Raw genomic sequence first — 56,539 nt, forward strand, 5'->3', positions numbered from 1 at the left:
TCGACGCGTCCGGGCACCGGCGTGACCTCCACCTGAAGGGCTCGGGCCGGACGCCGTTCGCCCACGGCGATCGCCGGCTGCGCCCGCGTGCGGCAGCTGCGCGAGGGCCTCGACGACGTCCTCGTGCGCGCCGCGGGCGGCGGCGAGCTCCGCGCGACCGAGCTGGACGTCGGCGACGTGGTTCTCGAAGACGGCCTCGGGGACGGACAGGCGGTCCGCGGCGTCGAAGTCGCCGCGCAGGGCCGCGACGCTCACGGCCGCGAGGTACGCGGGCGCCTGTGCGGCGAGCTCGTCGGACTCGAGCGCGAACGCGTGCGCGCGGGCGGCGAGCACCGCGGCGTCGTCCCAGCTCCCGGCGGCGAGCGCGGCCCTCGAGCGCGTCGCGTGCAAGCGGGCCGCCACCACGAGCGACCCGCCGGCCGGGCCGCCCACCGTCGCCTGCGCCGCCTGGGGCTCGTCGTCCGCGAGCAGGATCGTCGCACGGTGCGAGACGAGCACCCCCTCGCTCCGCGCGGCGAGCGCGCGCGCCTCGTCGCGCCGCCCACTCCAGTACAGCCCGAGCATGAGCCAGCCGGCCGCGGGTCCGGGCGACGCCTCGAGCGCGATCGCCCGCTCGGCCCAGTCGATCGCGTCCTGCGCCCGCAGCCGCAGCACGGCGAGGAACGCGGTCCGCTCGGCGACCCGCGCCGCGAGCACGCGGTCAGCGCCCTCTTCGCCCGTCAGCGCCGACCAGGCGCGGCGCAGGCGGCGCTCCGCCTCTTCGCCGTGGCCCGTGCCGAGTGCGACGTAGGCCAGCGCGTTGTCGAGCGCCGGGCCTGGTGCGAAGCCGTCCGTCGTGGTCGCGAGGGCGCGGGCGCGCGGGCTGTCGCCGGCGTACATCGCCGCTTCGATCGCGCCGAGCACGCGGTGTTCGCGCGACGCGCGGTTCGCGCTCAGCTTCGCCGCCGCCTCCAGGGCCCAGACGGCGGGGCGCCACTGGCGGGCGGCGCCGCAGCGCGCGGCGTACGATTCCAGGTCGGCGGCGAGCGGCTCGTCCGGGCCCGGCTCGGCGGCCACGCGGTGGCGCAGCGCGCCCTCTTCGTCGCCGATCGCCGCGGCCGCCGCGGTGTGCAGTCGCGCGCGCCGGCCCGGGGCGAGGTCCTGGTAGACGGCGGCGCGGATCAGCGGGTGCACGAAGCGGACCTCGGCCTCGCCGCCCAGCTCGAGCAGGTGCTCGGCCACGGGCACGTCGAGCGCGTCGAACGGCGCGTCCACCGCGGCCACGCGCGCGACGAGACCCAGAGGCGCCCGCAAGCCGAGCACGGCCGCGGCCTCGACCAGGCCGCGCGCGCCCTCTGGCAACGAGCGCAGCTGCGCGGTGACCACCTCCGCGAACGAGTGCGGGGCGGGCAACGTCGTGTAGGGGTCGCCCCAGGCGCCGGGCGGAACCTCGCGCAGCAGCGCCCGCGCGTGGAGCGGGTTGCCCGCGCTGTGCTCACGGAGCCGCCGGGCGCCGCGCGCCGACAGGACCACGCCGGTGCCGTGCGCGAGCTCGCCCACGTCGTCGGCGGTCAGCGGCTCGAGCAGCACGCCGCGCGCGGTCTTGCGGAGCCCGTCCGGCAGCCGCGCCGTCTCGCCGGCGCGCACGACCAGCACCACGAGCACGGCGTCGTGGACGAGCCGGCGCACGGTGAACAGCAGGGCGCGCAACGACTCCGCGTCCGCCCACTGCGTGTCGTCGACGACCACCACCGCCGGCTGCAGCGTCCCGAGCACGTCGAGCAGCAGCGAGCCGGCCTCGACGTGCCCGCCGGCGTCGGTCCTCCGCCCCGCGTGCCGCAGCAGCTGATCGGCGACCCCGAGCGCCACGCCGGTCTCGGACTCGTCCCCGCTGGCACGGAGCACGGCCACGTCGACCGACGCCAGGAAGCGCTCGACGAGCGCCGTCTTGCCGATCCCGGGCTCCCCCTCGACCAGCACGGCACGCGGTGAACCCTCGCGCGCGACGGCCCACTCGTCGGCGAGCACGTCCAGGTCGCGCCGGCGGCCGACGAACGGTGCGAGGTCGTTCCCGGTGGTTCGTGCGCGAGTCAGACCTACACCCTCGCCGGAACGGGCACGGGTTGTCAACGCGCCCGTAGACGAGCCGCCGCCGACCCGCAGACGAAGCGCGTCAGGTCGAGGGCAACCCCGGTAGCGAACGCAGCGCGTGCGTTGGCACGCTCTCGTGGTCTGGTGCGGTCGGTTGTGGTCGAACCGTGCACCGGAGGAGTGGTACACGCACTAGGAGGAGAGCATGAGAGGCAACACACGCCGGCGCGTCACGCTGACGGCCGCGTTGGTGCTGGTGACGGGCGGTGTGGCCGCCTTCAGCGTACTGCCGAGCCAGGCCGCGGACGACGCGACCGCCCAGGTCAACTACTGGCGGGGCCTGAACCCCGTCACGGCGCTCACGAGCGACACGTTCAAGACGCCACCGGCCACCGATCACCCGTGGGTGCGCTGGAACTGGCCGCCCGCCGCGGTGACGATCCCGCAGCTGGAGGCCGAGCTCGAGCAGCTGCACGCCGCCGGCATCCGCGGCGTCGAGATCGGCCAGGGCGGCAACCCCACCAACGAGCAGCTCACCGCGATCCTCAAGAAGGCGAACGCGCTCGGCATCACGGTCGGGGTCAAGTACGCCGGCGGCGCGCCCGCGACCGGCAGCTGGGTCAACACCAACGACTACACGCGCAAGACGCTCAACAACAGCCGGACCACGGTCAACGGCGGTGAGACGTTCACGGGCGCGTTGCCCGGCACCGGCACGATCGTCGCCGTCCAGGCCTTCCGCTGCACCGCCACCCCGTGCCCGACGACCGGCGCGCGTGAGCTCGACCGCACCAGCCAGATCGACCTCACCTCCCAGCTCACCGGCACCAACACGGACGGCTTCTTCAAGGGCACGACCGCGGGCAGCCTGACGTGGACCGCCCCCGCCGGCGGCCAGTGGCTGATCGTCACCTTCCGCGCCGCCGCGCTGCAGGTCGCCCCCGAGGTGCTGAGCAAGGAGGGCACCGACGCCCTCATCGCCGGCTACGAGGCGCTGTGGACGCCGGAGCTCAAACAGCTCCTCAAGCAGAACCGCTCCGACCTGTTCGTCGACTCGCACGTGACCGACCCGTGGGGCACCGCGACCGACCTCTGGAGCTCGAATATCGAAGCGGACTTCCAGACCCGCGCCGGCTACGCCCTCAAGCCCGACCTCGCCGCGCTCTTCTACACCGACTTCAGCTACGCCGACAAGACGGACGAGCGCATCCGCACCGACTTCTACCAGGTGCGCAACGACCTCTTCATCGAGAACCGGATCACCCGCTTCCAGGACTGGGCGGCGAGCAACGGGCTCGCGCTCAGACTCCAGAACGAGGACCCCGTGGTCGGCGGCGCGGAGCCGCCCTACCAGGACCAGATCGACGTCGCCTACCACCAGCAGCGGCCCGAGTTCGAGTCGCTCTCCGGCGCCGACCAGATCGACATCTACCGGCCGTTCGCGTCCGCCAACCACTGGAACGGCAACCCCTGGTACAGCACCGAGTGCTGCGCGGTCAGCGGCGGCAACTACCTCGAGACGCTGCAGGACGTGCAGGTGCGGATGAACAAGGAGTTCGCCGCCGGCATCACCAAGCTCGTCTACCACATCTACCCCACCGACTACGCGACCACGAGCACGTACCCGGGCTACTCGAACTTCGGCCCGACGAGCTTCTCCGGCAGCTGGGGTCCGCGCAACCCGAACTGGACCGCGGACGCGCCCGCCGTCAACACGTGGATGGCCCGCAACCAGCAGGTGCTCACGCAGGGCAAGGCGGACATGGACGTCGCCGTCTACCTGCACTCGTTCGAGTATCCGAACCTCACCAACGTCAACACCGACGGCTCCTACTACGGCAACAAGCAGTGGGACGACACGGGCCTCGAGCGCGCGGGCTACACGTGGGACTACCTGAACCCGCGGCTGCTCTCCACCCCGGAGGCGAAGGTCCGCGATGGCATCCTCGCGCCCGACGGTCCCTCCTACGGCGCGCTCCTGATCAACAGCGAGATCAACACGCCGAGCCATCCGGTGAAGACGTCGATGCCGATCGCCACCGCCCAGCGCATTTTCGCCCTCGCGAAGGACGGGCTGAAGGTCGTGATCGTCGGCAAGGCGCCCGACCGGGTCGAGGGCAAGGTCGGCTCGGACGCGGCCCTGCGCGCGATCATCACCGAGCTGCTCGCCCAGCCGACCGTCTCGCAGGTGGCGAACGAGGCGGCCGTGCCCGCCAAGCTGGCGCAGCTCGGCGTCCGCCCGGACGCGCAAGCCGCGCAGGCGTCCAACCTCGTCAGCGTCCACCGCGCCGACGACAGCACCGCCACGGACTACTACTTCCTCTACAACCAGGGCGCCGACGTGATCGACACGGCGACCTCGCGCAACAACGTGTTCGAGGACCCGGCGACCTGCCGCGTGCTCACGACCGTCGTCAACCGCTGCGTCGGGTCCGGCGCCGCGTTCGACCAGAGCGTGACCCTGAAGGGCACGGGCACGCCCTACCTGCTGGACACCGACTCGGGCGAGATCACGCCGATCGCGCAGTACACCACGGGCACCGGAACCGTCACCGTGCGCGTGAAGCTCGCGCGCGACGAGTCGACCGTGATCGCCCTCACCCGCCAGGCCGGCCGCTTCGGGGCCGCGCCCTCGCTGCACATCGTCGACACCAGCGCGAAGGACGCCGCGGTCGTCGGCGGCAGCCTCGTCGTTCGCGACACCAAGCCCGGCACCTACACCGCGACGCTGTCCGACGGTCGCACCGGCACCGGCACGATCGGCGCCGTGCCCGCCGCGATCGACCTCACGGGCGCCACCTGGCAGCTCGCCGCGGAGGACTGGAAGCCGGCGAACCCGCTCGGCACCACGGGCCAGGCCGGCTCGGCGGTCACGAAGGACGTCGTGAACGTGACGCTGAACGGGCTGAAGGCGTGGCCGGACATCCCGCAGCTCACCAGCGCGTCCGGCGTCGGCACCTACACCACGACCGTGAACCTGCCGGCCGCCGTGCCGAGCGCGATCCTCAGCCTCGGCCAAGCCGTGGACACGATCAAGGTCACGGTCAACGGCACCGAGGTCGCGGTCGACCAGATCAGCGCGACCGCGGACATCGGCCCGGCGCTGAAGGCGGGCGCGAACACGCTGGTCGTCCGCGTCGCGACCACGCTCAACAACCGGCTCGCGCAGCTGTTCCCGGCGTCGGCCAACCGCGGCCACACGCAGAACTCCGGGCTGGTCGGGCCGGTCACGCTCACCCCGTACGGTGAGGCCGCCGTCTACTCGCGCACGGACGTCCCCGGCACCGTGGGCGGCACCGTCCCGGCCACGCTCGCGCTCTCGCTGAAGGGCCCGGCGACGTTCGGCACGTTCACGCCGGGCGTCGAGAAGGAGTACACGGCGACCACCAGCGCCACCGTCATCTCCACCGCGGGCGACGCGACGCTGAGCGTCTCCGATCCCGGCCACCTCACCAATGGCGCGTTCACGCTCCCGGAGCCGCTGCGCGTGGAGCTCGCCAAGACCACGTGGACCGCGCCCGTGTCCAACGAGGAGGTGGGCATCACGTTCAAGCAGCTGGTGAAGCGCACCGATCCGCTGCGAACGGGCAGCTACAGCAGGACGGTCACGTTCACGCTGTCCACCACGACCCCGTAAGCACGCAGCCGTCGGCAGTCGCGGTCAGCCGCGGCTGCCGACGCGCTCGGGCCGGTTGAGCGTCTCGGGCGGCGGGACGCCCTCGCCCAGCTCCTTCTCGCGCTCGACCTCGGCGTTGATCTCGGCGCCGAACAGCAGCGCGACGTTCGTCAGCCAGAGCCAGAACACGAGCACGATCGCGCCGGCGAAGGCGCCGTAGATCGCGCCCGCGTTCGCGACCCGCGTGATGTAGAGCGAGAAGCCGTAGGACGCCAGCACCCACAGCAGCACGGCGATCGCGGCACCGGGCGTGACCCAGCGGAACGAGCGGTGCTGCACGTCCGGCGTGACGTAGTACAGGAACGAGAACACGAGGGTCGCGACCAGCGCGGCGCCCGGCCAGCGCGCGATGTTCCAGACGCGGGCGACGTCCTCGCCGAACCCCGCGAACCCGAGCAGGTCCTGAGCGAAGCCGCCGCCGACGAAGACGAGCACCAGGCTGACGAGGATCAGCGCCATCAGCACGACGGTCGAGAGCACGTCGACGGTCTTGCGACGCAGGAAGCTGCGGCCGTTGGAGACGTCGAAGACGACGTTCAACGCGCGGCGCGCGGCTTCGAGCACCCCGGTGGTGCCGTACAGGGCGAGCACGGCGCTCACCACGAGCGTCGTGACGGCGGTGCCCTTGGCCTGCAGCGCCTGGCGCAGCGAGCTGTCGAGCGGCTGCAGCAGCGAGGACGGCACGACGTCGCGCAGGTAGCCGAGGATCGCGTCGTAGGTCGCCGGGTACTGCCCGACCAGGCCGAGCAGCGACAGCGCCAGCAGCAGCGCCGGGAACAGCGACATCAGCGAGTAGTACGTCAACGCTGCCGCGTGATGCGTCATCTGGTCGTCGTAGAACGACTTGAGCGTCCGCTTGGTGATGGACCAGATGCGCATATGCGAGTGCGGCGAGCCTAGACGGCCCGCCGCATCGATGTTCTACTTGCGGGAGTCGTCCACGTCGACGCGCTCGGAGCGGACCGTGTCGGACACGGTCTTCTCCTCCGTCGTGACGTCCTTGTCGAGGCGCACGCGCTCCTTGGCGACGGCCTGCTTGTCGACGACGACCTCCTCCTCGTGGAGCACGACCTCGTGCTCCTCCTCGGAGATGGCCGGGCCGGCGTTGGCGTCGCCGCGGTTGGCGTCGGTGATCGGCTCGCGCTCGAGGCGGACCTCTTCGCGACGGACGGGGACGGTCTTCGTGACCTCTTCCTCGACCACGTACTTCTTCAGGCGCACCTTGCCGGCTTCGCGCTCGGTGGTGCCGACGCGCAGCTCCTCCTCGGAGCGGGTCATCGCCTCGTCGGTGTTCGGGCCGCTCGTGTCCTGGCCCGGGCCGCCGCGCTCGTCGGTCGTCGTCGAGCGTCCGCTGCCGGAGGTGCTCACGCCCGCATCGCCGTCGTTGCCGCCGCGACCGTAGTGGCGGTAGAGCGCGTCCTCCTCCTGCGAGGAGAGCGCGCCGTCGGGATCGACCTTCGGGGCATCCTTGACGGTGGCCTTCTCGAACGGGACGCTGACGCCGTTCTCGTTGGCCGTGGCGTCCTGGATCGGGACGAAGGACTGCTTGGTGCCGAACATGCCGGTGGTCACGAGGGCCCACTCGGGCGCGTCGCTGTCGGTGTCGAGGTAGATCTCCTCGATCTTGCCGATCTTGTCGCCGCTCGAGTCGAGCAGATCCTGGCCGCGCCAGCTGAGGATGTCCTGGGTGGTGGTGGCCATGGTGGCCTCCTCTGTGTTGTGGGTCACGCCAGGCCGACCTTGTCGACCTTGCGATGGAAATGGGTGCCGGCCTTGCCGCCGGCGAACGCGGCCAGCAACGTGCCCAGCAGGACCGCGGCGAGCGCGATCAAACCGGCGGTGGTCAGGGAGCCCTCGCCTACGGGGATGCGCGGGAGGTTGAGGTCCGAGAGCACGTTGTACTCGGCGCCGAAGAGCGCGCCGGCGACCGCCAGCGCGACCGTGACGACAAGACCGATGAGCCACACGCCGAGTCCCTGGCGCGGGCCGTTGAAACGGGCCATGCGGCCGGCGACATAGCCGCCGCAGTAGTACGCGGCCAGCAGGATCACGAGCAGCAGCACGCCACCGACGATCCCGATCGTGGTCGCGTTGTCGGACGCGTCGGCGGTGTCCGCCGACGTGAGGCCGACGGCCGCGCCGGTCGCCGCGACCAGGGCGAGCAGCAACGTGGCGAAGCCGACCGCGACGAGCCAGCCGAAGCAGTCCGCGCCCCACGAGAAGCCGCCGAACTCCTCACGCTGCTGCTGGACGACGTTCTTGCGCGTCGGCCGGGCGTTGGGCGTGTCGCTCTCGGCGACGGCGCCCTTGCGGGTGTCGATCGAAGCCATGGTCAGACCGCCGGCGCGACGGCCGCGGGGCCGTTGCCGTCGGCGCGACGAGCGGCTTCGTCCTTGACGCGGCTCGCGTCGTCCTGGGCGCGCTCCTTGCCCACGCGCATGTCGTGCTTGACCTGGCCGCGCTGCTCCTGGCCCTTGTCGTAGGCGTCGGCGAGCATGCGGCCGGCAACCTCGCGGCCGCCGAGGCCGAACGCGAGCGCCATCGCGAGGAAGACGCCGCCGATGAGCGCGGCGTAGGTGATCGTGACGATCTCCGACGCGATCTCGAGCTGGTTGAGGATCATGAACGTGGCGATCGCCATGACCAGCACGGGGACGACCGACCCGACGACCTTGCCGGTGGGCGTGTCGCCCATCGTGCGGGCGACGAGCCCGCCGACGGCCGCGGCGATGACGCCGGCCACGACGAAGATCAGGATCGCGGCGACGACGTTCGGCAGGTACGCCGCGATCGTGGCGACGAAGTCCGTCAACGCGCCGATCCCGAGCTGCGATACCGCGATCGAGATGACGCCGAGGAAGATGAACCAGAACGCGATCGCGGCGATCACGCGGCTCGGCTTCAGGTCAGGTGCGACCTTGTTCACGTACTGCCCGGTTGAACCGTTGTGCAGGGCGCGGTCGAGGCCGACGCTGTCCAGGACCTTGGTCAGAAGGCCCTTGACGACGCGGGCGACGATGAAGCCGATGCCGAGGATCAGCAGGAAGCCGAGCAGCCGCGGCAGAAAGCCGACGAGGCTGTCGAGGCCCTGCTGGATCGAGTCGCTGACCTGAACGGCAGCGGTGAGCGTGGACATGAAGTCCCTCTCTGGAAGAAGTGCGAGGTGCAGCACGCCGGGGCGAACGCTGCTCTCGAACTTTCTCCTTTGCCGTCGCAAGTGAAACAGCGCCTGCGGCAAATCTGACACCAGAAGCAGCATCTGCAACAACGCGTCACGTTTAGTCGCAGCTCTCCCGGGAGAGAATGCTGAGGAGATGCGCACCGATGCCGCCAACAACGCGGAGCGGGTCCTGCAGAGCACGATCACGCTGCTGCGGACCGAGCCCGAGGCCAGCCTGGAGGAGATCGCGGCCGCCGCGGGGGTCTCGCGCGCCACGGTCTACCGCCGCTTCGGGTCCCGCGCGGAGCTGGTCGACACGGCACGCCGCCGCGCGGCCGAGAGCGCCGACGCCAACCAGACCGACGCGCTGCGCCCGCCTGGGGAGCTCGCCGGCGGCCCCACCCCGCTCGACGTCACCGAGGTCCTCAACAAGGTCCCGCCACACTTGCTCGGCGACCAGATCGTCTCGGAGGCCCAGCGGCTCGCGGGCGTCACGTCCGTCGCCCTGTACCTGATCGACCTCGAAGGCACGCACCTGCTGCGGCTGGCGGGCTCGGAGGAGTTCCCGGAGACGCTCGGCCTGCCACTCGCGGTCGGTCCGGAGCTCCCACGCGAAGGGTTGCTGGCGCTGCGCCGGCGGATCGCGGACGAGCTGCCGGGCAGCGTGCTGGCCCCGCTGTCCCTGCGCGGCCGGACGCTCGGGATCCTGCTCGCCGTCGACGCGCCCGAGCACGCGCTCGTCGCGCTCGCGCGCCAGGCCGCGGCGTCGCTGGCGCTGGCCGACGACTACACGGACGTGTTCGACATCGCGCGTCGGCGCAAAGAGACCAGCCCGGCCGCGGAGGTCCAGCAGAACCTGCTGCCGCCCCGGATCGCGCGCATCACGGGCGCGCTGGTCGTCGGCAACGTGCTTCCCGGCTACGAGATCGGCGGCGACTGGTTCGACTACGTCGAGAACCGCGACGGCGCCTGGCTCGGCGTGGCCGACAGCATGGGCTCGGGCACGACCGCGGCCGCCCTCGGCGCCGTGGCGCTCGGCGCGTTCCGGGCCAAGCGCAAGGTCACCGGCGACCTGGAGGCCGCCGTGCTCGCCATCCACGAGACCATCCGCGAGGTCGCCATCGAGGGCGCGTTCGTGAACGCCACGATCGCTCGCTGGCACGCGCCGTCGAGCGCGTTCACCTGGATCACGTGCGGCGAGCAGCGGCCGTTGCTCATCACCGAGCGGGGCGAGCTGCGCGCGATGGAGAGCGAGACCTACGAGAGCCTCGGGCTAGGCCCGGCCAAGCGCTCGTTCGCGGTGTCACGCCGCCGCCTCGCTCCCGGCGAGCGGCTGCTGCTCGTCTCCGACGGCGTGCTCGACCGGCGCACCCGCGACGGCGGCACGTTCGGCACCGACGGCGTGCGCGCGGCCATCCGCGGCGTCGCCGACGCCGCGCCGGCGGAGACCGTCCGCGCGCTCGAGGACGCGATCACGGCCGCCTCGGCCGACCGCCTCGAGGACGACGCGACGATCGTGGTCCTTGCCCCCACGAGCCGCAGGTGATGCGGCGCATGCGCTTCCCCTGGCGCCGCCGGCCGCCCGTGCCGGTGGCCACGCCGGTCCCGGCCGCCGCGAAGCCGCGGCCCGTCCCCGCGGCACCCGCCGACTTCGGCGACCTCGAAGCTCAGGCGCGTTACCACCGCGACCGGCTCGGCCTCTACCGCGCCCGTATGCACGGCCCGCACGCCACGAGCGTGGGGCGCCTGGAGGAGCTCGAGCGGGCGTCCGCCCAGGCCGACGAGCGGCTCAAGACCGCCCGGCGGCTCGGCCACCCCTAGCTCCCGTACCGCTGCTCCTGGCGCTCGCGCGAGATCCGCTGCACGTCCCACGCGAGGCCCGTGGCCTCGAGTGCGCGGATCAGCAGCGCCGACGGGTCGACCTCCCAGACGCGCAGCCCGTGCGCGGCGGAGGTCGGGAACGCGTGGTGGTTGTTGTGCCACGCCTCCCCCATCGACGGCAGCGCGAGCCAGGCGAGGTTGCGCGACTCGTCGCTGGTGGCGAACCGGCGGCGCCCGAACGTGTGGCAGAGCGAGTTGATCGAGAACGTGACGTGGTGCAGCACCGCCATCCGCACCGCGCCGCCCCACAGCAGCCCGCTCAGGCCGGCGGCGAGCGTCCCGCCGAGCGCGAAGCCGAGCGCGAACGGCAGCGCGAAGCCCAGGATCACCCACAGCAGGAACGTGCGGTCGACGAAGCGCAGCGCGGGATCGGCGAGCAGGTCGGGCGCGTAGCGCGAGCGCTTGCCGCGCTGGTCGTGCACGAACAGCCAGCCCATGTGCGCGTGCACCAGGCCGGCGAGCGTGCCGCGCCAGCCGCCGCCGTGGCCGACGTGCGGGCTGTGCGGGTCGCCCTCCTGGTCGCTGAAGGCGTGGTGCTTGCGGTGGTCGGCGACCCACGAGATCACGGGACCTTCGACGGCGCCGGACCCGCACACGGAGAGCGTCACCCGGACCCAGCGCTTGGTCTTGAAGCTGCGGTGCGTGAGGTGGCGGTGGTACCCGACGGTGACGCCGAGCGCCGTGGCGACGTAGAACACGACGAACAGCACGACGTCGAGGACGCTGAGCATGCTGCCCCACGACTGCCAGACGGCGACGCCCAGCGCCACGAACGGCAGCACCGTGGCGCTCCCGGTGACGATCCGGTCGACCGTCTCGTGCTTGACGGGCTCGACGTCGTCGCGGGGCGGGCTGATGGTTACGCCGGACATCCGGCACCTCCGAGAACGAGAATCTACGGTTCTTCGGAAGTCAGACGGCGCAGTCTGGCGACGTCGTCGCGCGATGCCCTCCACCGTCGAGTCTAGACCTCATGCCGGGTCAGCGATCCTCCGGCGACGGTTACTCGTGCAGGGCGCGGGTAGGAACACCCGCGCGGGGTTGGCGCGACCCCGCGATTCGCCACTTCCAGGCCTATAGATCGGAGCCTCGTCTGAGGCCTTCTCCCGGCGGCGTGCTCATCCGCGCCGAGCACGCCGCAATCGAGCACGACCTCGACCGGCTGCCGTCCCCCCAGGCGACGGTCGACGGCATGGCCTTGACGCGGTTGACCCGGCTGGCCGGGAACCTGCTCGGCGTTCCGGTGCAGCTCGTGTCGCGGCTCGTGACCGTCGACACCGCCGAGCCGACGTACTCGAGCCATCTGTGCGCCCACGTGGTCGAGTCCGGTGCGCCGCTGATCGTCGAGGACAGCCGCCGCTCGCCGCTCGCCGCGATCCGGGCGGCCAAGCCCAACGCGTACGCCGGGCTGCCGCTGACGCTGCGCGACGGGCACACGGTCGGCGCGCTGTGCGCGAGCGACAGCACCCCGCGGGCCTGGTCGTCCGCCGACCTGGAGGTGCTGGGCGACCTCGCGGCCGTCGCGGTCGACATGCTGCAGACCCGCCACGCCGACCGCGCCCGCGAGGGACGCGACGCCCTGACCGGCCTGCCCAGCCGGTCGCTGTTCGCCGAGCTCACGCGGAACGCGCTGGCCGAGACCGCGCGCACGCACGTCACGGGCGCGATGCTGGCCGTGGGGCTCGACGGCTTCCGGCTCGTCAACGACGCGTTCGGGCACGACACCGGCGACGCCGTGCTGGTCGCCGTCGCCCAGCGCCTGGCCGCCGGGCTGCGCGGCGAGGGCGCCGTGTGCCGTGTCGGCGGCGACGAGTTCCTGCTGCTGTGCGAAGGCCTGGACGACGATGCCGACGGCGCCCGGCTTGCAGAGCGCGTGCACCACGAGCTCACCAGCGTCCCGATCGCGGCCGGCGGGGACGCGATCCTGATCCGCGCGACGGTCGGCGTCGCGCTCGCCGACACGCCCATCCCCGCCGAGCAGCTGATCGACGCCGCGCTCGAGGCGCTCATCCGCCGCAAGGCCGGAGCCCTCACCGCGACCGGCGCTCCCGACCCCGAGCGGCGCGGGCGCGCCGCGGCGCGGCTGCGGGTCCACCACGCGCTGGCCGGCGCCCACGAGCGCGGCGAGTTCCACCTCGCCTACCAGCCGCTGTTCGACATCCGCACCGGCGAGCTCGCCAGCCTCGAGGCGCTGCTGCGCTGGACGCACCCGGACCTGGGCCGGATCGCCCCCGACGACTTCGTCCCCGCCGCCGAGCGCTCCGGCGCGATCGTGGCGATCGGCGAGTGGACGATCGCCCAGGCCGCCCGCGACCTCGCCCGCTGGCGCGCGAACCCGGCGACGCGTGAGCTGACCGTCGCGGTCAACCTCGCCCCCACCCAGCTGCGCACCGCCGGCCTGCCCGGCGTCGTGCGCGAGGCGCTGGAGGACAACGGGCTGCCCGGCGGCGCGCTCACCCTCGAGATCACCGAGCGCGTCCTGCTCGACGACCGCTCCGGCTACGCCCGCGCGATGCACCGGCTGCGTGACCTCGGCGCCCGGATCGCGCTCGACGACTTCGGCACCGGCTACTCCGCGCTCGGCTACCTCACGAGCTTCCCGTTCGACACGATCAAGCTCGACCGCTCGTTCGTGGCGGCCCTCGACGGCGATCCGCGCGCGGAGGCGCTCGTCGAGGCGATCACGACGATGGCCACCAAGCTCGGCCTGAGCACCGTCGCCGAAGGCGTCGAGACCGCCGCGCAGCTCGAGTGCGTCGCGCAGCTCGGCTGCGACCTCGCGCAGGGCTATCACCTCGCCCGCCCGCTCACGGCGACCGCCCTCGACGAGCGCGCGAGCTTCCGGCCCGGCGCGACCCGCTGAAAAGAGGCTCGCGCGCCGGCCGAAAAGCCCTTAGCATTCGGGACGGAGGGAAGTCGCGCGGGCCAGGACGCGCTCCATGACAATCATCTGGAGGACTGATCTATGCGATCAGTGGGGTGGGCAGCCACAGGCTGTCTGGTGCTCGCGTTCGGCGTCGCGGCGTGCGGCGAGGACGACAACGGGGGTGGCGAAGCCACGCCGGCCGGCGGCGGGGAGGCCGCGGGCAAGAGCCTGACGATCTACTCGTCGGTACCGCTGCAGGGCGCGTCGCGGGTGCAGAGCGAGGCGCTCGTGAACGGCGCCAAGCTGGCGCTCGAGCAGGTGGGCGGCAAGGCCGGCCCGCACACGATCAAGTACGAGTCGCTGGACGACTCGACGGCGCAGGCGGGCTCGTGGACGCCGGAGGCCGAGTCCGGCAACGCGCTCAAGGCCTCGCAGGACGACTCGACCGCGCTCTACATCGGCACGTTGAACTCGGGCGCGGCGAAGGTGTCGATCCCGATCCTCAACGAGGCGCAGATCCCGATGATCTCGCCCGCGAACACGTACGTGGGCCTGACCACCGACGACCCGGGCTCCGAGCCCGGCGAGCCGGACAAGTACTACCCGACGGGCGAGCGGACCTATACCCGCATCGTCCCGAAGGACACGATCCAGGCGGCGGCGCTCGTGACGCTGATGAAGACCGAGGGCTGCACCAAGGTCGCGATGACCAACGACAAGGAGGTCTACGGCGCCGGCCTCGCGCGCGTGGTCGAGCTGTCCGCGAAGGAGCAGGGCCTGACGCTCACGGCCAATGACGCGATCGACAAGAACGCGTCCAACTACCGCTCGCTGGCGCAGAAGGCCAAGAAGGACGGCGCGGACTGCTTCCTGTACTCCGGGATCACGGCCAACAACGCGGTCCAGCAGTTCAAGGACTTCGCGTCGGCGCTGGGCCCGGACGCCAAGCTCTACGGGCCGGACGGCGTCGCCGAGACGGGCTTCGTGTCCGAGAAGGACGGCGGCATCCCGGCCGAGCTCAACGCGCAGGTCAAGGTCACGATCGCCACGCTCTCGCCGGACCAGTACCCGCCCGAGGGCCAGGCGTTCTTCAAGGACTTCACGACCAAGTACGGGGTCGACAACCCGGACCCGTACGCGATCTACGGCTACGAGGCGATGAAGCTGGCGCTCGACGCGATCGAGCGCTCGGAGACCGGCGAGCGGCCCGACATCACGAAGGCGCTGTTCGCGACCAAGGAGCGCTCGTCGGTGCTCGGCACCTACTCGATCGACGAGAACGGTGACACCACGCTCACCGACTACGGCGTCTACGGCGTCGAGGACGGCGAGCTCAAGTTCGACCAGACGATCAAGGCGGCGGCTCAGGGCTAGCCGCTTCGCGCAGCGCGGTCTCCGCGCGGATCATCGAACGCAACTCGGCATAGTGGTCGAGCTGATCGTCGCGCTCCTGAGTCGGCGCGGAGTTGATCAGCTCGGCCATGAGCCGCACGACGGAGCGGTCCAGCGCGCGCAGCAGGTGCAGCACCAGGTCTGTATCGATCGCGTCGAGCAACAGCTCGCCGGTGCCCAACGCGTCGTCGAGCGCGTCCGGATCATCATCGAGGTAGGCCTGCGCGCCGCGCAGGACGTCGCGGTACGGGCCATCGGTGCTGTACCAGATGACGTCGCGCGAGAACTCGATCAGGCCGGCCATGCGCCCGGCAGCTTGCCGGAATCCGGCCGACGTCGCGCGTAGGGTCCATCGCCCCGTGCGCGCGACCACCCACCAGATCGCCGGCGTCGGCCTCGCCGTCGTCGCCGCCGCGGCGCTCGAGGCGAGCACCGCGGACGCGGCCGTGCTCGTGGCCGGCGCGTGGCTTGGCTCTTTGCTCCCCGACGCCGACCGCGCGGGGAGCCGCATCTACCGCACGCGCCGCTTCGAGCGCCGCGCGTGGCCGCTGCGCATCCTCGGCTGGTTCGCGCGGCTGCCGCTGCGCGCGCTCATCCTGCTCGGCCATCGCGGGCTCACGCATTCGCTGCTCGCGGTGGCGGCCGGCGCGGCGGCGGCGTTCGCGCTCGCCTCGCTGCTCGTCCCGTCGGTGGCGAGCGCGGCGGCCGCCGGAGTCGGGATCGGCTACCTCGCGCACGTCGCCGCGGACGCGTGCACGCCGAGCGGCGTCCCGCTGCTCGCGCCGCTCTCGCGCCACCGCCACCACCTCCTCCCCCGCTCCGCCCGGATCCCGACGGGCAGCCTGCGCGAGCTTGCCGTCGCCGCCGTCCTCACCGCCGGCGCGGTCGCGGCGACGTTGCTGCTGACCGGCTGACTATCGTGATCCGTGCATGGATCGCACGCGCGCGTCGGACAATGAGCGTGAGCGTGCCGTCGACCTGCTGCGCGACGCGGCAGCCCACGGACGGATCACGATCGAGGAGCTCGACGAGCGCTGCGCGGCGGCTTACGGCGCGGTGACGCGCAGCGAGCTCGCGGTGCTGGTCGACGATCTGCCGAAGCCGCCCCCTCCGCCTCCCTCAGCCGTTCCGCGGCCCGCCCCGGCCCAGCCCGAGGCACAGGCGCCCGAGCGCAAGCGCCACGAGCCGTTCCCCAGATATCGCGCGCCCGCGCCTCCGCCGTGGGTCAAGCCGTGGCCCGACCTGCGCCCGTGGCTGCCGGGCTGGCAGATGTTCTCCGTGCTCTGGCACACGCCGGCCGATCCGCGCGATGCCGGCCGGTTGATCCACGCTCACGTCGTCCCGCTGTTCACGGAGGTCGGGTTCGTGATGGTGCACCGCGGCGAGGACAAGACGATGCTGCAGAACGACCGCGGCGACGTCGTCTGGATCGAGCTGGCCGTCCACGACGCCCACACCGAGACCCACGTGTGGGGCGTCGCACCCCGCGACGTGCGCCAGGGCTTGAAGCGGCTTGCTGCATAGAACCTTTCGCGGGATGGCTCGAACCCTTTCGTTTCGTCAGCGCGCCGACCATTCTCGGCGCGCCCGCTCAAGTTCCGGTGCGGCGCTGCCGATACTGCGCCCCGCATGCAGCAGACGACCACGCCGGACCCGAGCCTCGAGCTCATCGGTCTTGTTCAGCGGCTCTCGTTGGCCCGCTCGCTCGCAGAGATCCAGTCGATCGTGCGCAGCGGCGCACGCCGGCTCACGGGTGCCGACGGCGCGACGTTCGTGCTCCGCGACGGCGACAAGTGCTTCTACGCGGACGAGGACGCGATCGAACCGTTGTGGAAAGGCCAGCGGTTCCCGCTCGGCCAGTGCATCTCCGGCTGGGCGATGAACAACCGCCGGTCGGTGGCGATCGAGGACATCTACGTCGACGACCGGATCCCGCACGCCGCGTATCGGCCGACGTTCGTCAAGAGCCTGGCGATGGTCCCGATCCGCACGCTCGAACCGGTCGGCGCGATCGGCAACTACTGGGCCCACCAGCGCCAGCCGAGCGACCACGAGCTCGATCTGCTGCAGGCGCTCGCCGACTCCACCGCGGTCGCGATCGAGAACGTCCAGGTCTATGACCAGCTCGACGCCGCGCGCACCGAGACCCTGCAGTGCCTGGCCCGCGCCGCCGAGTACCGCGACGGCGCGACCCACGAGCACACCGAGCGCGTCGCCGGCCTCGCCGCCCAGCTGGCCACGGAGCTCGGCTGGACCGCCGAGCGCGTGGAGCTGCTGCGGCTCGCCGCGCCCCTGCACGACATCGGCAAGCTCGCCGTCGCGGACGCCGTGCTGCTGAAGGCCGGCAAGCTCACCGACGAGGAGTTCGACCAGGTCAAGGAGCACGCCGAGGCCGGCGCCTCGATCCTCTCCGGCACGCACTCCGACGTGCTCCAGATGGGCCGCGAGATCGCCCGCACCCACCACGAGTGGTGGGACGGCAGCGGCTACCCGCACGGCCTGCGCGGCGCGGACATCCCCGACGCGGGGCGGATCGTCGCACTCGCCGACGTCTACGACGCCCTGACCTCGCCGCGCCCCTACAAGGACGCGTGGACCCACGAGCAGGCCCGCGACGAGATCGTCCGCCTGCGCGGCCGCCACTTCGACCCGGCCGTGGTCGACGCGTTCCTGCGCCTGCGCCCGTAAGCGCTAGGGGAGCTTCGCGGTTCGCGTCACCACCGTCCGCTCCTCCACGCCGTCATACACGACCAGCCGGATCTCGGTTCCCGGCCGGTGCGCGCGAATGCGCAGGACGGTCTCGGCGGCGCCGGTGACCGGGATGCCGTCGATCGAACGGATCACCTCGCCAGGGCGCAGCCTCGCACCAGCGGCTGGACTGCCGTTCTCGACGCCGCCGACGCTCACGGGCTCCCCCGGAGCGCCGACGATGTGGACGCCGAGGTAGCCGCGCGTGAGGAGCATCTGGTCGATGTCGCGGGCGGAGGTCAGGGCCGTGCCGACCAGGAGGAGCACCACGAACGCCGCGCACCACAGCACGCGGCGGGCGGTCCGCAACCCTTTGAGTGGCGAGAGCGTCATATCGCTCCCCAGCCACTCGACGCGGGCGGCGTCGTAGTCGCCGAGCTTGAGCCCATCGCCTCCGGATTCGGCCTCCCGCCCCGCCCGGTCAAAGACCGCCTGGCCGAACCGCTCGACCTCGGGAGCGGCGTCGAGGAGAAAGCAGAGCTCGGCGAGCAGCGGCCACAGCGACATCGACGTCCGTCCCGCGCACGCCGCTGCCGCGGCACTCGCCCGTACCGCCTCGAACACGGCCGGGGACAGCACGAGCGGCGCTCCCGAACCGACGCACACGACGCGGTCGGGCGTATCCGTCGCCGGCTCTGAGACGTGCTTGACCGCCGCCCGAGCATCGGGCAGATCCCGAGCGATCGGATCGACGTCCACCGCCGCTTCGAGCACGTCCGCCGCGGACACCGTCGCCTGCGCGCGCGCCGCCGCGGCCCTCAAGACCCGGTCCAGCGCGAGGTCCGCCGGGGCGCGGAAGCGCACCGGCGCGACGTCCGACGCATGCTCGCGAGCCGTCGGCATCCCGTCGGCGTCCCAGTGCTGCGGTCGGTCCTTCCGGGGGCGTGACGCTGGGGCGACCGTGGACCACACGGCCAGACAGGCCCAGTCCATCGGCGGCGCGTCCCGCCAGCGCTCGCGCTCGGCACCCGGAGGCGGCAGCACGGCCTCGCGGACCGCGAGTGAAAGGGAGGCTCCGGTCGGCAGCCTGGCCGCGACGGAGTGGAGCAGCCGAACCACGCCGGTGGCCGGCGTCGGGGTGACGGCGCCGACCACGGTGCGCGCCCCGTTCATCAGACACGCGATCGGGAAGCCGAACGGCTCCTCGCCCGCATTCACCTCACCCGCACCGATCCAGCAATTGCCCAGGATCACCGCCGGCGGCCACGGTAGGCGAAGCGCCGAGATGGCCGACAGCGAGGCGTCACCCATCAGGATCACGTTGTCGGTCACGCTTCTCCCGGCCTGTCCGTGGGCCAGGATGACGGCGAGGTCGGGCCGGGGCAGGGTGCCGAGCGCCAGCTCGAACTCGGCGCGCGTCGCGCTGGAGCGCACCTCACCGACCCAGGCCGGCGCCGCCGCTCCCGCCAGGACCCGTTCGTCGACCTGCGTGACGATCACGCCCGAACCCCCACGCTCGTCGCCCACGTCCGCGCTGAGCAGGGTCAAGGACGGTGTCAGCTGGACGTCGGCAAGCTCGGCGAGCGCGACGCCGTCCACGTGCAAGCCCGGGAAGGGCAGGCTGGCCAACGGACCGTCCGGGACGATGACGAGGCATGCTCGCCCACCGTCCCGGGCGGCGGACCGGAGCTCGTCCCCGAGCGTTTCCGGCAGGATGGACCGGGCGAGCGCCGTCCACAGGTCATCCCAGAGCGGAACGCCGAACGCCGCTTTCACGGCCGCGTGACGACGGTCCGTGATCGCGCTCAGCAGCTCGCTCGCATCACCGTCGTCGATGCGCGAGAAGAACGTCGCCTCGCCGAGCGTGGGCGAGATCAGGACGCCGCCCACGCTCCAGCCGGCCCCGTCGCGCGAGCAGTGGTAGACGAGCCCGACGCCCGAGCCGAGCGCGCGTCGCACCGCCGCCAGGTCCACGGCGTCCAGCAGCAGCGCGGCGTCGCGAGCGTGCGTGAACCGCTCGACCGCGGCGCTCCGCGCGTCCGCGGCGACCGCCGCGTCGCTCTCGCCCTCCGCGCGCGCCAACTGCTCCAGCAGCGCGTCCAGCTCGTCGTCGGTCGCGAGCGGGTCGCCACGCAGCGCGGCGCCGAGCGTGGTCCGATGGACCGACTCGAGCAGCCACATCGCCAGCTCGCCCGCCTTCTCGCGGTGCCAGACGACGTCCGTCGCGAGGCGCTCGAACATGGTCGTGTAGAGCCGACGCAGGCTCTGCACCCATGCGCCACGGCTGGCTCCCTGTCGCAGCGGACCGCGTTCCCGCTCGATCACCTCGAAGGACACGCGCACGAGGTCGAGGGCGTGCGACTCATGCTCCGATGTCCCGGCCCCGGCACGCAACAGGTTGCCGGCCGCGCGCACCATGACGTCGGCGCTGCGCGTCCGATCCTTGATGAGCGCGAACTCCTCGTACGCGTCCGTGTAGGCATCCGCGGCGTCCAGCAGCTCACCCCGAGCGTCGTGGATGGAGCCGATGGTCTCGAGCGCCAGCCCGCGCACGCGTTGCATTCGCAGGTGCTCGTCGAACGCGAGCTCCGTCAAGGGGTGAACGGTCACGGCGCGGACCACCTCGCAGAGCGCATACGCGCTTTCCCGTGCCCCCTCGGGGTCTCGCTCCCTGGATGTCCGGACGTGTTGGAGCAGCTCCAGGGCGACGGCAGCCGGTCGTCGCTGCCAGACGAGCCGTAGCCAGCGGCGCCCCGGGTCAGGGTCGGAAGGCGGGGCGTCGTCGAGCTCGGCGTGCAGCTGGGCCGCGAGCGAGCGGAGCGCCGGCGGCGTTCGACGCGCCACGGCCTCGGCCTGTGCGATCGCGTCGGCGGCATCCCGGTCGCGGCCGACGCTCTGCAGGAACAGCGCATAGGCCGAGAGCACCGCTGGCTCCCGCGCGACGCGCGAGCACGCCAGCGCGTCGCGGCTCAGCCGCTCGGCGTCGACGATCCCCGACCGAGCCAAGCAGTGCTCGATCGCACGGGCGCGCACGTACGCCTCGGATCGAGGGTCGCCGTGTCGGCTGAACACCCGCACCGCCTCGTCCAGGGCCGCTTCGACGCCCTCACCGCTCGTGTAGAAGGTGCCGTCCGGGATCACCGTCGCGCACCACCGCAGGACCCGAACGCCGTTCAGCGACCGCAGGGCGCGCAACGACGGCCTGAACCCGGCCCTCGTCTCGCCCCGCAGCCGAGCCCGATCACGCCACCGCGGGAGCCGCACTACGATCAGCAACGCAACGGCCAGCGGAGCGAAGCGGCCCACGACGGTGCCCGGCGTGTCCCACAGCTTCAGGAACGCCGTTAGGGCGATGAGTGCCCCGGCGAGCAGGAGCAGCACGACCCGCCGCGGCGGCGATCGGTCGTCGTCGAGCGCGGCGCCGAGACGGAGACACGCCAGGGCGACCGCGCCGGCAAGGAGCGCCGGGAACCAGATCTGTGCTCCCGTCGCCACGATGGCCGCGTCGCTCGACCTCAGCCGCCGGCCGACCGTCGGATCGAACGCGACGTCGTTGAACTGCGCTCCGAAGAGCACCGCGAGCACGACGAAGATGCCGACGACCACCAGGTCATCCGCCCAGCTGCGCGCCACCGCTACGACGCGGTATGTCCGCGCGTCGAGGAAGGCCGCCGCCGTCATGCCGGGAGGTCGCCGCGGAGCGGCAGCAACGAGATGCAGACCGCTCCGAGCCCGTCCGCCACGGAAGGCAGCTCCGTCGACCGCAGGTACGCGAGCTGCGCGGCTCGCAGCGCCGCCGCCGGCGGCTGCGCCCGGGCGAGGTCCGTGCCGACCCTGGCGTAGAGACGCACGGTGGTCGGAGCCGGATCGTCGTCGGAGGCACCCGTGATCCGGACGACCGCCGCGATCACCGTGGTGGCGCCTCGCAGCATGCACGAGATCGGGAGGCCGAGCGGCTCTCCGCCCAGTCGCGGGTCGATCCGGCCGATGACGCAGGCCGCGAACACGACCCAATCGGGCCACCCGTGCGACAGCGCACCGCCTGCGGAGAGCCAGCGGTCGTCCGGGAACTGCACCCGCTGCTGCAGGCCGGTGCCCTCCCCGTGCGTGCCCAAGTAGGCGCCGCCGTGGACCTGGGCGTCCAACCCGTCGGTGAACGCGTCACGGGTCTCGGCCCTGACGACCGACAGGCGTTCACGCAGCAGATCGAGCACCGGCTCCGACGCGTGCGCCAGGACGCTGTCGCGGCCCGCGCGTCTCCTCCAGACGCCCGATCCGGCGAGATCGTAGGCCGGGACCAGCTGGATGACGGCCCGCTCGGCCAGCGGACTTCCAGCCACCGAGAGCGCGGCCCACGGAACACCGGCGACGTAGCCGTCGGGCACGATCAACAGCCGCTCCGGACGGTCGGGGTCGGCCATGACGAGTCGGTCGCGCAGGCCCTCGGGGAGCAGCGCGTCCGCCAGTTGCTGCCAGACCGGCCCGGAGTCGTCCCACGGGTAGTGCAGCTCACCACCACTGAAGCCTCGGCCCGCACGAAGCCGGCTCACGGCATGCTCCGGCCCATATGCGGGCCGGTCCACCCGGTGGACGCGCGCGCCGCCTTCGGGACTCACCCACACGCACCAGGTCGCGCCTCCAGGGGCGACGTTGAACGCCAGGACGTGTCCGTTCGCGCGTGCCACGGCCCTCAGGTCCTCGGGGTGGACGGCACGCTCCCGGAAGACGGCGGCAGCGACGGCCGACATCTCGCTGGCGACGTCCGCGTGCCCGTTGCTGTCCACGTCGATGCCCCGCAGGCGGTCGGCGACCTCGCGTGGAAACGACAGGTCACGTTCACTGAGCATCTGTGAGATGGCGCTGCGTCGTAGCGACTCGACGAGCACTGCAGCCGTGATGCCGGCCGTCGCGACGCCCGCCTCGTCCGCGCGCTCGAGCGCGCCGAGGGCCTGCTCATAGACGTCCTGCCCCGCGACGATCATGGCCATCCGCCGCTCCGTGCTGCTGAGCTGCCCGCGCCGCTGCTCCAGCACCTCGGTCCCCGCGGCGATCTCCCCGACCGCAGCCTGGAAGCGCCGGCGCTCGGCCAGCGAGCATCCGAGCAGGATCCGCGCGACGGCGCGCCAGTACGGATCTCCCTGCGTGGAGAGCCGCCGCAGCGCGTCCCTGAGCTTCGTCTCGGCACGGTCCGGACGTCCGGACTCCAGCTGGATCCGGCCGGCGAGCACCATCGCCCGTCCCTGCGCGCTGGCCACGGCACGCGCCGTCTGCGCGTCGAGCTCCTCCAGCTCGAGGCCGGGCGACGCATCCAGGTGCATGTCCTCGAGCCGTCGCAGCGCCGCTTCCCGATCCTTGTCGGCGTACATCGCGGACGCGACCACCAGCTCACGGTCGATCATCTGCGCGAGACCCGTCGCGACGACCCGAGGCGGCGGATGCTCCCTGAGCACCTCAAGCGCCTCGGCCGACTCGTCGAGGCGCGCGTGGGTCTCAGCCAGCGCCACGGCGATCTGCCGTGCCTGCGCCGTGCGCGCCTTCGCCTGCTTCAGCGCCAGCGCCAGCTGGTCGCGGCCGAGCGCGTCCTGGCCCAGCTGCACCTGCAGCATCCCGACGGCGTAGTGCCCCGTGACGGTGAACGCGTGGTTCGTCTCTCCGAGACGATCGAGGCGCTTCGCAGCGTCGTCGAGTTGCCCGGCTTCGAGCTGCCACAGCGCGATTCTCGCGTTGCAGTCGGCGACCAGCGAAGGGTTGGCAGCGGCTTTCGGGTCAGCCGCCAGGTCCTCCAGCATCTCGATCGCCAGCGGCACGCGGAATGCCGCCGCCGCTTCGTCGGCCGCCAGCCAGACGTCGCGCAACCGCCGGGGTGTCCTGCGCGGCGGCGCCCAGGGCTCTCGCTTCGGGCCGCTGACGATCCAGCGCTCGAGTGAGGCCCGGATCTGGTGCGACGCGATGCCGACGATGATCCCCACCGCGATCGCCCCGGCGGACTCGGGACCGATGGCCACGTAGGCGACGGCCGCGACCACGGCGGCGCGGACGAACGGCACCTTGCGGCGCCCGATGAGCACGGCCAGAAGCACCGCCACCACCATCGGCGGCGCGTACCGCAGCAGCTCGCCGTCGATTGGACCCACGGGCGCGGGCCCGACGACGAACGCCGCTGTGAGCGCGGCGAGCACGATTCCCAGCACCCTCGCCCCCGCGCCGACAACAAGGTCGAGCACGTACGACCGCTGCAGCTCGCCACCGAAGTGGATGCCCTCCGCTCTGTCACTCCAGCGCCCGGTCACCGCCGAGCGCACGACGCGGAGGCCCGTCCGGACCATCGTGACGGGCCGCATCTCGGCCCACGCCGCGGCCACGAGCTGCGCGGCGAACGCCCACAGCTCGTCCCGTTCCTGCGTGTTCGTCGCGATGGCCGTCCGGAGCCGGAGCTCGGCTTCGTCGTACGTCCCGCCCTCGAGGTCGAGGCCGTCCAGCACGTGACGGCGGGCAACCGCGATTCGCTCGAGCCCTCGACGCCGGCACCCCCGGTCCCCGAAGCCTCCGGCCGCCGCGAGGACCACTTCGGCCAGCACGGCGCGTACGACCAGCAGAGCGCCGGCGACCGGAGCGAGGACGGCCAGCCCGCCGGCCAGCACCACGGCCGCTCCCGGCAGGCGAAGGAGCCGCAGCCAGGCCACCGCGACGGTGAGACCGACGACGCCCACCGGCGCGTCGTCGACGACGGCCGCCGCCACGATCGCGCCGACCGCGAGCACGGGACGCCCGACCGCCCAGAGCAGGCGAAAGCCCCGCGGAAGTCCGTACCAGGGCTCGAGCGGACCGCCGCTCGCCGTCCGCGCGGCCACTGGGTCCGGCTTGACCCGCGCGAGCACCGGAGCGACCGGAGCTGGGCGCCGGTCTCGTTTCCACCAGGCCAGCGCACGGACCCCGTCCCGCAGCATGGACGCGAGGACGACGACCCACACCCCCGCTTCGAGGAACCGCAGCCTGATGAGCCGCCCCCGCGTGAGCACGGCCAGCTCCTCTCTCGGGAGCAGCTCGTCGGTGCCCGGAGGGAGCTTCATCGCCAACTCCGTCCGCGTCACCAGACCGCGTGCGGCGGCGCTCTTGCCGAAGGTCTGGAAGCCGGCCAGCAGTTGGCTCTCCGAGAGCGGCAGCGCGTCCCGCAGGACGGCGGTCTCCACCCATTCGTGAGCGGCCGAGTGCACGACCAGCACCGCGGAACCGGCCAGCCCGTCCGGGGTCAAGCGGATGTCGGCGGTCCGCACGTAGGCGTCTGCCAGCGCCACCGCCTCGCACGCGAACCGGGTGCAGTCGCCGCCTCGCGGATCCGCGAGGATCCCGCCGTCGAACGCGGCCCGCCCCGGGTCGGCACCGAGATGACGTCCCCAGAGCTCCGGTGCCTCGCTTCGGGCGAGCGCCACCATGTGCCAGGTCGAGATCGGCTCGTCGCCGGCGACCGCACGCAACTGGGCGTGGAGGTCCGGCGGCAGGAGGGCGAACGCGGACGCGAGCACAGCCGGATCGGCCGTCGGCCGGCGCAGGATGAACAGCAGGAGCAGCGACTCGTGCGTCAGCGCGCTCGCCGCGGCGACGATCGCCACCGGCCACTCGCCCAAGATGAGCGCCACGAGCGCCAGCACGACCGAGGCGACAGCGCCTTGCGCGACGACGAACATCGCGACGAACGCGACGGCGGTACGGCGCAGGTCACCTTCGAGCGCGCCCGTCACCGTCAGGATCAGCAGCGCGATCTCGACGAGGATGAACACCCTGCCGGGGACCCGTGAGCGAGACGCGGTCATCAGCGTGCGTCAGACGACCGCTTCGTCGCGTCCGTCACGGATGCGCCGGACGCGGGCGCGCAGCGCCTGCTGCTTGCGGCTGACCGCACGCGAGCGCACGGTGAGCAGCCGCAGGGTGACGGAGCGGAGCTCTTTGGCGCTGAGACGCACACCGGTTCGGGCGTGCAGGGTGCGACGTTCAGCCGAGATCTGCAGCAGCTCGGCACCGAGCGAGACGAAATGCGCAAGCCCCGCGAGCGGCGAGACGAGCACGGCCAGCAGCGCAGCGATCACCGTCCCGGCCGCAGGTCCGCTCTGCGGGTGGCCCGACCACACGGGCCACAGGAACAGGAGCTTCCACCAGTCGCCGTCGTCGTCGAAGGCCGCCTTCACGACGAGCACCGACGTCGTGGTCGTGAGGACGGCGTTCAGGATCGACGTCCGGAACACGCGCTCGTCCCCACTCGCACCCTCGACACGACGCAGCCGGAACTCGGCCGTCTGGGCCACGAGCTCGTGGTTCGTCAGGCCGATCCGTCGCAGGGCCTCCCGCACGCGGGGTGAGTCGACCAGCGCCGCGGCGACGATCGTCTCGGCCGGGTCGGGATCGCTGACGCCGAACCGCCGGCGTGCTCGCTGCAGCACGGTGTCCGTGTCGACGTCCTCGAGCTCACGGAGCTCGTGGTCCATCGAACGCAGCTCCTCCGGGTCGAGGAGCATCGCGTCCAGCAGGTCGTGCAGATCCTCGTCGTCGTCCGCCTGCTCGACGGCTCCGGCAAGCATCAGCAGCGCGCCCGGTGGCTGCTCGACCCAGTCGTGGGTGCGCACCGCATCCGGTGTCCGGCTGGGTCCGGTGAGCGCCCCCGCCAGCCGCGAGCGTTTGGTGATCGTGGGATCGAACCCCTCGAGCTCGACGTCGAGCAGATCGTCCTGGACGAGCGCCAGGAGGTCTCCGTGCGTCAGGTCCGAGCCGTCCAGGAGCGCGCGGCTGGCGCCGGCCTCCCGGTCGGCGAGCAGGCCCAGGGCGAGCACGCCCGGGGGCACCGGGACGAGGTGGTAGTCGGCCGCGATCTCGACGGCCTTGCGCAGACCGGCGGACGCCGAGTGCGTGAGCGGCACGCGGTGCCATGTCCCGTCCGGGCGCTGGTCGGGGTCCGGGAACCGCTCGATGTCCGCCTCGTCGACGAAGTTGCCCTTCAACTGGATGTCGTCCCACGCCCCGGTGACATCCGCGGTGATCAGGCCCACGATGATGTCGACCGTCGACAGCGGCCGCCCGCCTCGTCTCGCCGCGGCGAACTCCAAGCCGTTCACGGTGGACGTGGCGAGCAGGACGCCGTCCAGCGGGTCGCTCACGGTGCGAACACCGCCAGGAGCACGGAGGTCGGTGGCTCCGGGTCGTTCCAGTCGACGACGAACTTGAGCCGCCCGCGGCCCGGCGGGACGGTCGCTTCGGTCGTCAGCGTCGCCTCGGACGAGTCGATCACGTGCAGGACGATCCGGCTCCCCGGCGCCGGCCGCCAGGTGCCAGAGATCCAGATGCGCAACGCTCCGTCGCCGACCACGGCCCGCGCGTCGGCGTTCTCGGCGAGGAGCTCCTCGGCACCGGGGGGCAACGACAGCTTCACGGGAACGCTGTCCTCGTCCTCCCCCAGGACCTCGATCGGCGTGAGTCGCGCTCCCACGATCGCGGTCGCGGCGGTGAGGCCCTCCGCGAGCCGCGACAGCCGCTCCCCGACGACCCCCAGGACGCGAACGGGCGGGGGTGCCGCGTCGGCGAGCTGCGCCCCCGCGGGCTCCGGCTCGGTCACCCAGCGCGCGGTCACCTCGACCCCGATCTCGCGTTCGGCGGCGAACTGGAGCAGGAGCCCGCGGATCGCCTCGGTCCGGGGGTGCTCAGGTGCCGTCAGCTCGCGCAGCGTGAACCACGCGGCCTCGGTGGCGAACTGGAGCGCGTCGCGGGCGATCTCCTCGCTGTCGACGAACTCCCGCGCGTGGGTGCGCAGCCAGCGCAGGCCCGCCGGGGCATCAGCGGACGCCGTGCCCGAGATGGAGCCGGCCAGCGCCTCGGTCTCCGGATCGCGCATCACCAGGGCGCGCAGCTCGAAGCGGGCGGACCGTGAGTGCTGCGCCGCTCGACCGAGGTGCTCGAGCACGCGGTCGTCCAGCGGGCCGCCGAGCCCTTGCCGCCAGGCCGCGAACCATTGCCATTCCGCCAGCGCCAGCCAGCCCAGCTCCTCGCGCCCGATCTCGGCTTCGACGAGCCCGGCGAACACAGCATCGTCGGCGACGGCGGCCTGAAGGTCGATGGCGTAGTTCTCGTCGCTCGCGGCGCGCCGGATCAGCTCGGCCGCCACCGGAATCAGGCTCATGACGGGACCCGCTCGATGGCCCCGGTGGCGTATGCGTGGCGCGCCCGGTCGGCCAAAGCCGTGACCGCGGGCGCGGCTCCGCTGATGCGCAGGTAGGGGGAACGCGTGAGCGCGGGCGCGTCGACGACGAAGTCCTCCTCCACGAGCAGCGTGAGCCGAGCGTCCTGGAAGCGGTTCGAGAACCCCAGCGCCAACGTCCCGGTCGGGGTCCAGTCGCTGACGGCGAGCCAGGTGTCCGTCCGGTTCGTGTACCAGCCGAGCGCGTCCACCTCGTCGGGTGTGAAGAGGACGACGTCGATCTGGAACTGCTCCCGAAACAGGTTCCGCAGCTTGTGCAGCCAGAGGTTCGTGTGCACCGTCAGCACGGCATCGCGATAGGCGGGCTGCACCCGCAACCAGCGCAGGTAGAGCTCGCGATTGGCCGGGTCACGCGCGTCGAACGCGCGCCATCCCGCCGGGTCGAAACGCGCGAGGACGCCGGCCCGGCCGTAGATCGCCGTGGAGAGCGGCTCCTCGACGCCGGTGACGTAGACGCCACGCCCCCAGGTGTAGTTGTCCTGGCCGATGTACAACCCGCCGTTGGGGCCGCGATAGGCGCCGGCCCACCGGGACCCGACGTACTTGACGACGAGCGGTGAAGCGCCGCCTCCCGGGTGCTCCAGGTTCGCCGACACGAAGTCGTCCCACGCGGGAGCGGAGGCCGCGATCGCATCGTCGATCCGCGTGCGGAGCGCTCGCGGCAGGAGTGCCGCGCCCGCGGTCATGCGGGATGGGACCAGCACGAGCAGCGACGAGACGACAGCACCAACCTCTTCCCTCCGTGGAACACTGAGCCAGTCTTGAGCGCGAGGACTGTAAACGGTCGGTACGCGCAAGGCAAGCGCGATCCGGCTATACCGAGTGCCTTGAAGCTCCTCGAACCCCAAGCGCTCCGTGACGCGCTCCGCGCCGACCTGAGAACCGCCATGAAGGCGCGCGACAAGGAGACGACGTCGGCGCTGCGGACCGCGCTCGCCGCGATCGACAACGCCGAGGCGGTCGTCGCGCCCGACCACGTCGAGGCGCCGAGCAGTGAGCACGTCGCCGGCGCGCGGGCGGGCGTCGGCTCGACCGAGGCCGAGCGCCGCGCGCTGTCGCTCGACGACGTGCACACGCTCCTGCAGGCGCAGATCGACGAGCGCGCGCAAGAGGCGGACCGCTACGACGCGCTCGGCCAGGCCGATGCCGCCGTGCGGCTCCGGCGCGAGGCCGACGCGCTCCGCGGCTACGTCCCCCGCTAGGAGGTCTCGGCGTCCTGGTTGCTCGGGTCCCCGCCCGGGGCGTAGGGCGCGGCGCAGTCCAGCACCTTCGCCGCGATCGCCGCGCCCGCGAGCTCGTCGGCGCCCTCCGTGACGAGCCCGTGGATCCCGTCCAGCTCCTGGACCGACGCATCGCGGCCGATCGCGCGGCCGAGCTCCTCGAGGTACCCCACGTTCCGGCCCCAACTGCTGAGGAACGCGTCGTACGGCTTGTCGAGGCCCGGCTTGACCAGCGCGCGCAGCTCCGGGAACGCCTTCGCCATCGTCGCGTGCCGGAGCTCCCACGCCTTGCCGTTGGCCTCGCGGAAGCGGTCGCGCTCACGCGCCGACTGCGCGCGGTTGCCGTCCTCGAACGACTGGTCGATCTGCTTCCCGGCGCGGTCCATGGCCGGCTGCGCGTCCTCGCACACGGCGTTGGCCTTCTCCGTGAGCTCGACGCGGTCGACAGTGGGCGGCCGCGTGGTCTCCGGCGCGGGGGTCTGCTCGGCCTGTCCGCACGCAGCGAAGGCCACGGCGCAGACCACGGGGATCAAGAAGCGGTGCACGCACGTCGAAGTACCCGCGCAGCGCTCATTTAGTACTTGCGGGCCGCCGGCGTGTCTACCTGCCGCTCGCGACGTGCGGCAAAATGCGTTCGATGTCGGCGTCTTGAGGACGTCGAGCATGGGCTCGCCCCACGGTGGTGCCCGCGAGCAACGCGATCGCGTGAAGGTCCTCGTCGGACGGTTCGACGTCGGGAACGGTCTTGGGCACCCCATCGGGCGGCTTGAAGTGCCCCAGCCGTCCACCGGGAAACGGACCGAGTCGTTCCGTCGCCAGATCGAGCGCCGCGACGAGCGGCTCTTGAATTCGCTCACGGTCGGGATCGAGCCGCAGGTGAGCTGCCGTAGTCCACTCGGCGAACGCTGCGTCACCCGAGTCCAGCACAGGTGCCTGCTCAGGATGATCCAACGATCGACGAAGCGCGGTCGCCCCCTCGGTGAGCGCGCGGATGGCGATCTCACGATCTTCATCTGATTCGGCGAGATCAGGCAGCAACCTATGGACGGACTCGTAGAGTTCCGGATCGCCTTCAAGCAGTCCCGCGACGAACGCGTCGAGAGCCCCGGAGCGCGTTGCCGGTGGAATCACAGCAGCGACCCGCATCGCGGTCGCGGGAAGGTCCACGTCATCGCGCAGCCGTTGCCACGCTGCGGCGGCCTGATTCATCGCGTCGACGAGATCGCTCGCGGGAAGAGCGACCGCGAGCTCCGGTGCCGTTTGCGCTCGCAGCGTCCCGACCGGAAGCACTGCGGTCCGCTCGCCGAATCGGGCACGGGCCGCTCGCTCCAACCCAGCGGCCTCGAGCGAGTCGATCTCGAAGTACACCGCCCAGTCGCGTCCGCGCGGCCGGCTTTCGCGGGCGATCTGCGCCGTCAACCGCTCGAGCCCTAGAGGACCAAGCAAGACGAACTGCTGAAGGTCCTCGCCATAGCCAGCCGCGGCGAGCAGCAGGCTGTCATCCGACGCGAGCCGTCGGACCGACTCAGCGACCGCGACTTCGGGCACTCCCAGCCGCTCCGCGAGCACGGTCACCGACGCGCCACCCATCGCCGCGATTGTCGCGACCACGAGATCGTCGAGTCCTTCGACGCCGTGAGAGGAGGTGCGGTTGAGCACGTCGTACACCCCGGGACGCGTCATGCCCGTGAGCTCTGCGATCCGAACGACCGGAATACCGCCGCTCCTCGCGGCGCGAATAGCCACACGTAACCGCTCTGCGGCGACCCGCGCGCGCTCCTCGTCGCGGCGTGCTTGCTCCAGCTGCACCTGCAGATGCTGACGGCCGATTGCGCGCTGTTCATCTCTGGGCAATCCCGAGGCCACGTCAAGTCACTTTACACGAAAGACGCTCTCTCTATGCATGTTATGCTGCACCGACAATGGCCGAGGACCACCGCGCTGAAGAGGACACGGGGCAGCGGTTCCCCGGCGTCCACTGGGTTCGCTGGAACCATGCGGCGGCCGAACGGTACCCCGAGCTCGAGCAGGCGATCGAGCGCTTCGATCCCGGTCCACGTCCCGCCGCTCAGGCCTCGGCCACTTGGCTCCGCGAGCAGGGTCTCAACGGCGAGTCGATCCCGTATCTGCTGATCGAAGACGGCAAGCTCCTCGGGTTCTACGCGCTGACCGCCGGACAGGTCGAGCTCAGCGGTGGCCATCGCAAGCGCTTGGGCCTCGCTCGGCCGACGCAAGGTGCCGTTCTCTTGACGCAGCTCGCGAAGAGCGCCGCGCACGAGGTCGATGGCGGCCGACTCGTCGAGGATGCGATCGGCGTCGCCTCGGAGCTCGCTCAACGGATGGGCGCCACAGTCCTCGCCGTCGACCCGTTCGATGAAGCAACCGACCAGATGTGGCAGAAACGCTTCCAGCTCCGCCCGTCACGGACAGCGGTGCCCGGCCACCCGGAGCTGAAGCGACTCTACGCTCCGCTCTAGAGCTCGTGACGGCGACCCGCGCTGCGGGACGCCTCAACGGCACGCCGAGCAGCGGCCACCGCCTCGATGACCGCCTCATCCTGTTGCGCGGCGGCGAGATCATCCGCATCGACGACCAGATCCGTCGCATGTGCGTCTTGCACGAAGTCGACGAGCTCGTCGAGGGACCCATCCCGCACAAGGGCCGCCGCCTTCTCGAGATCGGAAGCGAAGTCATCTCGGTGCCGCTCGAGGTACTCGCTCCACGCCGCGGCGAGCAACTCCGCGGGCTGGTTGCCGCACAGCTTGGCGAGACGGCTCACCTGCTGATGAACCTCGGCCGGGACGCGAATCGGGATAGTGCTCATGGAATGCGGGGTCGTCACGAAGACCTGTTGACACGATGCCGACGTGTAACGCTGTAACAGCATTCTAACACGAGCTGCCGCGCCGTCACCTGCGTCACGACGCGTCATGGTCGCGCGCCTCGAGGATGATCCGCGTGCGCGTGCCGGTCACGTCCGGCTTGGCGCGCAGGTGCGCGAGGACCTCCTGGAGGTGGCCGATGTCGCGGACCCGCACGTGCAGGACTGCGTCGAGGTCACCCGCGACGGCGTAGGCGGCCATCACGGGCGCGACGCCGTCCGCCGCCTTCCAGATGTCCTCCATCCGGGCGGTGCCGGCGAACTTGAGGTCGATGAAGGCCTGCAGCTCCAGGCCGAGCTTGCCGCGGTTGACCATCGCGACGTAGCCCTGGATGACGCCGTCGCTCTCCAGGCGCTCGACGCGGCGCTTGACCGCGGCCGTCGACAGGCCGACGACGCGCCCGAGGGACGCGTACGAGCGGCGGCCGTCCTCGCGGAGGAGGCTTACGATTCGCTCGTCGACGTCGTCCACGTGAGGCGGCTTCGGAGCGCGGGCAGGCGCAGGGTTCCGGTGGTCATGGCGATGCCCGCGAAGACTACGACGAGGCCGAGCAGCTCCCGGAGGGAAAGCACCTCGCCGGCGACGAGCGCGGCCAGCAGCATGGCCACGGGCGGGTTCGCGTAGGTGACCAGCAGCGCGGTCTCCGGGCCGGCGCTGCGCACGAGCGCGCACCACAGCACGAGGCCGAGGCCGATGTTGGCGGCGCCGAGCACGGCGAGCGCCGCGATCGAGCCGGTGGGCGGCACGGCGTCCGGAACGTCGGCGAGCAACAGCAGCACCCCGACCGGCAGCGCCGGCAGGCTCGCCGCGAGCGCGATCGCCTCGGGTCGGACGTCCGCGAACCAGGTCCGGATCGTGCGCGCGCCGATCGCGTAACACGCCGAGGCGGCGAGGAGCGCGAGCACGGCCGTGAGGCTCCCGGCGCTGCCGCCGCCGGTCGCGACGACCACACCCGCGAAGCCGACCAGCGCGCCGACGACCGCACGCCACGGCAGCCGCTCACCCGCGAGGACGCCGAAGGCGAGGCCGAAGATCGGCGCGGGCGCGACAAGGATCGCGGCCATGCCCGAGGACACGTCCGTGATCGCCAGCGCGATCAACGTGAGCGGGACGCCGGTCAGGGAAGCGGCGAGCGCGAGCGACGGCGCGGGGCGCGCCGCGATCACTCGCAGCGCCTGGCGCAAGTGGCCCCGCGCCGCCGCGAACACCCACGCCACCAGCACGGTCAGGAGGATCTCGACGGCGATGAGGGACGCCGGCGAGAAGCCGTCACGCGCGACCTGCGTCGGCAGATAGGAACTGCCGCGCAGGAGGGCGACGGCGACCAGCAGGGCGAGGGCGCTTCGGCTCAGCACCCCTCGACAACTGACGCACCGCCGCGGCGCTCTCAAGCACGACCGAACAAAGTCGCGCACACTCGCAAGAAGGTTGCGTTCTAGGACCGCTCCGACGACAGGAGTTTGCGCGCGGCCCCGTCAACTTTCGCGTTCAGCTTTGGCGCGCAGCTGCCGATCCTCGGTGAGCGACCGCACACGACTCGCCCGATGGCCAGCCCCGCTTCCCTCACCGCAACGCTCAACGACCCGGCACGCCTGGCGGCGCTGCAGGCCGCACTGCTGCTCGACTCCGTCGCCGAGCCCGAGTTCGACCGGCTCACGCGGCTCGCGAAGCGCGTGCTCGACGTCCCGACCGCGCTGATCTCGCTCGTCGACGGCCGCCGCCAGTTCTTCAAGAGCTGCATCGGGCTCAACGGCTGGCCCGCCGAGCAGCGCGGCACGCCGCTCTCGCACTCCTTCTGCCAGTACGTCGTCCACAGCGGGGTGCCGCTGGCGATCGACGACGCCCGTGAGGACGCGCTCGTGCGCGAGAACCTCGCGACGACCGAGCTCGACGTCGTCGCCTACCTCGGCGTCCCGCTGCGCTCCCGCGACGGGCACGTGCTCGGCACCATCTGCGCCGTCGACACGATCGTGCGCCGCTGGAACGACGAGGACATCGCCGCGATGAGCGACCTCGCCGAAGGCGTCATGACCGAGATCGTCCTCGGCGAGGAGGTGCGGGCGCTGCGCGCGGCCGAGACCGCGCTCGCCGACGCCGCGGAGGCCGCCGTGAGCGCCGCCGAGGCCAAGGCGCGCTTCCTGGCCGGCATGAGCCACGAGCTGCGCACGCCGCTCAACGGGATCCTCGGCATCCTCGACCTGCTCGACGGCGGCGAGCCGCACCACCGCGATCTGCTCCGCACCGCCCGCTCGTCCGGCGCCGAGCTGTTGCGGATCGTCAACGACGTGCTCGACTTCTCCAAGCTCGAGGCGGGCAAGCTGCGGCTCGACCCGCACCCGTTCGCGCTCGACGAGCTGGTCGAGGACACCTGCCACCTGCTCGCGGGCGACGCCCACGCCAAGGGCCTGGAGCTGGTCACGTGGATCGACCCGCGGCTGCCCCAGGCGCTCCACGGCGACGGCGGCCGCCTGCGCCAGGTGCTCACCAACCTGGTCGCGAACGCCGTCAAGTTCACCGCGACGGGCGAGGTCGTCGTCCGGGCCGAGGCCGCCACCGGCGACCACGTCCGCTTCAGCGTCACCGACAGCGGCATCGGGATCGCACCCGACCGCCTCCCGGCGCTGTTCGACCCGTTCGAGCAGGCCGAGCTCTCGACCACGCGCCACTACGGCGGCACCGGCCTGGGCCTCACGATCACGCGGGAGCTGGTGGAGCTGATGGGCGGCACGCTGGACGCCGAGTCCGAGCCCGGCCACGGCACCACGTTCGCGTTCACCCTCCCCCTCACCCCCGCCGAGGACGGCCGCGCCGCGCCGCCGCCGTTCTCCGACGCCCCGCGCGTGCTCGTCGCCGTCACGCACGCCGCGAGCCGCGCGGCCGTAGCCGACTACCTGGGCGCGCACGGCGCGCTCTGCGAGCTGGCCACCTCCGCCGACGAAGCGGCCTGGCTGCTCAGCGGCGACGCGTCGTTCGCGCTCGTCATCGCCGATCCCGCCATCGCGCCCGTCTGCGCCGTCCCCACGCTCGTCCTGCGCCCCGCCGGCGAGACCGGCCCGGACGAGCTCCCCACCCCCGTCCGCCGCGCGCAGCTGATCACGGCCGCGACCCGGCGGCTGCGCACCACGGCGACCGCCGCGCCCGCCACCGTCCTCGTCGCCGACGACAACGAGATCAACCGGCGCGTGATCACGGCGATGCTCGGCCGCCGTGGCGTCGCCGCCGAGGCCGTGGCCGACGGCGCCCAGGCCGTGCAGGCGGTGCAGAACGGCGAGTTCGTCGCGGTGCTGATGGACTGCGAGATGCCGATCGCCGACGGGTTCTCCGCCACCGAGCGCATCCGCGCCGCCGGCCACCGCATCCCGATCATCGCCATGACCGGCCACGTGCTGGACGAGGACCGTGCCCGCTGCCGCCGCGCCGGCATGGACGATCACCTCGCCAAGCCGATCGACGCGCACTCGCTCGACGCGATCCTCGAGCGCTGGATCTACGGTTCACGAAGCAACCAACAATCTTGTTGACAATCTAGTCGACAGCGCTTACGGTTCGCTCTCCCCGGCAACGAAGAGGAGAGATCGTCAGTGCCACTCAAGGGAATGCGCCTCGTCGCGACGCTTGCGGCTACCGCCGCGCTCACGGTCGCCGCGTGCGGCGGGAGCGATGAGGAGACCCCGGCGTCGCCGAGCGGCGCCTCGACCGGCGAGTCCAAGCCGGTCACGCTGAAGGTCGGCGTCCTCCCCATCGGCGACCTCGCACCGCTGTACCTGGGCATGGACCAGGGCTTCTTCAAGGAGGAGAACCTGACGATCGAGCCGGCCGTCGCCGAGGGCGGTGCCGCGGTCGTCCCGGCCGTCATGTCCGGCGACAACCAGATCGGCTTCTCGAACGTCACCTCGATCATGAACGCCGTGGCGCAGAACCTGCCGCTGAAGCCGATCGCCGCCGGCGTCAACGGCGCCGCGACCGAGGAAGAGGCGTGGGACGCGCTGCTCGCGCCCAAGGGCGGCGTGACCGACCTCAAGCAGCTCGAAGGCAAGAAGGTCTCGGTCAACACGCTCAAGAACCTGCCGGAGGTCGCCGTCCGCAACAGCCTCGAGAAGGCGGGCGTGGACGTCTCCAAGGTCGAGTTCGTCGAGATCCCGTTCCCGGACGTGCCCGCCGCGCTGGAGGCCAAGCGCGTGGACGCGGCGTTCGCGGTCGAGCCGTTCGTCGGCGCGTCCGTCGCCGCCGGCGCGACCAAGCTCGCCGAGCCCTTCGAGGAGCTCGCCCCGAACCTGACGATCGCCGAGTACTTCACGACCGAGCAGTACGCGTCCGAGAACGCCGACGTCGTCGAGCGCTTCACGCGCGCCATGAACAAGTCGCTGGACTTCGCCCAGAGCAACCCCGACGAGGTCCGCCGGATCATCACGACCTACACCAAGACCCCGCAGGAGGCCGCCGACAAGATGGCGCTGCCGACCTGGAGCGCGGAGGTCAACGGCGACGCGATGGCCACGCTCGTCGAGGCGTCCAAGAAGTACGGTGTGCTCAAGGGCGACGTCGACGTGGACCGCTTCGTGAACCTGGGCTCGTGAAGCCGCGCATCCCATACGCTGCGCAGCCGTGGGTCGGCGTGCTGGCCGTGCTCGTGCTGATCGAGCTCGTCGTGCGCGTCGGCCTGTTGCCGAGCCGGTACTTCCCGCCGATGACGGAGACGTTCGCGGCGCTCGTCGGCCAGCTCGGGGAGTCCGGGTACTGGACCGCGATCGCCCACACCCTCGAGGGGTGGGCGATCGGGCTGGGCATCGCGATCGTGATCGCGGTGCCGCTCGGCCTCGCGCTCGGCTTCAACGACTACCTGTACCGCGCCGCGCGACCGATCATCGAGTTCCTGCGGCCGGTCCCGTCGGTCGCGCTGATCCCGCTCGCGATCCTGATCTACGGCACCGGGCTGCAGAGCAAGGTGTTCCTGGTCGCGTTCGCGTCGGTCTGGCCGCTGCTGATCCAGACGATCTACGGCGCGCGCGACCTCGACCCGATCCAGCTCGAGACCGCGCGGTCGTTCCGGATCAGCCGCAGGGACCGGGTGCTGCGCGTGACGCTGATGGGCGCGGTGCCCTACATCGCCACGGGCCTGCGGATCTCCTCCGCCACGGCGCTGATCCTCGCCATCACGGCCGAGCTGATCATCGGCTCGGCGGGCCTCGGTCGCGAGATCAACATCGCCCGCCAAGGCGGCGCGAACGACCTCATGTACGCGCTGATCATCACCACCGGCCTGATTGGCTGGGGACTGAACACGCTCTTCAGCCGCGGCGAGCGGCGCGTGCTGCACTGGCATCCCTCGCACCGGGCGGTGGTGGCATGAACGCCAAGAAGCTCGCGCTCGAGATCGTCACGCCGCTCCTCGTCATCGCGCTCATCTGGTGGTGGACGAGCGGCGCGGAGAGCTACTACTACCCGCCGCTCGGCGACATCTTCCGCGCGTTCGCCGACACCTGGGTGTTCGAGCGCTTCAGCGCGGACGTGCTGCCGAGCCTCGGCCGCCTCGCCGCGGGCTACGTCATCGCCGCCGTCCTCGGAATCGCGCTGGGCGTCGTCCTCGGCCGCCAGCCGACGCTGCGGCGGATGGCCACGCCGATCGTCGAGTTCCTGCGCGCGATCCCCGCGCCGGCGCTGATCCCGTTCGCGATCCTCGTGCTCGGCGTCGAGAACGACGCCAAGATCTTCCTGATCGCGGTCGTGTGCGTGTTCCCGATCCTGCTGAACACGATCGACGGCGTCGCCGGCGTGGAGCCGACCTTGCTGGACACCACGCGCGTCTATCGGATCGGGCGACTGGACCGGCTGCGTTACGTGGTCCTCCCCGCCGCCGCACCGCAGATCTTCGCCGGCCTGCGCACGAGCCTGAGCCTGTCGCTGATCCTGATGGTGATCAGCGAGATGGTCGCTTCCAGCAACGGCATCGGCTACTTCATCCTGCAGTCCCAGCGCTCGTTCGCCATCACCGAGATGTGGTCGGGCATCCTCCTGCTCGGCCTGCTCGGGTACCTGTTCAACGCCGTCTTCACGCTCGTCGAGCGCCGCGTCCTCGCGTGGCACATCGGCGCGCGCGCCGGAGCCCAGTAGATGCTCAGAGTCGACCACCTCAGCAAGACCTACGGCAGCGGGGCCACGGCCACGCAGGCCATCAAGGACCTCTCGTTCGAGATCCAGGCGGGCGAGTTCGTCTGCATCGTCGGCCCGTCCGGCTGCGGCAAGACGACGCTGCTGAAGACGATGTCGGGCCTGCTGGAGCCGACGAGCGGCACGGTCGAGCTGGGCGGCAAGCGCGTCACCGGCCCGCCCGAGCAGATGGCGCTCGTCTTCCAGGACTACAGCCGCTCGCTGTACCCGTGGATGACGGTCGCCGCGAACGTGGAGTTCCCGCTGCGCAAGCGCGGTTCGAAGACCGAGCGGCGCGGCGCGGTCGCGCAGGCGCTGGAGTCGGTGGGCCTCGACGGGTTCGGCGACAAGTACCCGTGGCAGCTGTCGGGCGGGATGCAGCAGCGCGTCGCGATCGCGCGCGGGCTCGCGTACCGGCCGGAGATCCTGCTGATGGACGAGCCGTTCGCGTCCGTCGACGCCCAGACGCGCGCCGACCTCGAGGACCTCGTGCTGAAGATCCGCCACGACTACGGCGTGACGATCCTGTTCGTCACGCATGACATCGACGAGTCGGTGTACCTCGCCGACCGCGTCGTGATCCTCTCCCAGCGCCCGACCGTGGTGCAGGAGACGCTCGACGTGCCGCTCCCGCGCCCGCGTGACCAAGTCGCGACGAAGGAGCTGCCGGAGTTCGCGCACCTGCGTGCCCACGTGTACCGGGCGATCAAGCGTCCCGACAGCGTGGCGGCTCCCGCGGGCGTGGCATGAGCGCCTACGGCGCGTTGCACACGGCGATCGTCGCGGGCGAGCTCTCGCCCGGAGAACGGCTGGTCGAGGAGGAGCTGGCCGAGCGGCTCGGCGTCAGCCGCGGCGCGGTCCGGGAGGCGATCCTGCGGCTCGGCCACGACGGGCTCGTGGTCCGCGAGCGCAACCGCGGCGCGCGCGTGCGGCGGTTCACGCTGGACGAGGCGATCGAGATCCTCGAGGCGCGCGCGGCCTTGGAGTCGCTCGCGGCGGGCTACGCGGCGCTGCGGCGCACGGAGGACGAGGCGCGCGAGCTGGAGGCGCTCGCGAACGAGATGCGGGCGCTGCACGCCGACGGCGAGCTGCTCGCGATGTCCGAGCGCAACGCGGTCATGCACCGCCGGATCCTCGAGGTCAGCGCGCACCGGGTCTCGCGCGACATCTGCGCGCGCCTGAACTCGCAGATGGTGCGCTTCCAGTTCCGCACCGTGCTCGCGCCGGGCCGCTCGGACCGGTCGATGGCCGAGCACCAGCGGATCGTCGAGGCGATCAGCGCCGGTGACCGCCTCGGCGCGGAGGCCGCGATGCGCGAGCACCTCACCAACGTCAGCGCCGCGCTCGTCGAGATTGCCGCCCCCGACCTGATCCGTGCCTGACCATCCCGTCCCGTCCGCCCGCGCGCGCGAGCTCGTGCGCGGTGGGTTCGACCCGTACGTGCACGCCGCGCCGGACTTCGCGCCGCGCCGGATCACCGACCTGGAGCTCGCGGCGCGCTGTGTCGAGCTCGGGCTGTCGGGGTTCGGGTTGACGTCGCACTACACGGCGACGGCGGAGCGGGCCGCGGTGGTCAACGCGGCGGTGGGGGCTTCGCTCGCCGTCGGCTCGATCGTGCTCAACCACGCGGTCGGCGGGCTCAACGCGACCGCGGTCGAGGTGGCCGCGCGGCAGGGCGCGCGGTTCGTGTGGCTGCCGACGGTCAGCGCGACGGGCGAGGTCGCGAAGGTCGAGAGCGCGAACGGCAACGTGCCGGTGTGGGTGCAGTTCGAACGGGAGCTGCGGGCGGCGGGCGCGAAGCCGGGCGCGGTGCCGGTGCTGGACTCCGGCGGCGCGCCGCTGCCGGCGCTCCTCGCGGTGCTGGACGTCGTCGCGCGTCGCGGGCTCGTGCTCGCGACCGGGCATCTCTCCCGTGCCGAGGTGTTCGGCGTCGTCGACGCGGCGGTGGCGGCGGGCGTCGAGACGATCGTCGTCACCAACCCGGAGTTCCCGTCGCACAAGCTCAGCCCGGACGACCAGGTCGCGCTGGCTGCGCGCGGGGCCTTCTTCCAGCGCGCTCTGACGACGCCCTACACCGGCAAGTGCACGTGGGAGGAGCTGTTCGCCGCCACGCGTGCGGTCGGTGCGGCGCGCACGGTCTGGAGCAGCGACCTCGGGCAAGTGTTCAACCCGCCGGTCGAGGACGGCTTGGCCCTGTTGGCCGACCGTCACCTCGAAGCCGGCTTCAGCGAGGGGGAGGTCCGGATCATGGCCGTCGAGAACACGAGGAGGCTGGCGGGTGCCTAAGCGCGTCCAGGTGATCGGCGCGCACTCGGCGGACTTCGTCTGGCGCGCGGGCGGCGCCGTGGCCAAGGCGGTCGCGCTCGGGGGCGTGGCCGAGGTGATCGCGCTGTCCTACGGCGAGCGGGGTGAGTCCGGCGAGCTGTGGAAGCAGGAGGGCCAGACGCTCGAGAACGTCAAGCGGCTGCGGCACGCGGAGGCGTCGGCGGCCGCGGGCCATCTGGGCGCGTCCTTCCGCTGCCTGGACTTCGGCGACTACCCGCTGCAGATCGACGGCGAGCGGCTGCTGGCGATCGCGGACGTGATCCGCGAGTTCGCGCCCGACGTGCTGATCACGCACACCTCCGTCGACCCGTTCAACCCGGATCACCCGGTGGCGTTCGGCGCCGTGGATCGGGCGCGGTCGTTGGCCGCGGGCGCGGGCGTGCCGAGCGCGTTCGGGACGATCAAGCCGCCGCAGCTGTTCCTGTTCGAGCCCCACCAGCCCGAGCTGTGCGCGTTCACGCCGACCGTGCACGTGGACATCACCAGCGTCTGGGACCAGAAGGTCGCCGCGATGGCTGAGATGCAGGCGCAGCAGTACCTGCAGACCTACTACGCGCAGCGCGGCGAGCAACGCGGCAACCACGCGCGGCGGGCCTCTGGCCGGAGTGAGGTCCGGTACGGCGAGTCGTTCATGCGGGTGCTCCCGCAGGTCGTGGAGGAGCTATGAGCAGCAAGGAGCTGGCGCGGCTCGGGGCCGCGACCGTCTACGAGGCGTCCGGCCGTTGCGGCCTGGTCGATGCGGAGTTCAAGCAGCTCGTGCCGCGCTCGCGCGCGTGCGGGCCGGCGCGCACCGTGCGCTGCGGGCAGGACGACAACCTGATGGTCCACGCCGCGATGACGCGGCTCCAGCCCGGCGAGGTGCTCGTGCTGACGATGCCCGAGCCGCGGCCGGTCGCGCTGCTCGGCGATCTGCTGCTCACGCAGGCCGCCGCCCGGGGCGCGGTGGCCGTGCTCGTCGACGCCGCCATCCGTGACGCGGAGGAGCTGTCGGAGATGACCGTTCCGGTGTGGGCGCGGTGGATCCGCTCGCGGGGCGCCGCGAAGGACGTGGTCGGCGAGCTGGACGTGCCGGTCGTCGTCGGCGGCTGCACGATCAACCCCGGTGACCTCGTGGTGCTCGACGCGGACGGCGTGACCGTCGTGGAGGCCGCGCGCGAGGAGGAGGTGCTGGCCGCGTCGCTCGAGCGCGAGGCGAAGGAACGCGTCAAGCGCGCGAAGCTCGAGGCCGGCGCGCTCTCCTGGCACCTCGACGGCTTGGACGCGCGTGTCTGAGCTCGCGCACCTCGGTCCGGTCGAGCTGTTCACACCGCGCTTCGACGCGAGCCTGGCGTTCTTCGTCGACATCCTCGGGATGGATGTGGTCGAGCAGATCGGGCCGTCGACCTACCTGCGCGGCTGGGGCGACTACCAGCCGTGGTCGGTCAAGCTGACGGCGTCCGAGACGAGCGGGATGGGCGTGCTCGGGCTGCGCGCGTGGAGCGTCGAGGCGTTGGAGCGCCGGGTGGCCGCGGTCGAAGCCACCGGGCTCGGGCTCGGCTGGACCGACGGCGACCTCGGCCGCGGGGCTTCGTATCGCTTCACCGACCCCGACGGCCACGTCTTCGAGCTGTACTACGAGTGCGATCGCTATGTCGCGCCCGAGGGGCTCCGGCCCGCGCACAAGAACGTGCCCGGCCGCTACACCGGCCGGGGCTGCGCGATCAAGCGCCTCGACCACATCAACCTCCTCGCCGCGGACGTGCGCGCGAACCGCGAGTTCTGCGTCGAGCAGCTCGACTACCGCTTGTATGAGCGCATCGAGCTCAATGACGGGTCAGAGGCCGGCGCCTGGATGAGCGCGACGATCGCCGCCCACGAGCTGATCTACACCCGCGACGCGCACGGAGCGAGCGGACGGCTGCACCACGTGGCGCTGTGGGTGGACACGCGCGAGGAGTGCTTGCGCGCCGCCGACATCTGGGTGGATGCCGGCATCGAGATCGAGGCCGCGCCGTCCAAGCACGCGATCGCGCAGGGCTTCTTCCTCTACGGCATCGAGCCGGGTGGCAACCGGGTCGAGGTCACCACCGGCGGGCGCTTCGTCTACGCGCCCGACGAGCCGGTCGTGGTCTGGACCGAGGCCGAGCGCGCGAAGGGCCAGGCGTGGGGCGTGAAGACCGTCGAGTCCTTCCACACCTACGGGACGCCGCCGGTCGAGTAGGCGGCTTTGACGAGAACCTCGAGCGTGAGCGCGACGGAGCGTCGCGTCAGCGCCTCCTCGCGGTGCAGCACGAGCAGCTGGCGGTAGGCGACGGGGTCGAGCGGGGCGAGCGCGACCGTGCCCGGCGGGGCCGTGACGAACGACGGAAGGATCGTCACGCCCAGGCCGCGGTGGACGGCGTAGAGCAGCGACTCGTGGCTGAACAGGCGGCCCGCGAAGCGCGGCTCGAAGCCCGCGCGCCGGCAGCGGCGGACGATGTGCTGCTCGAGCTCGGTGCCGTCGAGGAGCCAGGCGGCTTCGCGCAGGTCATTCAGGTCGCCGGTGGACGTCGTGCCGGGCGGGAGCACGAGCTGCAGCTCGTCGCGCGCGAGCGGCACCGACCGCAAGTGCGGCGTGTGCGGGAACGTGCCGTCGCCGAAGTCGGCCACGATCGCGAGGTCCACCTCCCCACGTTCGAGCGCCGGGACGTTCTCGGCGGGCTCGAGCTCGGCCAGCTGGACCGTGATGCCGGGGTGCTGGTGGCCGACCTGCGCGGCCGCGTCGATCACGAACGCGCGCATCGCGCTCGTGAAGGCGGAGACGCGCACCGCGCCGGCGGGCGCTTCCTGCAGCGCGCGCAGCGCCTCCTCGGCGGCGTCGATGCGCTCGAGGATCACGCGCGCGTGGCCGGCGAGCGCGACGCCCGCCTCCGTGAGTGCGACCGTGCGGCCGTGGCGTTCGATGAGCGCCGCGCCGCTCTCCCGCTCCAGCGCCGCCAGCTGCTGGGACACGGCGGACGGGCTCATCGAGGCGGCGTGGGCCACCGCCCGGACGGTGCCGAGGCTTTCGAGCTGGATCAGCAGGCGGAGGCGGCGTGGGTCGAGCACTGTGCAGCTCGACTGTACAGCGAGGGCAGAAAATGTCGCTGGTCCTTCACGATCGCGCGGAGTACCTTCGCTCCATGAGTGTGCTTGCCGAGACCGGGCTGGACCCGGCGTTCTGGTCCGACGTCGATCGTCACGTCATCCGCTACAACCCGACCTTCGTGCCGACGATCGTCGAGCGCGCGGAGGGCAGCCTGCTCTACACGAGCGACGGGCGCGAGCTGATCGACTTCACCTCGGGCCAGATGAGCTCGATCCTCGGCCACTCGCACCCGGCGATCACGGCCACGATCCGCGAGGCCGCGGGCACGCTGGACCACCTGTTCAGCGGCATGCTCTCCCGTCCGGTCGTCGAGCTCTCGCGCCGCCTGGCCGAGTCGCTGCCGGACCCGCTGAACAAGGCGATGCTGCTGACCACGGGCGCCGAGGTCAACGAGGCCGCGCTGCGCCTGGCGAAGCTCGTCACCGGCAAGCACGAGATCGTCGCCTTCAGCCGGAGTTGGCACGGCATGACGCTGGGCGCGTCCAACGCGACCTACAGCGCCGGCCGCAAGGGCTACGGGCCCGCCGCGCCCGGCAACTTCGCGCTGCTCACGCCGGACCCGTACCGTCCGGACGTGGTCGACGCCGACGGCCAGCTCGATTGGCGCCGTCAGCTCGACATGGGCTTCGCGCTCATCGACGCGCAGTCCACGGGCGCCCTCGCCGCGTGCATCGTCGAGCCGATCCTCTCGTCCGCCGGCATCGTCGTCCCGCCGGCCGGCTACTTCCGCGCGCTCCGCGAGCACTGCGACCGCCGCGGCATGCTCCTGATCTTCGACGAGGCCCAGACCGCCCTCTACCGCACGGGCGACCGCTACGGCTTCGAGCGCGACGGCGTCACGCCGGACATCATCACCATGTCCAAGACCCTCGGCGCGGGCCTGCCTTTGGCCGCCGTGGTGACCACGGACGAGATCGAGGCCGCCGCCTACGAGCGCGGCTACCTCTTCTACACGACCCACATCTCCGACCCGCTCGTCGCCTCGGTCGGCAACACCGTGCTCGACGTGCTGGAGGACGACGGCGTCGGCGCGGGCGTGGCCGCCAAGGGCGAGATCCTCGCGAACGGCCTCCGCGCGCTCCAGGAGCGCCACCCGGTGGTCGGCGACGTGCGCGGCCGCGGCCTCATGCAGGGCCTCGAGATCGTCCTCGACCGCGAGACCAAGGAAGCCTCCCCCGCCCTCGGCACCGCGGTGACCGACCGCTGCCTCGAGCTTGGCCTGCACATGAACATCGTCAACCTGCCCGAGCTGTCCGGCACGTTCCGGATCGCCCCGGCGCTGACGACCCCCGACGAGCAACTGCGCCTCGGCCTCGAGATCCTCGACCAAGCGCTGTCGGAGGTCGCACCGCGCTTCGTGTAGTCCCCCCAGGGGGGTGACGAACAAAAGCGTCCTCTTATGGACCGTTTTGTTCCACACCCCCTTGGGACCCACGGCGCTGCGGCGGCTGGCCTCCGCCGAAGTTGCCGCCCGGGCCGCCGCGGTCGTTGTCCTGCGACGAGGACGAGCCGAAGGACGAGTGGTTGGACGCGTCGGCGACGAAGGCGCCGCCGGCGAGCGCGATGGCCGCGGCCACCGCGCCGATGAGGAGGGTGCGAGGGGTGCGCTGCATCTAGATCGTGACCTTGTAGAGGGTGCCGTTGCTGGTGTCGATGTCGGTGACGGCCGTGCCGTGGGCGGTGACCCACTCGGTGATCTCGGAGGAGCCGCCGCCGCCCGGGCCGCCGCGACCGCCGCCGCCTTCGCTGACGAGGACGTACTGGAGCTCGCCGCCGGAGACCATCGCCTGCAGCTGCTCGAGGGTCGGGGCGTTGTCGGAACCGGAGAAGCCGCCCATGGTCACGACCGCCTTGCCCGTGGCGAGGATGATCGGCGCGGCGGTCTGCGAGCCGGAGACCGCGACGAGGTACTTCGCGGAGCCCTGGTTCGCGACGAGGTAGTCGGTGAGCGCGGTCGAGGTCGACTGCTGGCCGCCGCCCATGCCACCGCCGCCGAAGCCCCCGCCGCCCGGGCCGCCGGACGTCGTGGTCGGGCTCGCCGTCACGTTGTTGCCGTTGAGCGCCTGCCCGGAGGTGACGACCGCGTACGAAGCGGGGCCGGCGCCGACGGCGATGATCGCCGCCACCGCGGTCACGGCGAGCGCACGGCGCGGAAGGAGCGCCGGGACACGCAGGGCAGCCACGCCGTAGAGCGCGATCGCGGTCGCGACCGGGATCGCCGTCCGCAGCCACGGCGCGAAGTCCGGGGAGCGGGCGAGCACGGCGACCGCGACCCACGCGGACAGCGTCAGGCCGACCGCCAGCGCGACCGCGCCCGGCCAGGAGCGCCGCGCCCACCCGGCCAGCATCGGCAGGCCGACACCGGCGAGCACCGCGACCGCGGGCGCCAGCGCGCTCACGTAGTACGGATGGAACGTCCCTTCCTGGCGGCTGAAGATCACGAAGTGCACGAGCGCCCAGACGCCGAAGAGCACGAAGAGCGCGCGGCGACCGTCGGTGCGCGGCTTGCCGCGTGACAGCCACAGGCCACCGCCGAGCGAGACGACCGCGAGCGGCAGCAGCCAGGCGATCTGCCCGCCGACCTGCGAGTTGAACATCCGCAGCCAGCCCGCCGCGCCGCCGAAGGACGCGCCTCCACCGCCGCCGCCCTGACCGAACAGGCGGCCGAAGCCGTTGTAGCCGAAGATCAGGTCCCACGCGGAGCCGTCGGTCGAGCCGCCGATGTACGGCGCCGATCCCGGCCACAGCGTCACGGCGAGCGGCCAGGCGGCGCTCACCACGACCATCGCCACACCGGCGAGCAACAGCTGCCGGATCCGCACGGCCAGCCGCGGCTGCCCCGCCAGCAGGTACACGGCACCGAGCGCCGGGACGACCATCCAGCCCTGGAGCATCTTGGTCATGAACGCGAGCCCGACGACGGCCCCGGCGCCCATCAGCGTGAGCGTTCGGCCCGACTGGACCGCCCGCACGACGAGGTAGGCCGACAGCACGAGCAACAGCACGAGCAGCGCGTCCGGGTTGTTCACCCGGCCGATCGCGATCGAGACGGGTGAGATCGCCAGCGCGCCCGCGGCCAGCAGCGCCGGGCCCGGCCCGGCGAGTCGCTTCACGGTCGCGTGCAGCACGCCGACCGAGGCCACGGCGCACAGCGCCTGCGGCAGCAGCATCGAGAACGACGAGAAGCCGAAGATCCGACCCGAAAGACCCATCAGCCAGATCGAGAGCGGCGGCTTGTCAACGGTGATGAACGAACCCGGGTCGATCGCCCCGAAGAACCACGCTTTCCACGACACCGTCGCCGACTTCACGGCCGCGGCGTAGTACGTGTTCGACATGCCGGAGCGCGTCAGCCCCCACCCGACCAGCACGGCGGCGAGCAGCAGCACCGCGTAGAACCCCGGTCGAGCCCAGGCGGGAGCGGACGGCGGCGGCTGCGACGAGCGAGCCGGACGAGGCGGCGCCGACGCGGCGGGCCGATCAATGACGGTTGACATGGCCTCACCATCGACCCGGAGGGTTCGAACCGCCTGGGCGCACCCTGGGCACTTGCTGAGAGCCGGCGGTAGGATCGCGCGCCGCATGACCGTCGCCGAGCTCATCGACCGCGCCCTCACGCTCGACAGCGACGACTACTGGGAGGTCGTCAGCGAGCTGCAGGCCCGCAACGACGCGGAGACTTACGCCGCCGCGGTCGAGCTCACGCGGGACGCCAACCCTGACCGTCGCAAGCTCGGGGTCGACATCCTGTCCCAGCTCGGCGCCACGCGCAGCGACGAAGACCGGCCGTACCGCGGGCCCAGCGTCGACCTGCTGCTCGAGCGGATCGCGACCGAGCCGCACCCGCACGTGATCGCGTCGATCCTCAACGCGTTCGGCCCGCTCCACGACCCGCGCACGATCGGGCCGACCGTCGCGTTCGCCTCCCACCCCGACGAGCACATCCGCCTCGCCGTCGTGCACGGGCTCTTCCAGCACGACGACGACCGCGTCGTCGACACGCTGCTCGCCCTGATGGAAGACCCCGACGACGACGTGCGCGACTGGGCGACGTTCGAGCTCGGCTCGATCAACACCCGCGACACCCCGCAGGTGCGCGAAGCCCTCGCGGCCCGTCTCACCGACCGCTACGTCGACGTCCGTCACGAAGCGATCGCCGGCCTCGCCCTTCGCGCCGACCCGCGCGGCCTCGCACCCCTGATCGAGGACTACGAGGACGGCTGGGAAGGCCCGCTGATCGATGAGGCCGGCGAGGCTTACGTCGAGGCCGGCCTCATCGCCGAGTGGCCGCCGCCGGAGTGACCGGCTAGGCCTGCAGGAAGCTGCTGCAGGCCGACGGGTCGCCGGACTCGAAGCCCGTGCTCCACGCCTGCTCGCGCTCCTCCGGCGTGCCGTGGTGACCGGGGTTGCCGGCGTCGAAGTCGCCGACGGCGAGCGCGGCGTCCAGCGCCTCCTGCACGTCGCCGTCCTCGAGGCGGTTCTCGTCGTAGGCGCTCTTGGCCCACGTGCCGGCGTAGCAGTCGGCCTGGAGCTCGAACGCGGACGTCGGCAGCTGCGAGCCGTACTTGTCGAACAGCCCGAGCTCGTCCTGGATCTGGTGCCCGTACTCGTGGGCGACGATGTACGCGACCGCGAAGTCACCCGCCGTCCCGCCGTAGCCCTGCGAGCTGCCCGGCAGCGCGTGGTTGAGCTCGCCGTCGTAGATCTTCGACGCGAACGCCTCGGAGATCGAGATCGTGTCGTCGGCCGAGCAGTACGCGGCGATGTCGTCGCCGGACGTGCCGCCGCTCGAGTCCGTGCACGCGCTCGCCGCCGACTGGCCCGCCGGGATCCACTGGTAGGTGACCCGCGGCTCGGGCAGGCCCTGCTCCGCGAACACCTTCGTCCAGTAGGCGTCGACGTCCTGCGTGACCCCCGTCAGGAAGTCGGTCATCGTCGTGGGCTGCGCCTCCTGCGCGGAGCCGAGCACCAGCCCGTGGGCGTCCGCGGAGCGCGCGGGTTGCTCGGCCTTCGCGGTGCCGAGGTGCACGGCTGCACCGCCCGCGACCAACACGCCCACGGCGAGCACGCCGATCAGCTTCTTCATTGAGGTTCTCCTAGCGTCATTCAAGAGGTGATGACAACCAGTGAGCCATCACCGTCTAAGACTTGTCGGAGAACCGGCTAAGGATCACCTCAGCGCGCCGCGCTCGACCGGCCGTCGCCCCGTTACCGACCGGTGGTCGATTGCAACCGACCCCCGGGCGCATCACCATGACTCTCGTCGGTCGTCGCAATCTCTCTCCTCCTGCGGCGGACGGCTGAGCTTGACGCGGCGGGTCGGACTTTCATGTCCGGCCCGTCGTGTCGATCCGACTAGCCTCGTCGGCATGGTGGATCTGCATCCGGCGATGACCGGACATCTCGAGGCGGTCACGCAGGACGCGGAGCGGTTGCGCGAGCTGTGGGCGCCCGACGGCGTGCTGGAGTTCCCGTACGCGTCCGGCGAGATGACCTCGCGCATCGAGGGCGTCGAGCGGCTCGTGGCGTACTTCGGTGGCGCGCGCCGCTGGGGCGGCTGGACGTTCGAAGGCGTGCGGACCGTCGAGGACCCCGCGCGGCGGCTGTACGTCGCCGAGCTCCACGCCACCGCCGAATGGGTCGAGACGGGAAAGCCGTACGTGCAGGACTACGTGATCTGGATGACGTTGGACGAGGACGGGCGCATTCAGAGCTGGCGGGAGTACTGGGACAAAGACCGGGTCTGACGGACCGGTTCCCAGGCGACGAGCAGCGCCAGGAGCGCCGTGACCATCGCGCTCAGGATGAGCGCGCTCACCTGCCCGCCGATCGGGACGAGCGCCAGCAATGCCGCGCTCACCGCCAGCCCCGGCCGGTTGTGCGCGCCCGTCATGCGCCACCGGAACAGGCTCTCGCCCGCCAGGTAGAGCGCGGGACCGCCGAGCACGGCCGCGAGGGCGACGCCGTGCAGTGCGTGGTCCGGATGGGCGATCAGCAGGTCCACGCCGACCGCGGTGGCGATGATGCCGCCGACGATCGGGAGGTGCCCGTAGGTGTACGCGTCCCGCGCGTAGCGGCCGGGGTCCTCGCAGCTGGCCATCGTCGCGCTCGCCCGCTCGGCGGTCGCGCCGAAGTACACCCACCACATCGCCGCGATCTGGGCGAACGCGAGCGCGAGGCACAGCAGCACGGTCGGCGAGAGACCCGCCGCCGAGGCGGTCGCGCCCGTGACGACGATCGACTCGCCCAGCGCGATGATGATGAAGAGCTGGCAACGCTCGGCGAAGTGCCCGCCCTCGATGTCGTAGTCGGAGGTGCCGGCGTGGCCGCGACCGGGCCGCCAGTAGCCGGCGATCGGCGCGGCGAGCTCGAGCAGGAGCGCCGGGATCCACAGCAGCAGCCGCTGCTCGCCGTCGACGGCGGCGCCCGCGAGCCAGAGCACGCCCGATGCGACGCTCCAGAGCACCAGCCGCTCGTAGATGTCGCGCACCGCGTGCCCGCGCGGGAGCAGCAGCGCCGCCGCGAGGTTGCGGCCGACCTGCAGCGCGACGTAGGCGCCCGCGAACTGCCAGCCGTGCTCGTCCAGCGCGCCCGGCAACGCGGCGGCCATCAGCAGGCTCGCGAGCATCGCCAGGGCCAGCACGCCGCGCACGCGGGGCGAGGACGGGTCGAACCAGTTGGCCATCCACGTCGTGTAGATCCACGCCCACCAGACGACGAGCAGCAGGAACGCGGCGCTCGCCACGCGCGCGAACGTCAGGTCGTCGACGACCATGTGCGAGAGCTGCGTGACGGCGAAGACGTAGACGAGGTCGAAGAACAGCTCGACGGTCGTGACGGGCTGCGCCCCGCCGACGCCACGCGGGCGCAGGTGAGGGATCGGCGGCGCTGCCGCCACCGGGCGGTCAGCGACCGCCGAGGAACCCGGCAAGGGCATCGGCGACCTCCTGCGGTCGGTCTTCGACGAGGAAATGGCTCGCGTCCAGCCCGTGGCCGCTGACCTCCCGCGCCCACGGCCGCCAGACCTCGAGCACGTCGCCGTACAGGCGCGGGAGGGCGCCGCGCGCGCTCCAGAGCGCGAGCAGCGGGCACTCGATCCGCCGCGTCCCGCGGTCGGCGTCGTCGTGGGCGCGGTCGATCCCGGCGCCGGCGCGGTAGTCCTCGCAGATCGCCTCCACGGTGCCCGGGTCGTCAAGGATGCGGCGGTACGCCGCCATCAGCTCGTCGGGATACCGGCCAGGCTCGCGCCCCAGCCCGAGCGCGCGGACGTGCAGGTCGAAGAACGCGTCCGGGTCGCCGGCGATCAGGCGCTCGGGGAGTGGCGCGGGCTGCGCGAGGAACGCCCAGTGCCAGTACGTGAGGGCCAGCTGCGCGTCGGCGCGGGCCCACACGTCGCCCGTCGGCACGACGTCGAAGACGCCGGCCGCACGCACGCGGTCGGGATGGTCGAGCGCCATGCGGTACGCGACGCGGCCGCCACGATCGTGCCCGGCGACCGCGAAGCGCTCGTGGCCGAGGGCGGCCATGGCCTGCACCTGGTCGAGCGCGAGCGCGCGCTTGGAGTGCGGGGCGTGGTCGGCGGCGGGCACGGGCCGCAGCGACGCGCCGTAGCCGGCGAGGTCGGTCGCCACGACCGTGAACCGCTCGGCGAGGCGCGCCGCCGCGGCGTGCCACATGCGGTGCGTCTGCGGATAGCCGTGCAGGAGCAGCAGCGGCGGCCCGCTCCCGCCCACCCGCGCGAAGATCACGCCACGGTCGGTGTGCAGCTCATGCTGGGCGAAGTCGTCGAAGGTCATCCATCAGCTGATGACCGGACAGCCGCGCGAGTCGTGACAGTCAGACGGCGCGGGCGAGCTCTTTGCGCGAGGCCACGTCGAGCTTGAGGAAGACCTTGCGCAGGTGGTACTCGACCGTGCGCGGGCTGATGAACAGCTGGGCGCCGATCTCCGGGTTCGTGAGCCCGTCACGGGCCATCCGGGCGATCTGCGCCTCCTGCGGGGTGAGCGCGTCCCGCGTCGCCGGCGCCCGGCCGCGCAGCGTCTCCCCCGTGGCGACGAGCTCCCGCCGCGCGCGCTCCGCGAACGCCTCGGCGCCGATCCGGCTGAACGTGTCGTGGGCGGCGCGCAGCTGCTCGCGCGCGTCGATCCGCCGGCTCTCGCGCCGCAGCCACTCGCCGTAGACGAGCTGCGCCCGCGCCAGGTGCTGCGCCACGTGGCCGCGACCGAGCCGCTCGATCGCCTCCGTGTACAGCGCGTCCGCCGCCGGGCCCGTGCTGACCAGCGCGCGCGAGCGGGCTTCGACGCCGAGCGCCCAGTCGGTCTGGTCGGCCTGCATGCGTTCGCTGAGCCGTGCGAGCGCCGTGGCGGCGACTTCCGGACGGTCGGTGCGGACGGCCGCTTCGACCAGCTCCACCAACACCAGGGTGAACAGCGCGAGCTCGCCGTGCGCGCAGGCCTGCTCGGCGGCCACGCGCGCCTCCTCGTAGCGGCCGAGGCCGTTCAGGAGCACCGCCTGCGCGTAGCCGACCATGCTCAGCGCCATGCCCTGGCCGCGCTCGGTCGCGTCCTCGCGGATGACCTCGATCAGCGCCGTCGCGCGCGCCTCATCCCCGCGCTGCGCGGCGAGCACCGCCTCCGGGTGGATCAGCGCCGCGGTGCCGGTCGCCTGCGTGATCGCCGAGGCCTCCTCCATCAGCGTCGACGCGGCCTCGAACTGCGCGTCGTGCATGTACACGCCGGCCATGTAGGTGGCGGCGATCGGCAGCACGCTGAGCGCGCCGGCCTCGCGCGCCAGGCGCACACCGCGCCGCGCCAGCACGTCCCAGGTGGCCTCGTCGAACAGGTCCGCGGCGACCCGGCACGCGAGCCAGAGCCAGCGGTTGCTGTCGGCGGCGTCCTCCTCCCGGAACGCGGCGAGCGCGACCCGCAGCGGCGCGACGCCCGCCGCGAACCCCTCGGTGACCCGCACCGCCAGGCCGTCCAGGAGCAGGTCGTGCGGGCGCGGCGGGCTCGCCGCCGGAGCGGTCCGTACGACCTCCCGCACACCGGCCGCGTCGTCGAGGTGGCCGGAGAAGATCGCCGCGCCGAGCGCTTCCAGGCACGTCTCGCGCGCGAGCGCGGCGTCCAGCGGAGCGAGCCGCCGCGCGGCGGCCAGCAGCAACGGCGTCGCGTCGCTGCCGCGCCGGAGCACGAACGCGATCTGCGCGCGCAACCGCTGCAGACGGGCGCGCTGGAGGTCGTCGAGCGGCGCCAGCGCGGCGTTCGCGAGCAGCGTGTCCGCCGCTTCCGGCGCGCCCGCCTCGAGCTTGGCCTGCGCGGCCGCGAGCGCGCGTTCCCCGCGCCGCACCGGATCGGGCGTGAGGTCCGCCGCGCGCTCCAGGAACGCCGCGGCCGCCGCGACACCGCCGCGGGCCTGCGCGCGATCCGCGGAGCGCTCCAGCTCGTCCGCGACCGCCGCGTCGGGCCCCGACGCGGCCTGCGCGAGATGCCACGCGCGCCGGTCGGGATCGGTCCGCGGATCGGTCGCGGCCGCCAGCGCGCGATGCACGTCCCGGCGCTCGTCCGGGGTCGCGGCCCAGTACGCCGCCGCCCGCACCAGCGGGTGCCGGAAGCGCGCGCGGACCCCCAGCTCGAGCAACCCGGCCGCCTCGGCCGGTCCTCCCGCGTCGCCCCCGAGCCCCAGCCGCTCGGCCACGCGCCACAGCAACGCGACGTCGCCGACGGGCTCGGCCGCCGCGATCAGCAACAGCCGCCGCGTGTCCTCGGGGAGCGCCTGCACTCGCGAGGAGAACGTCTGCTGCAGCCGGCTCGTCAGCGGCCGCGCGTTCGGGAGCCCGAAGCCGCCCGCGAGCTCCGCCGGCGTCATCCCGCGCGGCAGCTCCAGCAGCGCGAGCGGGTTGCCACGCGTCTCGGCGAGGATCCGGTCGCGCACCCGCTCGTCCAGCCGCCCCGGCACCGCGGACGCCAGCAGCCGCCGCGCGTCGGCGTCCCCAAGGCCTTCGACGGTGAGCTCCGGCAGCCCCGCGAGCTCGCTGACCTCCAGCGGCGCGCGGACCGCGAACACCATCGCGATCCGCTCCGCCAGCAGCCGCCGGGCGACGAACGCCAGCGTCTGCGCGGACGCGTGGTCGAGCCACTGGGCGTCGTCGATCAGGCACACCAGCGGCTCCGCCTCGGCCGTCTCCGCCAGCAGGCTGAGCACCGCCAGAGCGACCAGGAACCGATCGGGCGGCTCCCCGCTCCGCAGCCCGAACGCGACCCGCAGCGCGTCCCGCTGCGGTCCCGGCAGCCCGTCCACGCCGTCGAGCAGCGGCGCGCACAGCTGGTGCAACCCGGCGAACGCGAGCTCCATCTCGGACTCCACGCCGGCGGCCCGCGCGACCCGGAACCCGGAGGCCTGCTCGGCCACGTACTCGAGCAGCACGGACTTCCCGACGCCCGCCTCCCCGCGCAGCACCTGCACCCCGCTCTCGCCGGTACGCACGCGGCGGAGCTGCTGGTCCAGCACGGCGCACTCCGCGTCCCGGCCTCGGAGCGAAGTCGACATCCTCCGCCACCCTACCGGCGAGCGATGTCGAGAACCTGACGGCGGCTCCGTCCCAGAGACATGAGCATGCAACCGCACGAGATCGCCGAGGTCCTGAGCCGGCCGTACAGCCAGGAGCTGCTGGCCCGCGACGTCACCCGCCTGGCCTACGTCGCCACGGACGGCACGCCGCGCTGCGTCCCGATCGCCTTCGCCTGGAGCGGGACGGAGCTCGTCCTGTGCACGAGCAAGAACGCGCCGAAGCTGCCGGCGCTGCGGGCGCATCCCACCGTCGCGCTGACGATCGACACCGAGGTGCACCCGCCCAAGATCCTGCTCATCCGCGGCGAGGTCGAGTTGGACGAGGTCGACGCCAAGCTGATCGACTTCGAGACCACGCTGCCCACCGCCGTCGAGGAACTGGTGCGCGAGCGCGAAGCTCGCCAGAACGCGTAAGAGGAGAGAACCTGATGCCCAAGTACCTGCTGCTCAAGCACTACCGTGGCGCGCCGGCGCCGCCGCACAACGTGGCGATGGACGAGTGGACGCCGGAGGAGTTCTCGGCCCACGTGCAGTACATGCGCGACTTCGCCGCCCGGATCCAGGAGAGCGGCGAGTGGGTCGACCACCAGGCGCTCTCGCCGGAGGGCACCTGGGTGCGCTCCGACGGCGAAGGGCGCCCGCCGATCACGGACGGGCCGTTCGCGGAGACCAAGGACCTGATCGCCGGCTGGATGGTGATCGACGTCGACAGCTACGAGCGCGCGCTGGAGCTGGCGGGCGAGCTGTCGGCGGCGCCCGGCGCGGGCGGCAAGCCGATCCACGAGTGGCTGGAGCTGCGCCCGTTCATGCGCGAGCCGGACACCATCACCGAGTGACGCCCGTCGACGAGGCGCTCCTGCGCGAGCTCACGCCCGCGGTGATCGGCGTCGTGGTCCGCCGCGGCGCCGACTTCGCGGCGGCCGAGGACGCCGTGCAGGAGGCTTTGGTCGAGGCCGTGCGCGTGTGGCCGGACGACCCGCCGCAGGACGCCAAGGGCTGGCTCGTCACCGTGGCCTGGCGCAAGTTCCTGGACGCCGTCCGGGCGGACAGCGCGCGGCGGGCACGGGAGGAGCGCGTCGACGCCGAGCCCACCCCGGCCGCGGGTGAGCTCGTGGACGACACGCTCCAGGTCTACTTCCTGTGCGCGCATCCGTCGCTCACGCCGGCCTCCGCGGTCGCGCTGACCCTGCGCGCGGTCGGCGGGCTCACGACCCGGCAGATCGCGCAGGCCTACCTGGTGCCGGAGGCGACCATGGCCCAGCGCATCAGCCGGGCCAAGCGCACCGTGGCCGACGTGCGCTTCACGCAGGCCGGTGACCTGGGAACGGTGCTGCGCGTGCTCTACCTCGTGTTCAACGAGGGCTACTCGGGCGACGTGGACCTCGCCGCCGAGGCGATCCGGCTCACCCGCCAGCTGGCGGTCCGGACCAAGGACGAGGAGGTCGCGGGCCTGCTCGCGCTGATGCTCCTGCACCACGCCCGCCGCCCGGCGCGGACCGCCGCCGACGGCCAGCTGGTCACGCTCGCCGAGCAGGACCGCGGCCGCTGGGACACGCGCCTGATCGCCGAGGGCGTCGACATCCTCCAGGCCGCGCTCGCCCGCGACCGGCTCGGCGAGTTCCAGGCCCAGGCGGCGATCGCCGCGCTCCACGCCGACGCCCAGACCGCCGCGGAGACCGACTGGCCGCAGATCGTCGAGTGGTACGACGAGCTGGTCCGGCTGACCGACAGCCCGGTGGCGCGCCTAAACCGTGCCGTCGCGGTCGGTGAGGCGGAGAGCCCGCAGGCCGGCCTGAAGGCCCTCACCGCGCTCGACCCGGACCTGCCGCGCTACGCCGCGGTCGGCGCCTACCTGCACGAGCGCGCCGGCGATCTCGCGACCGCCGCGCGGCTGTACGCCGAAGCCGCCCGCGCCGCGCCCAGCGTCCCCGAGCGCGACCACCTCACCCGCCAGGTCGCCCGGCTCCGACGCTAAGCGCCGTTGCGGTCGATCTCGAACCAGACGCACAGGTCGGTGCCGCCGTCCATCCCCCAGCGGCTGCTGAGCTGATCGACGAGCAGCAGGCCGAACCCGCCCGGCTCGTCGACCGCCGACGGCGTGCGCGGCTCGAACGCCCCACCGCGGCTGGAGACCTCGGCGCGCAGCTGCTGGTCGGCCGCGGCGACGTGCACGAGCACCCGCTCGCCCGCGTCCGCGGCGCCGCCGTGCACGACCGCGTTGTTGACCAGCTCGGTGATGACGATCAGCAGGTCGTCGAGCTCCGGGTCGGAGGCGACGCCGGCCAGCGTGTCGGCGACGACGCCTCGGGCCGCCGCGCTG

General features: G+C 72.4%; 51 protein-coding genes (1 of these 51 cut by a window edge). 26 read left to right on the plus strand and 25 right to left on the minus strand.

Annotation, left to right across the window (positions count from 1 at the left end; all coding sequences use genetic code 11):
* The coding region (locus tag OJ997_RS21390) for an AAA family ATPase (RefSeq protein ID WP_270027269.1) at positions 1 to 2,259 on the minus strand (2,259 nt) is incomplete at its 3' end.
* 16 nt (positions 2,260 to 2,275) lie between these two features.
* Between OJ997_RS21390 and OJ997_RS21395 the strand changes: the two genes are divergently transcribed.
* A complete protein-coding gene (locus OJ997_RS21395; RefSeq protein WP_270027270.1) occupies positions 2,276 to 5,707 on the plus strand; it encodes a glycosyl hydrolase in 3,432 nt (1,143 codons plus the stop codon).
* A gap of 24 nt (positions 5,708 to 5,731) precedes the next feature.
* Here the strand turns inward: OJ997_RS21395 and OJ997_RS21400 are convergent, their stop codons facing one another.
* Genes OJ997_RS21400 through OJ997_RS21415 form a run of 4 tightly spaced genes read right to left on the minus strand, consistent with a single transcriptional unit; the run spans position 5,732 to position 8,882 of the window.
* Positions 5,732 to 6,625, minus strand: coding sequence for a YihY/virulence factor BrkB family protein (locus tag OJ997_RS21400; RefSeq protein WP_270027271.1), 894 nt, complete (start codon positions 6,623 to 6,625; stop codon positions 5,732 to 5,734).
* 42 nt (positions 6,626 to 6,667) lie between these two features.
* Positions 6,668 to 7,447 (minus strand): DUF2382 domain-containing protein, encoded by a 780-nt coding sequence (locus OJ997_RS21405; RefSeq protein ID WP_270027272.1) that lies wholly within the window; start codon positions 7,445 to 7,447, stop codon positions 6,668 to 6,670.
* A gap of 23 nt (positions 7,448 to 7,470) precedes the next feature.
* Positions 7,471 to 8,076: a hypothetical protein gene (locus OJ997_RS21410; RefSeq protein WP_270027273.1), complete on the minus strand. Its 606-nt coding sequence runs from the start codon at positions 8,074 to 8,076 to the stop codon at positions 7,471 to 7,473.
* Between the two features lie 2 nt (positions 8,077 to 8,078).
* A complete protein-coding gene (locus tag OJ997_RS21415) occupies positions 8,079 to 8,882 on the minus strand; it encodes a mechanosensitive ion channel family protein (RefSeq protein WP_270027274.1) in 804 nt (267 codons plus the stop codon).
* 178 nt (positions 8,883 to 9,060) lie between these two features.
* Between OJ997_RS21415 and OJ997_RS21420 the strand changes: the two genes are divergently transcribed.
* Together OJ997_RS21420 and OJ997_RS21425 are read left to right on the plus strand one after the other, a co-directional pair.
* Complete coding sequence (locus tag OJ997_RS21420; RefSeq protein WP_270027275.1) at positions 9,061 to 10,452, plus strand: PP2C family protein-serine/threonine phosphatase; 1,392 nt, start codon at positions 9,061 to 9,063, stop codon at positions 10,450 to 10,452.
* Between the two features lie 8 nt (positions 10,453 to 10,460).
* Positions 10,461 to 10,727, plus strand: a complete 267-nt coding sequence (locus OJ997_RS21425) for a hypothetical protein (protein WP_270027276.1) — start codon at positions 10,461 to 10,463, stop codon at positions 10,725 to 10,727.
* Here OJ997_RS21425 and OJ997_RS21430 read toward each other — a convergent pair.
* Positions 10,724 to 11,659, minus strand: a complete 936-nt coding sequence (locus OJ997_RS21430) for an acyl-CoA desaturase (protein WP_270027277.1) — start codon at positions 11,657 to 11,659, stop codon at positions 10,724 to 10,726. The genes OJ997_RS21425 and OJ997_RS21430 overlap by 4 nt on opposite strands.
* Before the next feature lie 242 nt (positions 11,660 to 11,901).
* On the opposite strand from OJ997_RS21430, the gene OJ997_RS21435 reads away from it, so the two are divergent.
* Together OJ997_RS21435 and OJ997_RS21440 are read left to right on the plus strand one after the other, a co-directional pair.
* On the plus strand, positions 11,902 to 13,650 hold the full coding sequence (locus OJ997_RS21435) for a putative bifunctional diguanylate cyclase/phosphodiesterase (RefSeq protein ID WP_270027278.1): 1,749 nt from the start codon (positions 11,902 to 11,904) through the stop codon (positions 13,648 to 13,650).
* A 138-nt stretch (positions 13,651 to 13,788) separates the two neighbouring features.
* Positions 13,789 to 15,027 (plus strand): branched-chain amino acid ABC transporter substrate-binding protein, encoded by a 1,239-nt coding sequence (locus tag OJ997_RS21440; protein WP_270027279.1) that lies wholly within the window; start codon positions 13,789 to 13,791, stop codon positions 15,025 to 15,027.
* On the opposite strand, the gene OJ997_RS21445 is transcribed toward OJ997_RS21440, so the two are convergent.
* Positions 15,005 to 15,349, minus strand: a complete 345-nt coding sequence (locus OJ997_RS21445) for a hypothetical protein (protein ID WP_270027280.1) — start codon at positions 15,347 to 15,349, stop codon at positions 15,005 to 15,007. The genes OJ997_RS21440 and OJ997_RS21445 overlap by 23 nt on opposite strands.
* Positions 15,350 to 15,404: 55 nt before the next feature.
* On the opposite strand from OJ997_RS21445, the gene OJ997_RS21450 reads away from it, so the two are divergent.
* The 3 genes from OJ997_RS21450 (at position 15,405) to OJ997_RS21460 (ending at position 17,733) form a co-directional block, all read left to right on the plus strand.
* Positions 15,405 to 15,959 carry a metal-dependent hydrolase gene (locus OJ997_RS21450; protein ID WP_270027281.1) on the plus strand — a complete coding sequence of 185 codons (555 nt, stop codon included), beginning with the start codon at positions 15,405 to 15,407 and terminating at the stop codon, positions 15,957 to 15,959.
* Positions 15,960 to 15,975: 16 nt separating this feature from the next.
* Positions 15,976 to 16,569, plus strand: coding sequence for a DUF1707 SHOCT-like domain-containing protein (locus tag OJ997_RS21455; protein WP_270027283.1), 594 nt, complete (start codon positions 15,976 to 15,978; stop codon positions 16,567 to 16,569).
* A 105-nt stretch (positions 16,570 to 16,674) separates the two neighbouring features.
* Positions 16,675 to 17,733: an HD-GYP domain-containing protein gene (locus OJ997_RS21460; protein ID WP_270027284.1), complete on the plus strand. Its 1,059-nt coding sequence runs from the start codon at positions 16,675 to 16,677 to the stop codon at positions 17,731 to 17,733.
* A 3-nt stretch (positions 17,734 to 17,736) separates the two neighbouring features.
* Here the strand turns inward: OJ997_RS21460 and OJ997_RS21465 are convergent, their stop codons facing one another.
* Genes OJ997_RS21465 through OJ997_RS21485 form a run of 5 tightly spaced genes read right to left on the minus strand, consistent with a single transcriptional unit; the run spans position 17,737 to position 28,677 of the window.
* The gene (locus OJ997_RS21465; RefSeq protein ID WP_270027285.1) at positions 17,737 to 21,414 is read right to left on the minus strand and encodes a CHAT domain-containing protein; all 3,678 of its coding nucleotides are present in this window, start codon (positions 21,412 to 21,414) and stop codon (positions 17,737 to 17,739) included.
* Positions 21,411 to 25,544, minus strand: coding sequence for a CHAT domain-containing protein (locus tag OJ997_RS21470; protein WP_270027286.1), 4,134 nt, complete (start codon positions 25,542 to 25,544; stop codon positions 21,411 to 21,413). Before OJ997_RS21470 ends, OJ997_RS21465 begins: the two co-directional genes overlap by 4 nt.
* Positions 25,545 to 25,553: 9 nt before the next feature.
* Complete coding sequence (locus OJ997_RS21475) at positions 25,554 to 26,879, minus strand: hypothetical protein (protein WP_270027288.1); 1,326 nt, start codon at positions 26,877 to 26,879, stop codon at positions 25,554 to 25,556.
* Positions 26,876 to 27,895, minus strand: coding sequence for a hypothetical protein (locus OJ997_RS21480; RefSeq protein WP_270027289.1), 1,020 nt, complete (start codon positions 27,893 to 27,895; stop codon positions 26,876 to 26,878). The genes OJ997_RS21475 and OJ997_RS21480 overlap by 4 nt, the downstream gene beginning before the upstream one ends.
* Positions 27,892 to 28,677, minus strand: a complete 786-nt coding sequence (locus OJ997_RS21485; protein WP_270027290.1) for a hypothetical protein — start codon at positions 28,675 to 28,677, stop codon at positions 27,892 to 27,894. The genes OJ997_RS21480 and OJ997_RS21485 overlap by 4 nt, the downstream gene beginning before the upstream one ends.
* Before the next feature lie 183 nt (positions 28,678 to 28,860).
* Here OJ997_RS21485 and OJ997_RS21490 point away from each other — a divergent pair, with 183 nt between their 5' ends.
* Positions 28,861 to 29,175, plus strand: coding sequence for a GatB/YqeY domain-containing protein (locus OJ997_RS21490; protein ID WP_372517920.1), 315 nt, complete (start codon positions 28,861 to 28,863; stop codon positions 29,173 to 29,175).
* Here OJ997_RS21490 and OJ997_RS21495 read toward each other — a convergent pair.
* Both OJ997_RS21495 and OJ997_RS21500 read right to left on the minus strand, forming a co-directional pair.
* A complete protein-coding gene (locus OJ997_RS21495) occupies positions 29,172 to 29,738 on the minus strand; it encodes a hypothetical protein (protein ID WP_270027292.1) in 567 nt (188 codons plus the stop codon). The genes OJ997_RS21490 and OJ997_RS21495 overlap by 4 nt on opposite strands.
* A gap of 55 nt (positions 29,739 to 29,793) precedes the next feature.
* Complete coding sequence (locus tag OJ997_RS21500) at positions 29,794 to 31,059, minus strand: hypothetical protein (RefSeq protein ID WP_270027293.1); 1,266 nt, start codon at positions 31,057 to 31,059, stop codon at positions 29,794 to 29,796.
* Positions 31,060 to 31,115: 56 nt separating this feature from the next.
* Here OJ997_RS21500 and OJ997_RS21505 point away from each other — a divergent pair, with 56 nt between their 5' ends.
* A complete protein-coding gene (locus OJ997_RS21505) occupies positions 31,116 to 31,670 on the plus strand; it encodes a hypothetical protein (protein WP_270027294.1) in 555 nt (184 codons plus the stop codon).
* Here the strand turns inward: OJ997_RS21505 and OJ997_RS21510 are convergent.
* The 3 genes from OJ997_RS21510 to OJ997_RS21520 all read right to left on the minus strand — a co-directional run bounded on the left by OJ997_RS21510 (position 31,667) and on the right by OJ997_RS21520 (position 33,430).
* Positions 31,667 to 32,017: a hypothetical protein gene (locus tag OJ997_RS21510; protein ID WP_270027295.1), complete on the minus strand. Its 351-nt coding sequence runs from the start codon at positions 32,015 to 32,017 to the stop codon at positions 31,667 to 31,669. The genes OJ997_RS21505 and OJ997_RS21510 overlap by 4 nt on opposite strands.
* Before the next feature lie 94 nt (positions 32,018 to 32,111).
* Positions 32,112 to 32,546 (minus strand): Lrp/AsnC family transcriptional regulator, encoded by a 435-nt coding sequence (locus OJ997_RS37715; protein WP_270027296.1) that lies wholly within the window; start codon positions 32,544 to 32,546, stop codon positions 32,112 to 32,114.
* Entirely contained in the window at positions 32,519 to 33,430 is a 912-nt protein-coding gene (locus tag OJ997_RS21520) for a DMT family transporter (protein WP_270027297.1), read from the minus strand. The genes OJ997_RS37715 and OJ997_RS21520 overlap by 28 nt, the downstream gene beginning before the upstream one ends.
* Positions 33,431 to 33,619: 189 nt before the next feature.
* Between OJ997_RS21520 and OJ997_RS21525 the strand changes: the two genes are divergently transcribed.
* The 10 genes from OJ997_RS21525 to OJ997_RS37720 are packed head-to-tail and all read left to right on the plus strand — an operon-like array spanning position 33,620 to position 42,747.
* Complete coding sequence (locus tag OJ997_RS21525; protein WP_270027298.1) at positions 33,620 to 35,596, plus strand: ATP-binding protein; 1,977 nt, start codon at positions 33,620 to 33,622, stop codon at positions 35,594 to 35,596.
* A 60-nt stretch (positions 35,597 to 35,656) separates the two neighbouring features.
* Entirely contained in the window at positions 35,657 to 36,652 is a 996-nt protein-coding gene (locus OJ997_RS21530) for an ABC transporter substrate-binding protein (protein WP_270027299.1), read from the plus strand.
* Positions 36,649 to 37,425 carry an ABC transporter permease gene (locus OJ997_RS21535; protein WP_270027300.1) on the plus strand — a complete coding sequence of 259 codons (777 nt, stop codon included), beginning with the start codon at positions 36,649 to 36,651 and terminating at the stop codon, positions 37,423 to 37,425. The genes OJ997_RS21530 and OJ997_RS21535 overlap by 4 nt, the downstream gene beginning before the upstream one ends.
* Positions 37,422 to 38,186, plus strand: coding sequence for an ABC transporter permease (locus OJ997_RS21540; protein WP_270027301.1), 765 nt, complete (start codon positions 37,422 to 37,424; stop codon positions 38,184 to 38,186). The genes OJ997_RS21535 and OJ997_RS21540 overlap by 4 nt, the downstream gene beginning before the upstream one ends.
* Entirely contained in the window at positions 38,187 to 38,972 is a 786-nt protein-coding gene (locus OJ997_RS21545) for an ABC transporter ATP-binding protein (protein ID WP_270027302.1), read from the plus strand.
* Complete coding sequence (locus OJ997_RS21550) at positions 38,969 to 39,604, plus strand: GntR family transcriptional regulator (protein WP_270027303.1); 636 nt, start codon at positions 38,969 to 38,971, stop codon at positions 39,602 to 39,604. Before OJ997_RS21545 ends, OJ997_RS21550 begins: the two co-directional genes overlap by 4 nt.
* Positions 39,597 to 40,508, plus strand: coding sequence for a DUF6282 family protein (locus OJ997_RS21555; protein WP_270027304.1), 912 nt, complete (start codon positions 39,597 to 39,599; stop codon positions 40,506 to 40,508). Before OJ997_RS21550 ends, OJ997_RS21555 begins: the two co-directional genes overlap by 8 nt.
* Entirely contained in the window at positions 40,501 to 41,214 is a 714-nt protein-coding gene (locus OJ997_RS21560) for a PIG-L deacetylase family protein (RefSeq protein ID WP_270027305.1), read from the plus strand. The genes OJ997_RS21555 and OJ997_RS21560 overlap by 8 nt, the downstream gene beginning before the upstream one ends.
* A complete protein-coding gene (locus OJ997_RS21565) occupies positions 41,211 to 41,819 on the plus strand; it encodes a 4-carboxy-4-hydroxy-2-oxoadipate aldolase/oxaloacetate decarboxylase (RefSeq protein WP_270027306.1) in 609 nt (202 codons plus the stop codon). Before OJ997_RS21560 ends, OJ997_RS21565 begins: the two co-directional genes overlap by 4 nt.
* The gene (locus OJ997_RS37720) at positions 41,812 to 42,747 is read left to right on the plus strand and encodes a VOC family protein (RefSeq protein ID WP_270027307.1); all 936 of its coding nucleotides are present in this window, start codon (positions 41,812 to 41,814) and stop codon (positions 42,745 to 42,747) included. The genes OJ997_RS21565 and OJ997_RS37720 overlap by 8 nt, the downstream gene beginning before the upstream one ends.
* Here OJ997_RS37720 and OJ997_RS21575 read toward each other — a convergent pair.
* Positions 42,723 to 43,613, minus strand: a complete 891-nt coding sequence (locus tag OJ997_RS21575; protein ID WP_270027308.1) for a LysR family transcriptional regulator — start codon at positions 43,611 to 43,613, stop codon at positions 42,723 to 42,725. The genes OJ997_RS37720 and OJ997_RS21575 overlap by 25 nt on opposite strands.
* A 74-nt stretch (positions 43,614 to 43,687) precedes the next feature.
* On the opposite strand from OJ997_RS21575, the gene OJ997_RS21580 reads away from it, so the two are divergent.
* Positions 43,688 to 45,016, plus strand: a complete 1,329-nt coding sequence (locus OJ997_RS21580) for an aspartate aminotransferase family protein (protein ID WP_270027309.1) — start codon at positions 43,688 to 43,690, stop codon at positions 45,014 to 45,016.
* A 34-nt stretch (positions 45,017 to 45,050) separates the two neighbouring features.
* On the opposite strand, the gene OJ997_RS21585 is transcribed toward OJ997_RS21580, so the two are convergent.
* Together OJ997_RS21585 and OJ997_RS21590 are read right to left on the minus strand one after the other, a co-directional pair.
* The gene (locus OJ997_RS21585) at positions 45,051 to 45,266 is read right to left on the minus strand and encodes a hypothetical protein (RefSeq protein ID WP_270027310.1); all 216 of its coding nucleotides are present in this window, start codon (positions 45,264 to 45,266) and stop codon (positions 45,051 to 45,053) included.
* A complete protein-coding gene (locus OJ997_RS21590) occupies positions 45,267 to 47,150 on the minus strand; it encodes an ArnT family glycosyltransferase (RefSeq protein WP_270027311.1) in 1,884 nt (627 codons plus the stop codon). It abuts the gene before it with no gap.
* 85 nt (positions 47,151 to 47,235) lie between these two features.
* Between OJ997_RS21590 and OJ997_RS21595 the strand changes: the two genes are divergently transcribed.
* Entirely contained in the window at positions 47,236 to 47,955 is a 720-nt protein-coding gene (locus OJ997_RS21595) for a HEAT repeat domain-containing protein (RefSeq protein ID WP_270027312.1), read from the plus strand.
* A 4-nt stretch (positions 47,956 to 47,959) separates the two neighbouring features.
* On the opposite strand, the gene OJ997_RS21600 is transcribed toward OJ997_RS21595, so the two are convergent.
* Positions 47,960 to 48,739: a neutral zinc metallopeptidase gene (locus OJ997_RS21600; RefSeq protein ID WP_270027313.1), complete on the minus strand. Its 780-nt coding sequence runs from the start codon at positions 48,737 to 48,739 to the stop codon at positions 47,960 to 47,962.
* A 283-nt stretch (positions 48,740 to 49,022) separates the two neighbouring features.
* On the opposite strand from OJ997_RS21600, the gene OJ997_RS21605 reads away from it, so the two are divergent.
* Positions 49,023 to 49,400 carry a nuclear transport factor 2 family protein gene (locus OJ997_RS21605; RefSeq protein ID WP_270027314.1) on the plus strand — a complete coding sequence of 126 codons (378 nt, stop codon included), beginning with the start codon at positions 49,023 to 49,025 and terminating at the stop codon, positions 49,398 to 49,400.
* Here OJ997_RS21605 and OJ997_RS21610 read toward each other — a convergent pair.
* The 3 genes from OJ997_RS21610 to OJ997_RS21620 are packed head-to-tail and all read right to left on the minus strand — an operon-like array spanning position 49,361 to position 54,198.
* Positions 49,361 to 50,590: a low temperature requirement protein A gene (locus tag OJ997_RS21610; RefSeq protein ID WP_270027315.1), complete on the minus strand. Its 1,230-nt coding sequence runs from the start codon at positions 50,588 to 50,590 to the stop codon at positions 49,361 to 49,363. The genes OJ997_RS21605 and OJ997_RS21610 overlap by 40 nt on opposite strands.
* The gene (locus tag OJ997_RS21615) at positions 50,559 to 51,449 is read right to left on the minus strand and encodes an alpha/beta fold hydrolase (RefSeq protein WP_270027316.1); all 891 of its coding nucleotides are present in this window, start codon (positions 51,447 to 51,449) and stop codon (positions 50,559 to 50,561) included. The genes OJ997_RS21610 and OJ997_RS21615 overlap by 32 nt, the downstream gene beginning before the upstream one ends.
* 40 nt (positions 51,450 to 51,489) lie before the next feature.
* A complete protein-coding gene (locus OJ997_RS21620) occupies positions 51,490 to 54,198 on the minus strand; it encodes a helix-turn-helix transcriptional regulator (RefSeq protein WP_270027317.1) in 2,709 nt (902 codons plus the stop codon).
* Between the two features lie 66 nt (positions 54,199 to 54,264).
* On the opposite strand from OJ997_RS21620, the gene OJ997_RS21625 reads away from it, so the two are divergent.
* The 3 genes from OJ997_RS21625 to OJ997_RS21635 are packed head-to-tail and all read left to right on the plus strand — an operon-like array spanning position 54,265 to position 56,194.
* Entirely contained in the window at positions 54,265 to 54,633 is a 369-nt protein-coding gene (locus OJ997_RS21625; protein ID WP_372517921.1) for a pyridoxamine 5'-phosphate oxidase family protein, read from the plus strand.
* A 14-nt stretch (positions 54,634 to 54,647) separates the two neighbouring features.
* Positions 54,648 to 55,055: a YciI family protein gene (locus OJ997_RS21630; RefSeq protein ID WP_270027319.1), complete on the plus strand. Its 408-nt coding sequence runs from the start codon at positions 54,648 to 54,650 to the stop codon at positions 55,053 to 55,055.
* Complete coding sequence (locus OJ997_RS21635) at positions 55,052 to 56,194, plus strand: RNA polymerase sigma factor (RefSeq protein ID WP_270027320.1); 1,143 nt, start codon at positions 55,052 to 55,054, stop codon at positions 56,192 to 56,194. Before OJ997_RS21630 ends, OJ997_RS21635 begins: the two co-directional genes overlap by 4 nt.
* On the opposite strand, the gene OJ997_RS21640 is transcribed toward OJ997_RS21635, so the two are convergent.
* On the minus strand, positions 56,191 to 56,539 hold the 3' portion of the coding sequence (locus OJ997_RS21640; RefSeq protein ID WP_270027321.1) for a SpoIIE family protein phosphatase. The gene runs 2,108 nt beyond the window's last position; the window shows 349 of its 2,457 coding nt (coding positions 2,109-2,457); its start codon lies beyond the right edge, outside the window — the gene reads right to left on this strand; the stop codon is at positions 56,191 to 56,193. The genes OJ997_RS21635 and OJ997_RS21640 overlap by 4 nt on opposite strands.

This window comes from Solirubrobacter phytolaccae, assembly GCF_027587195.1.
In the GTDB taxonomy this organism is placed as follows: Bacteria; Actinomycetota; Thermoleophilia; order Solirubrobacterales; family Solirubrobacteraceae; genus Solirubrobacter; species Solirubrobacter phytolaccae.

Excerpts from the sequence above, each read along its gene's own strand:
- OJ997_RS21395 (WP_270027270.1), top strand. The coding sequence starts at position 2,276 with ATGAGAGGCAACACACGCCGGCGCGTCACGCTGACGGCCGCGTTGGTG.
- OJ997_RS21400 (WP_270027271.1), bottom strand. The coding sequence starts at position 6,625 with ATGCGCATCTGGTCCATCACCAAGCGGACGCTCAAGTCGTTCTACGAC.
- OJ997_RS21405 (WP_270027272.1), bottom strand. The coding sequence starts at position 7,447 with ATGGCCACCACCACCCAGGACATCCTCAGCTGGCGCGGCCAGGATCTG.
- OJ997_RS21410 (WP_270027273.1), bottom strand. The coding sequence starts at position 8,076 with ATGGCTTCGATCGACACCCGCAAGGGCGCCGTCGCCGAGAGCGACACG.
- OJ997_RS21415 (WP_270027274.1), bottom strand. The coding sequence starts at position 8,882 with ATGTCCACGCTCACCGCTGCCGTTCAGGTCAGCGACTCGATCCAGCAG.
- OJ997_RS21420 (WP_270027275.1), top strand. The coding sequence starts at position 9,061 with ATGCGCACCGATGCCGCCAACAACGCGGAGCGGGTCCTGCAGAGCACG.
- OJ997_RS21425 (WP_270027276.1), top strand. The coding sequence starts at position 10,461 with ATGCGCTTCCCCTGGCGCCGCCGGCCGCCCGTGCCGGTGGCCACGCCG.
- OJ997_RS21430 (WP_270027277.1), bottom strand. The coding sequence starts at position 11,659 with ATGTCCGGCGTAACCATCAGCCCGCCCCGCGACGACGTCGAGCCCGTC.
- OJ997_RS21445 (WP_270027280.1), bottom strand. The coding sequence starts at position 15,349 with ATGGCCGGCCTGATCGAGTTCTCGCGCGACGTCATCTGGTACAGCACC.
- OJ997_RS21455 (WP_270027283.1), top strand. The coding sequence starts at position 15,976 with ATGGATCGCACGCGCGCGTCGGACAATGAGCGTGAGCGTGCCGTCGAC.
- OJ997_RS21460 (WP_270027284.1), top strand. The coding sequence starts at position 16,675 with ATGCAGCAGACGACCACGCCGGACCCGAGCCTCGAGCTCATCGGTCTT.
- OJ997_RS21465 (WP_270027285.1), bottom strand. The coding sequence starts at position 21,414 with ATGACGGCGGCGGCCTTCCTCGACGCGCGGACATACCGCGTCGTAGCG.
- OJ997_RS21470 (WP_270027286.1), bottom strand. The coding sequence starts at position 25,544 with ATGACCGCGTCTCGCTCACGGGTCCCCGGCAGGGTGTTCATCCTCGTC.
- OJ997_RS21480 (WP_270027289.1), bottom strand. The coding sequence starts at position 27,895 with ATGAGCCTGATTCCGGTGGCGGCCGAGCTGATCCGGCGCGCCGCGAGC.
- OJ997_RS21490 (WP_372517920.1), top strand. The coding sequence starts at position 28,861 with ATGAAGGCGCGCGACAAGGAGACGACGTCGGCGCTGCGGACCGCGCTC.
- OJ997_RS21505 (WP_270027294.1), top strand. The coding sequence starts at position 31,116 with ATGGCCGAGGACCACCGCGCTGAAGAGGACACGGGGCAGCGGTTCCCC.
- OJ997_RS21510 (WP_270027295.1), bottom strand. The coding sequence starts at position 32,017 with ATGAGCACTATCCCGATTCGCGTCCCGGCCGAGGTTCATCAGCAGGTG.
- OJ997_RS21525 (WP_270027298.1), top strand. The coding sequence starts at position 33,620 with ATGGCCAGCCCCGCTTCCCTCACCGCAACGCTCAACGACCCGGCACGC.
- OJ997_RS21540 (WP_270027301.1), top strand. The coding sequence starts at position 37,422 with ATGAACGCCAAGAAGCTCGCGCTCGAGATCGTCACGCCGCTCCTCGTC.
- OJ997_RS21545 (WP_270027302.1), top strand. The coding sequence starts at position 38,187 with ATGCTCAGAGTCGACCACCTCAGCAAGACCTACGGCAGCGGGGCCACG.
- OJ997_RS21550 (WP_270027303.1), top strand. The coding sequence starts at position 38,969 with ATGAGCGCCTACGGCGCGTTGCACACGGCGATCGTCGCGGGCGAGCTC.
- OJ997_RS21565 (WP_270027306.1), top strand. The coding sequence starts at position 41,211 with ATGAGCAGCAAGGAGCTGGCGCGGCTCGGGGCCGCGACCGTCTACGAG.
- OJ997_RS21580 (WP_270027309.1), top strand. The coding sequence starts at position 43,688 with ATGAGTGTGCTTGCCGAGACCGGGCTGGACCCGGCGTTCTGGTCCGAC.
- OJ997_RS21585 (WP_270027310.1), bottom strand. The coding sequence starts at position 45,266 with ATGCAGCGCACCCCTCGCACCCTCCTCATCGGCGCGGTGGCCGCGGCC.
- OJ997_RS21590 (WP_270027311.1), bottom strand. The coding sequence starts at position 47,150 with ATGTCAACCGTCATTGATCGGCCCGCCGCGTCGGCGCCGCCTCGTCCG.
- OJ997_RS21595 (WP_270027312.1), top strand. The coding sequence starts at position 47,236 with ATGACCGTCGCCGAGCTCATCGACCGCGCCCTCACGCTCGACAGCGAC.
- OJ997_RS21600 (WP_270027313.1), bottom strand. The coding sequence starts at position 48,739 with ATGAAGAAGCTGATCGGCGTGCTCGCCGTGGGCGTGTTGGTCGCGGGC.
- OJ997_RS21605 (WP_270027314.1), top strand. The coding sequence starts at position 49,023 with ATGGTGGATCTGCATCCGGCGATGACCGGACATCTCGAGGCGGTCACG.
- OJ997_RS21610 (WP_270027315.1), bottom strand. The coding sequence starts at position 50,590 with ATGCCCTTGCCGGGTTCCTCGGCGGTCGCTGACCGCCCGGTGGCGGCA.
- OJ997_RS21615 (WP_270027316.1), bottom strand. The coding sequence starts at position 51,449 with ATGACCTTCGACGACTTCGCCCAGCATGAGCTGCACACCGACCGTGGC.
- OJ997_RS21620 (WP_270027317.1), bottom strand. The coding sequence starts at position 54,198 with ATGTCGACTTCGCTCCGAGGCCGGGACGCGGAGTGCGCCGTGCTGGAC.
- OJ997_RS21625 (WP_372517921.1), top strand. The coding sequence starts at position 54,265 with ATGCAACCGCACGAGATCGCCGAGGTCCTGAGCCGGCCGTACAGCCAG.
- OJ997_RS21630 (WP_270027319.1), top strand. The coding sequence starts at position 54,648 with ATGCCCAAGTACCTGCTGCTCAAGCACTACCGTGGCGCGCCGGCGCCG.